Raw genomic sequence first — 55,675 nt, 5'->3', positions numbered from 1 at the left:
TTCGGGCGCGTACCAGCGGTATCCGGTCGCCGGATCCACCCGGGCGGGCGGCAGGACGCCCACCCGGTCGTAGAAGCGCAGCGCGCTCACGCCCAGCCCGCTGTCGCGGCCCATCTCGCCAATGCTGCGCATCTCGCTCTCCACACCCGTGACTCTGGGACCTCCACCAGGTCGAGGGTCAAGGCCGGTTCTCATGTCGGTCGCAGGCGGTTCTGTCGGGCTTCTCAGGCCTGACTCAGGAAGCTCTCATGATCTCCGGCCAGAGTCGTTGTCATGACCGACAGCTTCCGCCGCGAAGGCGAGTACCCGCAGGAGAACAGCCCGGCCCAGCACGCGCCGTTCGGCGAGGACTGGCAGCGCGGGCGGAACAGGCCGGCCCAGGAGGCCGGGGCCGAAGCCGGGGCGGGAGCCTGGGCCGGAGCCGGGGCGGCGGCCTACCCGCCGCCGCCCTCGTACCCGCCGGCCGCGCCCGGCTGGCACGAGGCGCACCGGCCGCCGGTCATCCCGGGCGAGACGGTCCCGGCGGCCGCGGGCGCCGGCGGCGAGGGCGGCGGCGGTGAGGGCGGCGGCCCTGGCCGGCCGGCCCACGCCGCGGCCCCCGCACCCCGTGCCAAGCGGCCCGTCGCGCTGCTGGCCGCCGTCGTGCTCGCCGCGGCCCTGGTCGGCGGCGGCACCGCGGCCGCCGTCCAGCAGCTGATGGACCGGCAGGCCGGCAGCACCGGCGGGGTCGACGGCACCACCGTCTCGCAGTCCAGCTCCGGCACCGTCGCCGGCGTCGCCGAGCAGGTCAGCCCCTCGGTCGTCCGCATCGACGTCCGCACCGGCTCCGGCCAGGGCACCGGCTCCGGCATCGTCCTCACCGCCGACGGCGAGATCGTCACCAACAACCACGTGGTGAGCGGCGCCGCCGAGATCCAGGTGACGATGAGCGACGGCAAGAAGTACCCGGCCAAGATCGTGGGCACCGACCCCGACAAGGACCTGGCCCTGATCAAACTCCAGGGCGCATCCGGGCTGAAGCCCGCCACGCTCGGCGACTCCGGCGGCGTCAAGGTCGGTGACCAGGTCGTCGCCATCGGCTCGCCCGACGGCCTCACCGGCACCGTCACCAGCGGCATCGTCTCCGCGCTGAACCGCGAGGTGAAGGTGCCGAAGTCGGAGCAGCAGTCCCCGCAGAGCCGGCAGCAGGGCGAGGACAGCTGGCCGTTCTCCTTCGGCGGCCGCCAGTTCAACGGGGACACCGGCTCCGACACCACCTCGTACAAGGCCCTCCAGACGGACGCCTCCCTCAACCCCGGCAACTCCGGCGGCGCCCTCGTCGACATGAACGGCCGGATCGTGGGCATGCCGTCGGCGATCTACTCCCCCGCCTCCGGCAACTCCGCCGCAGGCAGCGTCGGCCTCGGCTTCGCCATCCCGGTCGACACGATCAAGGCCGACCTGGACTCCCTGCGCAAGGGCGGCCCCGGCGGCGCGGGCTCCTCCGGCACGGGCGGCGGATCCGGCGCCGGCTCCGCCGCGGGCGGCTTCGGCACCAGCTTCTGACCCACCCGTGCGAGGCTGGAGACGCCGTCACGCGCCGCACTCCACGGCCGACCACCACCCCTGGGAGACCCATCCATGAATCCCGCCGAAGGCGAAGCGCGGATCCTCGTCGTCGACGACGAACCGGCCGTCCGCGAGGCCCTGCGCCGCAGTCTCGCCTTCGAGGGGTACGCCGTGCAGACCGCCGTCGACGGGCTCGACGCCCTCGACCGGGCGGCCTCGTACGCCCCCGACCTGATCGTCCTGGACATCCAGATGCCCCGGATGGACGGGCTGACGGCCGCCCGCCGACTGCGGGCCTCCGGCAGCGTCACACCGATCCTGATGCTCACCGCCCGCGACACCGTCGGCGACCGCGTCACCGGCCTCGACGCGGGCGCCGACGACTACCTCGTCAAGCCGTTCGAACTCGACGAGCTCTTCGCCCGCGTCCGCGCCCTGCTGCGCCGCAGCTCCTACACCACCTCGCAGGCCGTCGGCGAGAGCCACGAGGACACCCTGACCTTCGGCGACCTGCGCATGGACCTCGCGACCCGCGAGGTCACCCGGGCCGGGCGGTCGGTGGAGCTGACCCGGACCGAATTCACGCTGCTGGAGATGTTCCTCGCGCACCCGCGCCAGGTCCTGACCCGCGAGCAGATCCTCAAGACCGTCTGGGGCTTCGACTTCGAGCCCAGCTCCAACTCCCTGGACGTGTACGTGATGTACCTGCGCCGCAAGACCGAGGCCGGCGGCGAGCCGCGCCTCGTCCACACCGTGCGCGGGGTCGGCTACGCCCTGCGTGCCGGCGAGAGCGGGCCCGAGTGAGCCCGACGGCCAGATTCCGCGCGCTGCCGCTGCGCTCCCGCCTCGCCCTGCTGGTCACGGTGGCGGTGGCGCTCGCGGTGACCGCGGTCGCGGCGGTGTCGTGGGTGATGGTCCGCACCCAGCTTCGCGAGCAGCTCGACCGCTCCCTCGTCGCGACGAACGTCGGCGCAGAGCTGAGCCGGACCCTGATGCAGAACGACTGTCTTCCGCCGCCGCAGCAGCCCCGTCAGCAGATCGCCGGGAACCTGAGCGCGACCGTCCAGATCGTCCTGCCCGACGGCAGCCACTGCTGGGTCGCCGGGCCGACCGCCCTGCCGGTGACCGAGGCCGACAAGGAGATCGCGCTGGGCAGGCGGGGCAAGACCCTGCAGACCGTGACGACTTCCGAGGGCGTCGAGATGCGCGTCTACACGATCCCGGTGGTGGCCCCCAACACCGGCCAGGTCTTCGGCGGCGTCTCCATCGCCAAGCCGCTCGCCGACATCGACAAGCCGCTGTCCACCCTGGCCTGGGTGCTGCTCCTGGTCTCCGGGATCGGCGTCGTCGGCGCGGGGATCGCCGGTCTGTGGGTGGCCCGGACCGGGCTGCGGCCCGTCGACGAACTGACCGACACGGTCGAGCACATCGCCCGGACCGAGGACCTGACGGTACGGATCCCGCACACGGGCGACGACGAGATCGCCCGCCTGTCGCGGTCCTTCAACTCGATGACGGCGGCCCTCGCCTCCTCCCAGGAGCGGCAGGCCCAGCTGATCGCGGACGCCGGGCACGAGCTGCGCACCCCGCTGACCTCGCTGCGCACCAACATCGAGCTGCTCGCCCGCAGCGAGGAGACCGGCCGGGCCATCCCGCCCGACGACCGGCGTGAGCTGCTGGCCTCGGTGAAGGCGCAGATGACGGAGCTGGCCTCGCTGATCGGCGACCTGCAGGAGCTGTCGCGGCCGGACGCGGCCTCCCCGGGACCGCTCCAGGTGGTCGCCCTGCACGAGATCGCCGGGGCCGCGCTGTCCCGGGTCCGGCTGCGCGGTCCGGAGCTCCGCTTCGACTCGGACCTGCGGCCCTGGTACGTACGGGGCGAGGCGGCGGCGCTGGAGCGGGCCGTGGTCAACGTCCTGGACAACGCGGTGAAGTTCAGCCCGCCCGGCGGCACGGTCGCGGTGACCCTGCGGGCGGGCGAGCTGACCGTACGGGACCACGGTCCGGGCATCCCGGCCGAGGACCTCCCGCACGTCTTCGAGCGGTTCTGGCGGTCCGAGTCGGCCCGCGCCCTGCCCGGCAGCGGGCTGGGCCTGTCGATCGTGGCCCGTACGGCGGCGCGCGCGGGCGGCAGCGCCGAGCTGCGGGCGGCGGCCGACGGCGGCCCGGGCACGGAGGCGGTGCTCCGCATCCCGGGGGCGCCGATGCCGCCGCCGTCCGATCCGTCAGTTGTGCCGGATCAGTGAGGCGACCAGGCCGGAGCGGGTGTTCGGGAAGTCCATCGGGACGATGCCGAGCCCGGTCCGGCCTGCCAGTTCTCCGCCGTCGACGAAGCCGTGGACCTGCGGGTTCAGCCGGTCGGAGTTCCAGCGGGGCGGCATGTACGCCGCGGTGCTGACGTGGTTCACGAAGAGCCTGCCGGGCTGCTGGACGGCCTTGCGGAAGTGGTTCTCGATCCGGCCGCGCTTGGCGAAGGGCTCGGTGTTGTAGTCGTCCTGGATGTCGAAGACGTTGCCGTCGCCGTAGCGCAGGCCCGGCAGGCCGCCGTTGTCGGCGAGCAGGACCACCTTGCCGCGGGCCTGTCCGAGGGCGGGCAGGGTGTCGGAGATCCGGAACAGGGGCCGCCAGCCGCGGTGGTCCAGGTAGTCGTCGAAGACGGCGCGGAAGGTGGCGTCGCTCTCCCCGGAGTACTCCTGCTTGACGCGCATCAGGACGGTCTCGGAGGGGTGCGCGGCGAGGAAGTTCCCGCAGGCGACGAGGACGTCCCCGAACATCAGGTCCTGGAAGAAGGCCGCGTGGTGGATGGCGAAGGAGCCGCCCGTGACCCGGCAGCGGATGTCGAGGAAGCGGATCCCGGAGTCGAGCTGCTGGGCGATCGAGGTGTTCTGGCAGGCGACGTAGAGGCCGCCCTTGGTGGCGCCGGAGTCATGGGTGCCGGGGATCGTCATGCGCTGCAGGGCGGTGGAGTCCCCGAGGCCGGCCATCCAGTCCTGGGTGCCGAGCGTCGCGGCCGAGGCGGGTGCGGCTCCCAGTCCGACGGCCGCGCCCGCGGCCAGCGCTCCGGCCAGAAACGCCCGCCGGTCCATGCCCGTGCCTGTGCCCGTGCCTGTGCCCGTGCCTGTGCCCGTGCCTGTGCTCGCGCCTGTGCCCGTGCCCTCGCTCGCGACCGTGCCCATGCCGATGCCCATGCCCGCCCCTTTGCCGACCCGGTGATGGCCGGATTATGGCGTGCACACGTCAGCTTTACTACCTGTCGGTAGCGGTCAGCTTTCGAGCAGCTCGACCATGGACCGCAGCCCCTGGAGGAGCTCACGGCCGTCGGGCGCCTGCTCCGGATCGGTCAGGGTCTGCACCATCACCCCGCCGAGCAGCGCGATGTGCAGCGAGCCGAGGGCCCGTACGTCCGCCTCGGAGACCTCCTCCTGCGGCACTCCGCGCAGGGCCGCGGCCACCATCCGCCGGTTGCGGCGCTGCCCCTCGGCGAGGATCGCGAGCAGCTCGGGCGAGGACTGCGCGTGGACGAAGGCCTCGACGGAAGCCAGCCAGAGCCAGCGCATCTCGCCGAAGTCGCGGATCTTGCGGTCCCAGGTGTCGGCGTAGCGCTCCCCCGCGGTCTCGCCCTGGCCGGTGAGCCGGCCGGACCCCGCGGCCCACTCCTCCATGGCGGCGAACAGGGCCTGGTTGAGGAGGGCCTCCCGGGATCCGAAGTGGTAGCCGATCGCGGCCATGCTCACCCCCGAGGCCGTGGCGATGTCGCGCACGGTCGTCCGCAGATAGCCCTTCTCCTCCAGGCAGCGCCCGGCTCCGGCCAGCAGGTCCTCGCGATTTCCCATGCGGGGATCGTAGCCGCGCAGCCTCTTGGGCAAGCGCCCAAGACAAACGTCTTGCACGCTTGCCCAAATCCTGGCAGGCTTCAGGCATCGACAGATCGCAAGATCGACGAAACGGGGAGAACCACCATGCACCGCCACGAAATGAACATCGACGACCGCACCCTGTCCTACGTGGACTCCGGCGGCACCGGCCGCCCGCTGCTGGCCCTGCACGGCGGACTGTCCGAGGGCCTCGCCTTCGCCGGACTCGCCGCGCACCTCGGCGACGCCTGGCGGGTCATCGCCCCCGACCAGCGCGGCCACGGCAGCTCCGCCCGGGCCCCGCACTACCGCCGCGAGGGCTACGTTTCCGACGCCGTCGCCCTCCTCGACCACCTCGGCCTGGACGCCCCCGTGGCCCTCCTCGGCTACTCCCTCGGCGGCCTCAACGCCTACCACCTCGCCGCCGCCCACCCCGACCGGATCTCCGCACTCGTCGACATCGACGCCACCGTCGAGATCCGGCCCACCACCGAGGCCCCCCTCTTCGACTTCCTGCACGGCATGCGGTACACCGCCCCCACCCGCGAGGAACTCCTCGAAGCCGCCGGGCCGGTGGGCGCCCAGTTCGTCGAACAGGCCCTGCGCCCGCTCCCCTCCGGCGAGGGCTGGCGGCTGCCGTTCCACCCCCAGGACATGCTCGACTCCATCGAGGCCTGCCGGGGCGACCACTGGGACGCCTGGCTCGCGAGCACCTGCCCGGCCCTGCTGATCCACGGGATCCACAGCCAGGCCCTGCGCCAGGACACCGCCGACGCGATGGTCACGCGCCGCCCCAAGACCTCGTACACCCCCCTGAACGGCGACCACTTCGTGCCCTTCACCGACCCCCAGGGCGTCAACGACGCCGTCGGGACGTTCCTCGCGACCCTGTGAGGCAGCAGCCCCGCCACGGGGGTGCGGGGCGAACGCCGAAGGGGGCGGCGGGCCGGTCGGCCCACCGCCCCCTTCGGGCGTGCTGTACGCGCGTACTACTTGACGACGGTGATCCGGTTCGCCGCCGGCGGGGCGATCGGCGCCGCCTCCGAGGAGTTCTTCGTCAGGTAGGCGTTGAAGCAGTCCAGGTCGGACGCGCCCACCAGCTTGTTCTTGTGCTCCTTCAGGACGGTGAAACCGTCACCGCCGCCCGCGAGGAACTCGTTCATCGCGACCCGGTAGGTCTTGGCGGGGTCGATCGGCGCGCCGTTCAGCTTCACCGAGTCCACGACGATGCGGTCCGCGCCCGCCTTCGTCATGTCCAGGGTGTACGTGAAGCCCTTCGACACCTGCAGGATCTTCGGGTTCGGTCCGTTGACCGGCCCGCTGACCTGCTGCTGGAGCGCGGTGATCAGCTGCGCGCCGGTCAGGTCCACGATGTTCATCATGTTGGTGAACGGCTGGACCGTGAAGGACTCGCCGTACGTCACCACACCGTCGCCCTCGTCACCCGAGGCCTTGTAGGCGAGGTCCGAGCGGATGCCGCCCGGGTTCATGACGGCCAGCTGCGCGCCGCCCTTGTCCGCCGGGGCGAGCGCTTCGAGCTGCGCGTCGGCGATCAGGTCGCCGAGCGGCTTCTCGGGCGCCTCGGAACCGCGGCCGGGGATGTCGGCCGAGATGAAGCCCTGCGGACGGTTGGCGATCGGGGCCGCCAGCGCCTTCCAGCGGTCGATCAGCTCGGTCATGTCCGGGGCCTTCGGCTGGTCCCGGCCCACGATCTTGTTCACCGGCTTCGGCGAGGTGACCGGCGTACGGACGATGTCCTTGGTCTGCCGGTCGTAGGTGAGGGTGGTGTCGGTGAACAGGCGGCCGATGGAGGCGGCCGAGGTCACCGTACGCGGGTTGCCCGCCGGGTCCGGGATGTTGCAGGCGTAGGCCTGGTGCGTGTGGCCGGTGACCAGCGCGTCGACCTTGGAGTCCACGTTCTTGGCGATGTCCACGATCGCGCCCGAGATGCCGGCGCCGGCACCCGGGACGTTGCAGTCGTAGTTGTACGCGCCGTTGGCGGGCAGGCCGCCCTCGTGGATCAGCGCGACGATCGACTTCACGCCCTGCTTGTTCAGCTCGGCCGCGTACTTGTTGATCGTCTCGATCTCGTCGCCGAACTTGAGGCCCTTGACGCCCTCGGCGGTCACGACGTCCGGAGTGCCCTCCAGGGTGACGCCGATGAAGCCGATCTTCACGTCCCCCTTCTTCCAGATGTAGGTGGGCGACATCAGCGGACGCTTGGTCTTCTCGTCCGTGACGTTGGCGGCGAGGTACTGGAATTCGGCGCCGGTGAACTCCTTGCCGTACTCGAAGCAGCCCTCGACCGGGTGGCAGCCGCCGTAACCCATGCGGCGCAGCTCGGTCTTGCCCTCGTCGAACTCGTGGTTGCCGACGCTGGAGACGTCCAGGCCGATCTTGTTCAGCGCCTCGATGCTCGGCTCGTCGTGGAAGAGCCCGGACAGCATCGGGCTGCCGCCGATCATGTCACCGGCCGCGGCCGTGACGGAGTACTCGTGGCCCTTGCGGGCCTCGCGCAGGCTGGTGGCGAGGTACTCGACACCGCCCGCGGGTATGGCCTTGGTGGTGCCGTCGGCCTGACGCTCGGTCACGGTGCCGGAGGAGCCCTGCGGGGGCTCCAGCGTGCCGTGGAAGTCGTTGAACGACAGCATCTGCACATCGACGGTCCGGCTCTTGGCCGCACCGCCACCACTCGCGGCACCGGCCGGAAGTGCGGCGGCGACCATGGCCCCGGCCCCGGCCGTGACGGCGAGGGCGGTGAGGGTCAACCGGCGGGTTCGGCGGTGCCGTTGTGGCGTCGCTGACATTTAGTCCCCTTATGTGACAGCGGTAAGACATGGGAGGTCCGCCGAAGCCTATGGTCAACGCGCGTAGCTCTACCAGGGGGTAGCGGTATCGCGTTGGTTACGCGCAGAAGAAGGGCCGACCACGCGCCCGCACTCCGCCCCTCCCCCACGGCGGTCGTAGGCTCGTGCCATGACTGACGCAGCAGCGGCCCTTGAGCCGGGACGGCAGATTCAGACTCTCGACGAGCTGACGGAGGAACAGGCGATCGCCGTACTCGAACTCATCGAGGACGCGGCGCGTACGGACGGCACCACCGCCGTGTCCGAACAGGGACGGCTCCAGCTGCGCGGCGGACCGCGCGAGGGCATCCGGCACTTCCTGCTCACCGAGGGCGGCCGGCTCTCCGCTTACGGACAACTGGAGGACACCGATCCGGTGGAGGCCCCGGCCGCCGAACTCGTCGTGCACCCGGCCCTGCGCGGTCGCGGACACGGGCGGGCCATGGGCACGGCCCTGCTGGCCGCCTCCGGCAAGCGGCTGCGGGTATGGGCGCACGGCGGCAAGTCGGCCGCCCGGCACCTCGCGCAGGTGCTCGGCCTGACCCTCTTCCGCGAGCTGCGCCAGCTGCGCCGGCCGCTGGCCGGCGGGGACCCGCTGCCGGAGCCGGTGCTCCCGCCCGGGGTGACCGTACGGACCTACGTGCCCGGCGCCGACGACAAGGCCTGGCTCACGGCGAACGCGGCCGCCTTCGCCCATCACCCCGAGCAGGGTTCGCTGACGCAGCGCGACCTGGACGACCGGATCGCGCAGCCGTGGTTCGACCCCAAGGGCTTCTTCCTCGCGGAGCGCGACGGCGAGCTCGTCGGCTTCCACTGGACGAAGGTCCACGCGGCGGAGCAGCTGGGCGAGGTCTACGTGGTCGGCGTCCGCCCGGGCGCCCAGGGCGGCGGCCTCGGCAAGGCCCTCACCGCGATCGGCCTGCGCCACCTGGCGGCCCAGGGCCTGCCGACGGCCATGCTCTACGTGGACGCCGACAACCCGGCGGCCCTGGCCGTATACGCGGGCCTCGGCTTCACCACCCACGAGGTCGACCTGATGTACCGCACCGAAAGCTGACCCGCCCCCCGCGCCGCCCCTTCCACCCCCGCCGGGCCAAATCCAGCCCCGCCGGCGTTTGAGGCGCGGGGCCGGGGCGGAGCCCCGCTCATCCAGCCCCGCCGACGTTTGAGGCGCGGGGTCCGGGCAGCGCCCGGCGGGGGCCGGGGGGAAGCCCCCGCACCGGCGCCGCACCCGCGCACGCCGGGGCGCACCGGCCCCCCGCCACCCCCGCCGGGAGGCGACTCGTGCGCCATCCGGACCCGGGAAGCCACACGCCATTAACCAGGCATTCAGAAGCGCTTGCGACTCTCCCCCAATGCAGCCCCGACTCCGACTGACGGCCGACTCTTCCGACGTGCCTGTCCTCCCGCGTGCGCGGAAGAATGGAGTCATGAGCCACCAGCCCAGCGCAGGCCCCACCGAGGTCCCCGCCCAGCACCCGTCTCACACCCCCGCCGCCGCCCCCGGCCGCGCCGTCACCGGAGCCCACGCCCGCATAGGCTCCATCTCGGCGCACCGCCCGCACGTCGACCTGGAGCCCGATCTCGACGCGGATCTGGACGCCTACGAGGACGACAAGGACGGCGACGAGCTCCCGCCGGGACGCTTCCTCGACCGGGAGCGCAGCTGGCTCGCCTTCAACGAGCGGGTGCTGGAACTCGCCGAGGATCCCACGACGCCCCTGCTGGAGCGCGCCAACTTCCTGGCGATCTTCGCGAGCAACCTCGACGAGTTCTTCATGGTCCGCGTGGCCGGCCTCAAACGGCGTATCGCGACGGGTGTCGCCACCCGTTCGGCCTCGGGCCTGCAGCCCCGCGAGGTGCTGGACCAGATCTGGACGCGCTCGCGCGAGCTCATGGCCCGGCACGCCGCCTGCTTCCAGCAGGACATCTCCCCGGCACTCGCCGAGGAGGGCGTCCACCTGATCCGCTGGCCCGATCTGACCGAGAAGGAGCAGGCGCGCCTCTTCACCCTGTTCCGCAACCAGATCTTCCCGGTGCTGACCCCGCTGGCCGTGGACCCCGCGCACCCCTTCCCGTACATCTCCGGCCTCTCCCTGAACCTGGCCGTGGTCGTACGCAACCCCGTCAGCGGCCACCGCCACTTCGCCCGGGTCAAGGTCCCGCCGCTCCTCTCCCGCTTCCTGGAGGCCTCCCCGCAGCGCTACGTCCCGCTGGAGGACGTCATCGCCGCGCACCTGGAGGAGCTGTTCCCCGGCATGGAGGTGCTCGCGCACCACATGTTCCGGGTGACCCGCAACGAGGACCTGGAGGTCGAGGAGGACGACGCCGAGAACCTGCTCCAGGCCCTGGAGAAGGAGCTCATGCGGCGCCGCTTCGGCCCGCCCGTGCGCCTGGAGGTCGAGGAGTCCATCGACCCGGGCGTCCTGGACCTGCTGGTGCAGGAGCTGAAGGTCAACGCCTCCGAGGTCTACCCGCTGCCCGGCCCGCTGGACCTGACCGCCCTCTTCGGAATCGCCTCGCTGGACATCCCGGAGCTCAAGTACCCGAAGTTCGTCGCCGGCACCCACCGCGACCTCGCCGAGGTCGAGTCCGCGTCCGCGCCCGACATCTTCGCCGCCCTGCGCGAGCGGGACGTCCTGCTGCACCACCCGTACGACTCCTTCTCCACCTCGGTGCAGGCCTTCCTGGAGCAGGCCGCCGCCGACCCGGACGTCCTCGCCATCAAGCAGACGCTCTACCGCACCTCCGGCGACTCCCCGATCGTGGACGCCCTGATCGACGCCGCCGACTCCGGCAAGCAGGTCCTCGTACTCGTCGAGATCAAGGCCCGCTTCGACGAGCAGGCCAACATCAAGTGGGCGCGCAAACTGGAGGAGTCCGGCTGCCACGTCGTCTACGGGCTCGTCGGCCTCAAGACCCACTGCAAGCTGTCGCTCGTCGTCCGCCAGGAGGGCGAGACGCTGCGCCGCTACTCGCACGTGGGCACCGGCAACTACCACCCCAAGACCGCCCGGCTCTACGAGGACCTCGGCCTGCTCACCGCCGACCCGCAGGTCGGCGCGGACCTCTCCGACCTCTTCAACCGGCTGTCCGGCTACTCGCGCCGCGAGACCTACCGCCGGCTGATGGTGGCGCCCCGCTCGCTGCGGGACGGACTGATAGCGCGGATCGACAAGGAGGCCGCCCACCACAAGGCCGGCCGCCCCGCCTACGTCCGGCTCAAGATGAACTCGATCGTCGACGAGGCCCTCATCGACTCGCTCTACCGGGCCTCCCAGGCGGGAGTGCCCGTCGACATCTGGGTGCGCGGCATCTGCGCCGTGCGCCCCGGCGTCCCCGGGCTCTCGGACAACATCCGGGTCCGCTCGATCCTCGGCCGCTTCCTGGAACACTCCCGGGTCTTCGCCTTCGGCAACGGCGGCGAACCCGAGGTGTGGATCGGCAGCGCCGACATGATGCACCGCAACCTCGACCGCCGTATCGAGGCACTGGTCAGGGTCGCCGACCCGGCCCACCGCGCGGCACTGGACCGGATGCTGGAAACCGGGATGTCCGACGCCACCTCCTCCTGGCACCTGGGCCCGGACGGCGAGTGGACCCGGCACAGCACGGATGCGGACGGCCAGCCGCTGCGGCACGTACAGGAGACGCTCATAGACGCCCGGAGGCGCCGGCGTGGCTCAGCCAAACCATGACCCGATTACGGCGACGGCGGACGCAGGTGCCGTGCTCGGCGCGTACCTGCGCGCCCAGGCCACCGCTTTCCTGCGCGGGCTGCGCCTGCACGAGGAAAGCGGGGCCGACGCCGCCGAAGGAAGCGACGCGGCGCGCAGCCTGCGGGGGGCTGCGCGCCGCATCAGCGGTTCCCTGGCCACCTTCCGGGTGGTGACCGAGTCCTCCTGGGCCGACGGGCTGCGCACCGAGCTGGTGTGGCTGTCCTCGACCCTGGCCGACGAGCACGCGTACGCGGCCCGGCTGACCCGGCTGATGGACGCCCTGCACCGGCTGTCGGGGTCCCCGGAACTGCCGGCGCCGCGCGGCTCGGCCGGCGCGCTGACAGTGGGCTCGGCGCGGGCCGGCGCGCTGCTGGAACGGCAGCTGACCCTGGCCCGTACGCGCGCCCACTCGGCCACCCTCCAGGCGCTCGGCTCCTCCCGCTTCCACGCGGTGGCGGACGCGGTGGCGGTGCTCGCCTCGGAGGTCCCGCTGGACGCGGTCGCGGCCCGGGGGCGGGTGGCGGAGGTACTCGTCCCGCTGGCCGCCGTGGCCGAAACCCGCCTGTCGGCGGCGGTCGCGGCGCTGCCCCCGGTCGACGGGGCCCACCCGTACAACGCGGACCACGACGGGCTCTGGCACGAGGTACGCCGCCTGCTGCGGGTCCACCGGTACGCGCGCGAGGCGCTCGGCGAGGACGTGACGCGGCCGGCGGCCGCGGGCGAGGCCCTGGACCGCCACCGTGACGCGGCCGAGGCCGCGACCGCCTCGGCGACGGCGGCCCGCACCCCGCGCATCGCCCCGGCCACGGCCTACGCCCTGGGCGTCCTGCACGCCGACCAGCGCCACGAGGTCGAGGCGGCCCGCCTCGAATTCCGGCATCTCTGGCTTCCCGAGCCCGCGGTCACGCCGCGATAACGTGCGGATAACGGATGATGACGGATGCGTGCGACCGGCCCGGGACGCACCGGGTCGTCCGCCACGGTTCACCATCCGTTCACTCGGGCCGGTCGGCTGCTTCACCTGTTCTGCCTAATTTCGGTGATGCACGGAGCGAGTCGCCCGGAAGCCGAGCAGCTCAGCCGCGCACCACCGACGTAGTCCTCTTCGCACGCCGCCCCGATACAGAAAGCGGCCGGCGGCTTCTGGAAGGAACACCCGAAAAGTGAAGCTTCAGCGCAAGAACATGCTTCGTGCCTCCGCCCTCGGGGCGCTTGTCGTGTCCGGCGCCCTGGTCCTCACGGCGTGCGGCTCGGACGACAACACCAAGGCCGCCGACGGCTCGGCGAAGCCCTCCGCGGCCGCCGCGGGCGACATCAAGTGCGACGACGCCAAGGGCAAGCTCCTGGCCTCCGGCTCCTCCGCGCAGAAGAACGCGATCGAGCTGTGGATCAAGAACTACATGGCCGCCTGCTCCGGCGTCGAGGTGAACTACAAGTCCTCCTCCTCCGGTGAGGGCATCGTCGCCTTCAACCAGGGCACGGTCGGTTTCGCCGGCTCCGACTCGGCGCTGAAGCCGGAGCAGGTCGAGGAGTCGAAGAAGATCTGCACCGGCGGCCAGGGCATCGACCTCCCGATGGTCGGCGGCCCCATCGCCCTCGGCTTCAACGTCGCCGGCGTGGACAAGCTGAACCTGGACGCCGCCACGGTCGCCAACATCTTCAACGACAAGATCAAGAAGTGGGACGACGAGGCGATCAAGAAGCTGAACCCGGGCGTCACGCTTCCCTCCACCGCCATCCAGGCCTTCCACCGCTCCGACGACTCGGGCACCACCGAGAACCTCACCAAGTACCTCAAGGCCACCGCGGGCGACGCCTGGCCGTACGAGGCCGCGAAGAAGTGGGCCGCCCCGGGCGGTCAGTCGGCCTCCGGCTCCTCCAGCGTGGCCGCCCAGGTCAAGCAGGTCGACGGTGCGATCGGCTACTTCGAGCTCTCCTTCGCCAGCTCGCAGAGCATCAAGACCGTCGACCTGAACACCGGTGCCGCCGCCCCGGTCAAGGCCAGCGGTGAGAACGCCTCCAAGGCCATCGCCGCCGCCAAGGTCGCCGGCACCGGCTCCGACCTGGCCCTCAAGCTCGACTACACCACCAAGGCCGAGGGCGCCTACCCGCTCGTCCTGGTGACCTACGAGGTCGTCTGCGACAAGGGCAACAAGGCCGAGACGCTGCCGACCGTGAAGTCCTTCCTGAACTACGCCGCCTCGGACGCGGGCCAGAAGGTCCTCCTCGAGAACGGCTACGCGCCGATCCCGGCCGAGATCAACACCAAGGTCCGCGAGGTCATCAACACCCTCGGCTAAATCCTGACCCCAGGTCCGGTCCGCTCCCCCGTCCGGGGGCGGACCGGGCCCGGGACCCTTCCCCTCCACCCGGGGGAATCCGGTGCACCGCCGCCAGGGGGCCTGACCCCCACACAGACCGGAAAGACCATGGCTTCCACCACACCCACCCAGATAGACACGGCTCCGCCTGTCACCCGTAGCGGAGGATCCACCGGTCGCGCCGGTGACAAGATCTTCGCCGGGCTCTCCAAGGGCTCCGGCATCCTGCTCCTGGTGATCATGGCGTCGATCGCCGCCTTCCTCACCTACCGCGCCGCGATCGCCCTGTCGAAGAACGAGGGGAACTTCCTCACCACCTTCGACTGGAACGCGTCGGCCAACCCGCCCGTCTTCGGCATCGCCGTCCTGCTCTTCGGCACCGTCGTCAGCTCGATCGTCGCGATGGCCATCGCCGTCCCGATCGCTGTCGGCATCGCCCTGTTCATCTCGCACTACGCGCCGCGCAAGCTGGCCGCGCCCCTCGCCTACGTGGTCGACCTGCTGGCCGCCGTGCCGTCGATCATCTACGGCATCTGGGGCGCCCTCTTCCTCGTCCCGCAGCTGGGCGGCCTGAACCTCTGGCTGGACGAGTACCTCGGCTGGACGTACGTGTTCGAGAAGACCCAGGTCGGCGTCGCCCGCTCGCTCTTCACCGTCGGCATCCTGCTCGCGATCATGATCCTGCCGATCGTGACCAGCGTCAGCCGTGAGGTCTTCCTCCAGGTCCCGCGCATGAACGAGGAGGCCGCACTGGCCCTCGGCGCGACCCGCTGGGAGGTCATCCGCATGTCGGTGCTGCCCTTCGGCCGCTCCGGCGTCATCTCCGCCTCGATGCTCGGCCTCGGCCGCGCGCTCGGCGAGACCATGGCCGTCGCGACCGTCCTCTCCCCGAGCTTCCTGATCTCGGGCCACATCCTGAACCCGGGCGGCGGTACCTTCGCGCAGAACATCGCCGCGAAGTTCGACGAGGCCAACGAGTTCGGCCGCGACGCACTGATCGCCTCCGGTCTCGTCCTCTTCCTGCTCACCCTGCTGGTCAACGGTGCAGCTCGCCTGATCATCGCTCGCCGCAAGGACTTCTCGGGGGCGAACGCCTGATGAGCCACGCAATCCAGGACCAGCGGCCCACCCGGGCCCGCAAGTCCGCCGCCCCCGCCAGCCTGACCCGCGGCGGCCTGCCCCGCTGGGCCCCGGCCGCCATCGCAGCCCTGTCGATCGCACTCGGCTGCGGCATCGGCCTCGCCTTCGGCCTCCAAAGCAAGATCCAGTGGGGTCTGCTCGCGGCGCTGCTCTTCATCGCCATCACGTACACCGCCAGCGCGGTGATCGAGAACCGCCGGCAGGCCAAGGACCGCGTCGCGACCTCCCTCGTGTGGGTCTGCTTCGTCCTCGCGGTCATCCCGCTGCTGTCGCTGATGTGGACCACGATCACCCGCGGTCTGGAGCTCCTGAGCGGCACCTTCCTCAGCCACTCCATGAACGGCGTGACCAGCTTCGACGAGGGCGGCGGCGTCTACCACGCCCTGCTCGGCACCATCGAGCAGGTCGCCCTCGCCACGCTGATCGCGGCCCCCATCGGCCTGCTGACCGCCGTCTACCTGGTCGAGTACGGCAAGGGCCGCCTGGCCAAGTCCGTCACCTTCTTCGTCGACGTCATGACCGGCATCCCCTCCATCGTCGCGGGCCTGTTCATCCTGACGACCTGGAACCTGATGCTCGGCTTCGGCCCGTCCGGCTTCGCCGGCGCCATGGCCCTGTCGATCCTGATGATGCCGGTCGTGGTCCGCTCCACCGAGGAGATGCTCAAGCTCGTCCCGAACGAGCTGCGCGAGGCCGCCCTCGCCCTCGGTGTGCCGAAGTGGCGCGTGATCCTCAAGGTCGTGCTCCCGACCGCCATCGGCGGTATCTCCACCGGCGTGATGCTGGCCGTCGCCCGCATCGCCGGCGAGACCGCGCCGATCATGCTGCTGGTCTTCGGCACCCAGCTGATCAACGGCAACCCCTTCGAAGGCGCCCAGTCCTCGCTCCCGCTCTACATTTGGGAGCAGTACAAGGTCGGTAGTGAACCCTCCTACGACCGGGCATGGGCCGCAGCGCTCGTCCTGATCGCCTTCGTCATGATCCTCAATCTGGTGGCCCGCGGCATCGCCCGCTGGAAGGCCCCGAAGACCGGTCGCTGACGCGACTTATGAAAGCGAAGTGACCCCTCATGGCGAAGCGAATCGACGTCTCCGGACTGTCCGCCTTCTACGGCACCCACAAGGCCATCGATGACATCTCGATGACCGTGGAGCCCCGCTCCGTGACGGCCTTCATCGGCCCCTCCGGCTGCGGCAAGTCCACCTTCCTGCGCACCCTCAACCGCATGCACGAGGTCACCCCGGGCGGCCGCGTCGAGGGCAAGGTCCTGCTGGACGACGAGAACCTGTACGGCACCGGCGTCGACCCCGTCGCGGTCCGCCGCACGGTCGGCATGGTCTTCCAGCGCCCGAACCCCTTCCCCACCATGTCGATCTTCGACAACGTGGCGGCGGGCCTGCGGCTCAACGGCAGCTTCAAGAAGTCCGAGCTCACGGACATAGTCGAGAAGTCGCTCCAGGGCGCCAACCTCTGGAACGAGGTCAAGGACCGTCTGAACAAGCCCGGCTCCGGCCTCTCCGGCGGCCAGCAGCAGCGTCTGTGCATCGCCCGCGCCATCGCGGTCGAGCCCCAGGTCCTGCTGATGGACGAGCCCTGCTCGGCCCTGGACCCGATCTCCACCCTCGCGATCGAGGACCTGATCGGCGAGCTCAAGGAGCGCTTCACGATCGTCATCGTGACGCACAACATGCAGCAGGCGGCCCGCGTCTCCGACCGCACCGCCTTCTTCAACCTCTCGGCCGTCGGCCAGCCCGGCAAGCTCATCGAGCTCGACGACACGGACCGGATCTTCTCGAACCCGTCCGTCCAGGCGACCGAGGACTACATCTCGGGTCGCTTCGGCTAAACCACGAGACTCCATGCGGCTCCGCCGCGTGGCAAGACGTCCTGCGGTGCTGCATGGCGGTGCCACCGCAAGGCGAAAGAAAGAAAAGGGCCGGCTCCCCCTGGGTGGGGGGAGCCGGCCCGCTTTCGTCCGGGGACCCGGGGACTACACGAACGCCAGGTCCACGATCCAGAAGCTGAGTGCCGCGACCAGCGCCGCGGCCGGCATCGTGATGAACCAGCCCAGGATGATGTTCTTGGCGACGCCCCAGCGGACCGCGTTCACGCGCTTGGTCGCGCCCACACCCATGATCGCCGAGGTGATCACGTGGGTGGTGGAGATCGGCGCGTGGAAGAGGTACGCCGAACCGAACATGATCGAGGCACCCGTGGTCTCCGCCGCGAAGCCCTGCGGCGGGTCCAGCTCGATGATCTTGCGGCCGAGCGTACGCATGATGCGCCAGCCACCCGCGTACGTACCCAGCGACAGCATCACGGCACACACGACCTTGACCCAGACCGGGATCGGCGCGTCGGCGCTCTGCACATCGGCGATGACCAGGGCCATCACGACGATGCCCATCGTCTTCTGCGCGTCCTGCAGACCGTGGCCGAGCGCCATCGCGGCCGCCGAGACCGTCTGCGCGATACGGAAGCCGTGCTTCGCCTTGTGCGGGTTGGACCGGCGGAACATCCACAGGATGGCCACCATCACCAGGTAACCGACGACCAGGCCGACGACCGGCGAGACGAACATCGGGATGACGACCTTGTCGAGGACCCCCGACCAGATCACCTCCGTACCGCCGGCCAGCGCCGCGCCCACCATGCCGCCGAACAGCGCGTGCGAGGAGGACGAGGGCAGCCCGAAGTACCAGGTGATCAGGTTCCAGACGATCGCGCCGACCAGCGCCGCGAAGAGGATCCACATGCCCGTGGCGCCCGTGGGCGTCTCGATCAGGCCCTGGCTGACCGTCTTGGCCACGCCGCTGCCCAGGAAGGCACCGGCGAGGTTCATCACGGCCGCCATCGCCAGCGCCGCGCGCGGGGTCAGCGCCCGCGTCGAGACGGACGTCGCGATCGCGTTCGCCGAGTCGTGGAAACCGTTCGTATACGTGAAGCCGAGCGCGACACCGATGGTCACGACCAGAGCAAAGGTGTCCACGAGGTTCAGGACTCCTTGACCGCGATGGTCTCCACCGTGTTCGCAACGTGCTCGAACGCGTCGGCCGCCTCTTCGAGCACGTCGACGATCTGCTTGAGCTTCAGCACCTCGATGGCGTCGTACTTGCCGTTGAAGAGCTGGGCGAGCAGCTTGCGGTGGATCTGGTCGGCCTGGTTCTCAAGGCGGTTGACCTCGATCCAGTACTCGGTCAGGTTGTCCATCGTCCGCAGGTGCGGCATGGCCTCGGCGGTCAGCTCGGCCGCGCGCGCCAGCACCTCGATCTGCTGCTCGACACCCTTGGGGAGCTCCTCCACGTTGTAGAGGACGACGAGATCGACGGCCTCCTCCATGAAGTCCATGATGTCGTCGAGCGACGAGGCCAGGTTGTAGATGTCCTCGCGGTCGAACGGCGTGATGAAGGAGGAGTTCAGCTGGTGGAAGATCGCGTGAGTGGCGTCGTCCCCCGCGTGCTCCGCTGCCCGCATCCGCTCCGCGATCTCGGCCCGGGCGGAGGAGTCCGCTCCGAGCAGTTCCATCAGGAGCTTGGAGCCCGTGACGATGTTGTCCGCGGATGCGGCGAACATGTCGTAGAAGCTCGTCTCCCTGGGGGTCAGACGAAATCGCACGTGAGGTCCTCGGGGTGCATTGGATTCGGTCAGGCTGATGCTAGGCGCATCCCCCGGCCACGGCTAACCGGCCGTTCCACAGTGTCCTCCATCGGGCAGAGTGGGGACCACGGGCCCCTGCCCAGGACGACGGGGCCCAGTACCCTATACCCATGAGGGGTATGCATTCCGCATGCACCCCTCGTTCCGGACCACGGGAGGACGTATGACGACCATCGAGGCGGAGGGCTCCGGAGCCGTCCACGGCTATCACCACCAGAAGGACGAGCACCTCAAGCGGCTGCGCCGGATCGAGGGCCAGATCCGCGGCCTCCAGCGGCTCGTCGACGAGGACGTCTACTGCATCGACATACTCACCCAGGTCTCGGCGAGCACGAAGGCACTGCAGTCCTTCGCGCTCCAGCTGCTGGAGGAACACCTGCGGCACTGCGTCGCCGACGCCGCGGTCAAGAGCGGCACCGAGATCGACGCGAAGGTCGAGGAAGCCACCAAGGCCATCGCCCGCCTCCTCCGCACCTGACCGCAGACCCCCAAGCCCGGCCAACCCGGCCCCGCCCATCCCCGCCGGCGCTTGAGGCGCGCCCTCCATCCCAGCCGGCGCTTGAGGCGCGCCCTCCATCCCAGCCGGCGCTTGAGGCGCGCCCTCCATCCCAGCCGGCGTTTGAGGCGCGCCCTCCATCCCAGCCGGCGCTTGAGGCGCACCCTCCAGCCCCGCCGGCGTTTGAGGCGCGGGGTCTGGGGCGGAGCCCCAGCAGCGGCGCGGCAGGCCGGCACACAGCGCGCGGCACACCCGCATCGGCACACCCGCATCCGCACCCCCGCCGGGAGGCGACCGGCTACTGCCCGAGCAGGACCTCGTCGATACGGTCCAGGCTGAGCCGCTCCTCGGCGGCCGCCGACGCGGCGATGATCAGCTCACCACACAGCTCGATCTCGGCGAGAGCAACGTGGTCCTGCACCGTCGTACCGCCTGCGGGAGTCACGCGTGTCACCTCAATCTGCCACCGGCCACCGGCCGTCATCGGTCATACCGCACCGCACCACGCGCCGGCGCCCGGCTTCTCAGCGTAGGGAGGCCGTGCCGTCCCCCGCATGACACGGATGGACCATTTCCGGATACCGGGCCATGGCCCGATCGCGCCGCCCGCCCCTCGCCCGCCTCACTGGTCGGAGATCTTCCCGGCGTAAATGTCCCTGTTTGCAGGCAATACGACGGTCACCGGAGTCCCGAACCCGTAGAGCAGCGTGGTCGACGACACATCGATCACGCCATTGTTGACGTACGTGAACCGGTGCCTGACCTTCCGCAGGCGCCCCTCCTCGTCCAGGTAGGCGTCGAACGGCACCGTGTCCGTGCTGAACCCTTTCGCCGCCGCCTGCAGCGCCCCCCGCACCTCCGGTGACGCGCTCCCCGCGGCCCGCCCGATGTCGGTGATCCCCCGGTAGTGCCGCACCTTGGTGCCCGCCACCTCGGTCTCCCCCACGTACGTCACCTCCTGCGCGCCCCGCAGCAGCTCGGCCGCGACCAGCGGATCGGTGGCCCCGCCCGTGACCAGGTTCCCGTCGTTCAGGGCCGTCGTGTCGACCCGGACCCACTTGTCGTCCGGGACGCCCGCGCCGCGGTTCTTCATGTAGAGCGCGCCCGGCACGAGCAGCTCGGTGATGGGCCGGTGCTCGGCCTTGCCCTTCACGTCGGCCGGGAGCATCACGATGAGCTGGCCCATCCGCTTCTTGAAGTCCACCCCGCCCTCGCCGCGGATCGTGACCCGGGTGCCGCCCGTGGCCATCTCCATGGCCGTTCGGGCCCGGGCACTGCCGGTCCTCGCCAGTGCGTCGGCGGCCCCGCGGACCACCGCCGCCGGGTCCGGCGGAGGCCGGCCGTCGCTCGCGTCGCCCGCGCACCCGGTCATCGTCGTGACCGCCAGGGTGACGCCGGCGGCGAGCACCGCCTCACCCGCACGCCCGCGCGGCCGCCTGTGCTGGTGATCCACCATCGCCTGCCAACCCCCAACGCATGACCGCTGCTTGCCCGAGGCCCCCACCCGCTCCGTTTAACGAGGTCCGGGGTTTCCCGTCACGGGGGCGCGCCCTCCCCGCGCGCCGCCCGCCCCGGTACCGTGGACCTGTGGAACCGCACACCGAAGCGAGACTGGTCCCTCCGCTTGACTCCCTGCCGCTCCCGCGGCCGCACGCGCAGCCGGAGCCACCGGCGGGCCACACCACATCCACCGCCGACCGCGGATCGTTCTGCCTGGCCGTCTGCACGTGCGGCTGGAGCGGTCCCGCCCGCCGCTCCCGCGACCTGGCCCGCAAAGACGCGGCCCGCCACACGCAGCCGTAGCCGGGCGGGGTAGGCCGTTCGGACCGCCCGGCTGGCCGGGGCGGGCCGCAGCGGATGACCTTGATCCATGCCAGGTTCCGCAGCCCGCCTCGCGACCCTTCTCTGGGCTCTGCTCGTGGTGTCCGCCCCGGCCGCCGCGGCCTGGGCCGGACCCGTGGGCTCGGCGGACAGCCCGGCCGACGTGGCCCTGGCCATCGGACTCACCTCGGCCGCGGCCGGGGCGACCGGCTGGTGGCTGCGCTCCCGGTACCGCCGCGACACCGACGACGGTGATCCCTGATGCCCCGCGTCCGGACCCGGACCCGGACCCGGTCCCGGTCCCGGTCCCGGCCGAAGGCGGTGCGGATGTGCTTCGGGGCGGCGCTGCTGTGCCTGCTGGCGGCCGTACTGCTCGCCGTATGGAACGCGTACGCGCAGGGCTGATCCCGGCCCCGCACCGCCACCGGTGTCAGGCGGCGAGATCGCTCTCGTGCGTACGCTGCCCCGCGGGCGGGGTCTGTGCCTGCGGGAGCCCGACCGGCCGGGGCAGCGCGGCGTTCTTGGCCCGTACGAGCCGGCCGCCGCGCCGGGAGCGGGCCACCGCCCGCACCACCGGGGTCAGCGCCGCCATGGCGAGCGGCGCGAGCACGAGCACCACCGCGGTGCCGAGGGCGAGACCGCCGATGACGTCGGTCGGGTAGTGGATGCCCATGTAGACCCGGCACAGGCCCTCGGCGAAAGCCAGCCCGATCCCCAGGAGGCCGAACTTCCGGTTCGCCACGAACAGGCCTACGCCCAGGGCCATCGCGAGGGTGGTGTGGCCGCTGACGAAGGAGAACTCGGTGCGCCCGAGCCCCCAGCCGAAGGCGGGGTCGAGCACTTGCAGGCCCTCGTGCTGGCGAAACGGCCGCGGCCGTCCCACGAATTCACGCAGCGGCACATTCACGAGCAGCGCCAGCCCGGCGGCCAGCGGGGCCCAGACGAGCGCGGCGACGGACTCGACGGCGGCGGCCTCGTCCTGCCGGCGGGCACCGCGCCAGCACCACAGGACCAGGAGCACCAGGGCCAGCAGGATCCCGTACTCCCCGGCCAGGCTCACGACCCGGTCCAGCCACGCCGGAGCATGCCGGGCGGCTCCGTTGATCTCGTACAGCAGGCTGACATCCACGTTCGGCCCACCTGTTGTGAGTCCAGCCATGGTGATGCGGCCCCTTGCCCTTGCCGTGGTTCCCCTGCGGAACGCACCCCTGTGTGCGCCCCTCCGCCCCCCACTTGATCAACCCCCGCGCCCATGGAACGCCCGTTCTGGCTCCTACGTTCCATTCTCCACGCAATGATCACTCCAACGTTATCGAAGAGTGACCCATCGTCGCAGCTCAGGGCCTTTGCATTACGGAGAGTTGCTATGCCGCGCGAGCGGGGGCGGAACGCTCCGGAAGGGCCTCCGCACCATCCTTGGTCACGCGCGTCGCACCGAAGTAGTCCGGGGTGTCGATCTTGTCGAACCGGATCACGGCACCGGTGTAAGGGGCGTTGATCATGTACCCGCCCCCCACGTAGAGCCCGACATGCCGGATCTCCCGAGAGTTCGTCAGATCATCGGAGAAGAAGACCAGGTCTCCGGGCAGGAGTTGATCACGCGAAGGGTGCGCCCCGGCGTTGTACTGGTCGTTCGCCACCCGCGGCAACTCGATCCCCACGGTCTCGTACGCGGCCTTGGTCAACCCGGAACAGTCGAACCGCCCGTCCTGATCGGGCGTCCCGTTGCCACCCCACAGATACGGCGTCCCGAGCTGCTTCTGCGCGAAGTAGATGGCCCCGGCAGCCTGTTGCGAAGGCGCCACCCGCCCGACGGGCCGCTCGAAACTCTTGGCCAGCGTGGTGATGGCCTTCACGTACCCCTGGGTCTCCTTGTACGGGGGCACTCCGCCGTACTTGATGACCGCGTACGCCCCCGCGTTGTAGGCCGCGAGCATGTTCGACGCGTCGTCCCCGGGCACGCTCGCCACGTCCTTGGCCAGCTCGCAGTCGTACGAGGCCGCCGACGGGATCGCGTCGTTCGGATCCCAGATGTCCCGGTCCCCGTCCCCGTCCCCGTCGATGCCGTGGCCCGCCCACGTGCCCGGAATGAACTGCGCGATACCGCGCGCGTCCGCCGGACTCACGGCACTCGGGTTCCAGCCGCTCTCTGAGTACAGCTGGGCAGCGAGCAGGGCCGGGTTGATGGCCGGGCAGAGATTGCCCCACTTCTCCACCAATGCCTGGTACTTAGCGGGTACGGCCCCCTTCGCCAGCCCCATCGTGCGGCCACCCGCACCGGACCCCACGAGGCCCGCCGCCGCCGAGTACGTCCCCACGACGAGGAGCGCCACGAACGTCAGACACAGCCCGATCCCGATCCCGCCGGCCATCCAGAATCTGCGCACCCGTCAACCCTCCCCCATCCCCGTCACTTCAACGTGCGATTCGGCCGTGTCGCATGTCCTACTACCCCACTCGGAAGCCCGAACAGGCGATGCTCGCGTACTTCGTAGGGTCATCCTCGACGTGGTAGAAGACCACCGTCCAGTCCCCAGGGTCGGCGGACAGGGGCACGGCGGGCCACGTCTTGCCCGCGGCGTGCATCGTGAAGTCGTCCGGGTAGGTGAGTGTCACGTCGCCACCCGACTTCCCATGCGTGTAGATGTCGACGGGCTTGCTCGTGTAGCCGACGGCCCGGTTGTCCATGGGGAAGGGCTTGCCCGTGGACGGCTCGATGTCGTGGGGGGACTTGACCGCCACGGACACGTAGTACGGATCCGGTGCGGACTGGGCCATCTCCGCGTATTTGATCCGCATCTTGACGGACGCGGTCCTGCCCGGCTTCCCGTTGACGCTGGTGGTCGACACGGCCGACTGGAAGCCCGCGCCCGGAGACTTCTCCTCGGCCGGCTGGTTGCACTGGCCGACCCCCTGAACGGCCAGGTCCAGGTCGGGGGAGCCGCTCCACACGTAGCGCGAGATCTGGTTGTTGTCGATGTACTCGGCCGGTGGCTTGGACGCACCCTTGGAACCGGTGGCCGCGGGTGGCTGCCCGCCCTGCGCCGCGGGCGGCGTGGCCGTGGCGCCGCCCTTGTCGGCCCCGTCCCGCGCAGCGGCGCCGCCACCACCGTTGCCGCCACTGCCACTGCCGTCGAACGGGATCAGCTTCCAGGCCGTCAGGGAGAGCGCCACCGCCACGGCCACCCCGGCACCGACCATGGCGCCGCGCCGCAGCCCCGCAACCCGCGCGGCCCGCGGCGCCGGGTCGACCGCCGTCGGGACGTACGGGCGACCCGGCCCCTGCGTCCGCATCTCGTGCACCGGAACCGCCTCACCCAGCGCACCGAGCCCGACGTACACCGGATCGTCGATCAGCGCGTCCCGGACCCCGCACCGGGCGATGACCTCACGCGGCCCCGGCCGCACCGCCGGATCCTTCGCCACGCACGCCTCGATCAGCCCCGCCAGCCCCGGCTCCACCCCGGCCACGTCGACCGGCTCGTGCACCGCCCGGTAGCTCACCGTCGTCGCCACGCCCGTCCCGAACGGCGGCCGCCCCGTCGCCGCGTACGCGAGGGTCGCGCCCAGCGCGAAGACATCCGCCGCGGCCCCGGCCTCCGCACCCAGCAGCACCTCCGGCGCCGTGTACCCCGGCGTCCCCGGGGCCTGCCCGTCCTGGGTGAGAGCCGTCTCGCCCACACCCCGCGCGATGCCGAAGTCGATGAGCTGCGGCCCCTGCGCGCCCAGGATGACGTTCTGCGGCTTGAGGTCCCGGTGCGTCACCCCGTACGCGTGCACGCTCGCCAGCCCCTCCGCGAGGGCCGCGAACAACCGCCGGCAGGTGTCCGCGGGCAAGCCACCGCGCTCCACCACCGCATGAGCGAGCGTCGGGCCCGCCACGTACTCGGTCGCCAGCCAGTACGGCGCCGCCGCAAGCGAGGCGTCGATCAGGTTCGCCGTGTACGCCGACCGCACCGCACGCACGGTCTCGGCCTCACGCCGGAACCGGGCCAGCGCCTCCGGATGCCCGGTGATCTCGTCCCGGATCACCTTCACGGCGACCAGGCGCCCACCGGGCGACCGCCCGAGGTACACCTGCCCCATCCCCCCGGCACCGAGCCGGGCCAACAGCGCATGCGCCCCGATCTGCGCGGGGTCGACGTCTCTCAGGGCCTCCACCGGCACGAGCCTGCCACACCGACTCCCGCGCCACGGACCCGGGTTGACGCGCAGGACCGGCTAAGCGCGGGGCGCCACGAAAAGACTCTGCGCGCTCCGCCCGATGGGCCCCTTCTCGTCGTGCAGCCGCGCGTCCGCGAGCCCGATCCCGGCCGCGTCCACACTCGTACGGGCCTCCACGCACGCCCACTCGCCCACCGGATGGCGGTGCAGATGGACGGTCAGGTCACCGTTGATGAAGACGTACCGCCCGAAGTCCATCACCGAGCTGATCCCGTTCCCCGAGTCGGCGGCGATCAGCACCCGGTCCAGCGGCCTGGTCTCCTCCCCGGCGATGAGCGGCACCTTCATCCGCATCCAGCAGGTGCCGGGGCCCAGTTCGACGAATGCGCCCTCGGTGAACCGGGTCTCCATGGCCGAGTGGTAGCCGGTCTCCCACGGCACCGGGAAGAACGGCGTCACCTCCACCTCCCCGGGCGGCGGCAGCTGCGGCCCCGGGACCACGGCCGGCACGGCCTCTTCCGCGACCCGGATCCGCAGGGCCCGCGCCAGCATCACGGGCGCGCCGCCCGCCGGCGCCAGGGCCGCCTCGACCACCTCGGTCCCGCGACCGGCCCGCAGCACACTGGTGGTGATCTCCAGCTCGCCGATCGGCACCGGGCGCAGGATCTCGTACGTGATCCGGGCGACCCGCATGTCCGTACGCGCACCCGGCCGCTCCTCGACGGCCCGCCCGAGCAGCGCGGCCGGCGGCCCGGCGTGCTGCGAGCCCGGGTCCCACGGCCCCCGCGTGTACTCGGTGGCCAGGAACCGCCCGGCACCGACCCTCTCGAAGAACCCCTCGTACCCCTCGTACCCCTCGGCAGCGCCCATGCCGACCACGCTACCGACAGGTAACCCCGGCCACCAGCCCCTGCGATCGCCTCAGCGGGCGAACCCCAGCCCCACCCCCAGCCCCACCAGCACCGACCCGATCGCCCGGTTCAGCGCCTTCTGCGCCTTCAGCATCCGGTCGCGCAGGCGCGAGACGGAGAAGAACAGCGCGACCGCCCCGAACCAGCCCAGGTGCGCCGCCGACATGAACAGCCCGTAGCCCGCCTGCTGCCACACCGGGGTCTCCGGGTTCACCACCTGCGTGAAAGTCGACACCACGAACAGCGTCGTCTTCGGATTGAGCACATTGGTCAGGAAGCCCGACCGCATCGCCCCCAGCCGGGTCAGCTGCGGCTTCGACTCCAGGTCCACGGTCACCTCGGCCCGCGCCCGGAAGGTGCGTATCCCGATCCACACCAGATAGGCCGCGCCCGCCAGCTTGATCGCGGTGAACAGCGCGGTGGACGAGGCGATCAGCAGACCGACCCCGAGCATCGTGTAGGAGACATGGACCAGCACGCCGGCCGCGACCCCGGCGGCGGCGAACAGCCCGGTGGGGCGCCCGTAGAGATAGCTGTTACGGACCACCATGGCGAAGTCGGCACCAGGACTGATCACGGCGAGGAGAGTAATAACGGCAACTGCGATCACTTCTGTCATACGGGGATGCTCACCGCCGCCGCCCCGTCGATCAAGACCCCGAGCACCCGGCGCAACCGAGGACAATGGACGGCGTGCCGAACCACCCCGCCGCCTCCGACCTCCCCGCGCTCCCCGTCCTGCAGGCCGACTGCGCGAACTGCTTCGCGCTCTGCTGCGTGGCGCTGCCCTTCGCCAAGTCCAACGACTTCGCCATGAACAAGCCCGCCGGAACACCCTGCAAGAACCTCCGGCAGGACTTCCGCTGCGGCATCCACACCCGGCTGCGCGACAAGGGATTCCAGGGCTGCACCGTCTTCGACTGCTTCGGCGCGGGGCAGCAGGTCTCCCAGGTCACCTTCGGCGGCCGCGACTGGCGCACCCACCCGGGCACGTCCCGCCAGATGTTCGAGGTCTTCCCGGTACTGCGGCACCTCCACGAACTGCTCTTCTACGTGAGCCAGGCCCTGACCCTCCCGGCCGCCGCACCGGTCCACGCGGACCTGCGCCGGGCCCTGGCGGAGACCGAGGAATGGACCCGCGCCGACGCGCAGGCCCTGGCCGACCTGGACGTCGGCCCCCTCCGCCAGCAGATCAACACCCTGCTCCTGAAGACCAGCGAACTCGTACGGGCGAAGGTGGCGGGCCGCAAGAAGAACCACCGCGGCGCCGACCTGATGGGCGCCCGCCTCTCCGGAGCCGACCTGCGCGGCGCGAACCTCCGCGGCGCCTACCTGATCGCCGCCGACCTCACCCGTGCCGACCTCCGCACGGCGGACCTGATCGGCGCGGACCTCCGCGACACCAACCTCCGCGGAGCGGACCTCCGCGACGCCATCTTCCTCACCCAGCCCCAGCTGAACGCAGCCCAGGGCGACCCCACCACCCAAATCCCCCCCACCCTCACCCGCCCCACCCACTGGACCTGACCCCGCCCCCCAGGCCCGCCCGCCCTCCCCCAACCCCGCCGGCGCTTGAGCCACTCCCCCAGCCCCGCCGACGCTTGAGGCGCTCCCCCAGCCCCGCCGACGCTTGAGGCGCTCCCCCAGCCCCGCCGGCGCTTGAGGCGCGGGGTCTGGGGCGGAGCCCCAGCAACGGCGCCGCGGGCCCCCCCCCCCCCCCCCCCCCCCCCCCCCCCCCCCCCCCCCCCCCCCCCAAACCCCCCCCCCCCGCCCCCCCCCCCCCCCCCCCCCGGGGGGTGGGGGGCCCCCCCCCCCCCCCACCACCCCTTTCCCCTTTCCGCGCCCACTGGAGACCGCCCATGCGCACGCGTACCCGCGGCCGCACCCGCAGCCGCACCCTCCTGTACGGTCTGCTCCTCGGCCTGCTGCTCGGCGGCGCGGGCCTGCTGCCGGCCACCGCGGCGAGCGCCGCGGACAACGGCACGTGGGGGGTGTTCCCGACGCCCGCGGCCGGTGCGGCGATGACCGACCGCGCGTACTTCTTCCACCAGGGCGCGGCCGGGAACACGCTGAGCGACAGCGTGACGATCGTGAACTCCTCCGACAAGGAGCTGACGTTCCAGGTCTTCGCCACCGACGCCGTGAACACCCCGGCGGGCGGCGCCTTCGCGCTGCTGCCGGTGGAGACGAAGCCGAAGGACGTCGGCGCGTGGGTCACGCTGGCGCCGGAGACCGCGAGCACCGTGGCCGTGCCGGCCAAGGGCCGCAAGGACATCCCGTTCACCGTGAAGGTCCCGGCGGACGCGACGCCCGGTGACCACGTCGGCGGGATCGTCGCCCTGGGCACCGCCGTGGAGGGCGTGCAGCAGGAGGGCAAGGTCCAGGTCGGGGTGAAGCGCTCGGTGGGCGCCCGGCTGTACTTCCGGGTGCCGGGGCCGATCACGGCGGGGCTGAGCGTGGAGGACGTACGGGTCGGCCGCTCGGCGCCGCTGCTGCCCTGGATGCGCAACGCCCGCGCCACGATCTCGTACGCGCTGGTCAACCGGGGCAACGTGGTCGTCGAGCCCAAGGTGGCGGTGTCCGCCGAGGGGTTGTTCGGGCGCGAGGTGCTGGACCGGCCCGCCCGCGAGCTGAAGCTGTCCCTGCTGCCGGGCCAGCGGATCGAACTGAGCGAACCGTGGCCGGACGCTCCCCAGTCGGACTGGGTGACCGTCAAGATCACGGCGGGCGCGGCGGCCCACCCCGATCTGGTCTCGGAGTCCGGGACCGACTTCGTCGCCGTACCCTGGCCGGCCGTGGGCCTGCTCCTGGTACTGGCGGGCGCGGGCGCCACGGTGTGGGTGCTGCGCCGCCGTCGCCGCGCGGCGGGCGAACGGCCTCAGTCCGTACCGGACCTGGCCCGGACGCACTGAGCGGCGTGACCGGCGCTGTTGCCCGCGAACGACGTCGTCCGGCGGTCACGGCAGCAGCCCCCGGCCGGGGGAAGGTGGCCGGGGGCTGCTGGGACTGCTGGGGGCGGGGCGGGTCAGTGGTTGCGGGGGAAGCCCAGGTCCACGCCGAGGTGGCCCTCGGCGGGGTCCGGCCAGCGGGTCGTGACGACCTTGCCGCGGGTGTAGAAGTGGATGCCGTCGTTGCCGTAGATGTGGTGGTCGCCGAAGAGCGAGTCCTTCCAGCCACCGAAGGAGTGGTAGCCCACCGGCACCGGGATCGGGACGTTGACGCCGACCATGCCGGCCTCGATCTCCAGCTGGAAGCGGCGGGCGGCGCCGCCGTCTCGGGTGAAGATCGCGGTGCCGTTGCCGAACGGCGAGGCGTTGATGAGGGCCACGCCCTCCTCGTAGGTCTCGGCGCGCAGCACGCACAGGACCGGGCCGAAGATCTCGTCGCGGTATGCGTCGGAGTCGGTCTTCACGCGGTCCAGCAGGGACAGGCCGATCCAGTGGCCGTTCTCGTTGCCGTCGACCGTGAAGCCGGTGCCGTCGAGGACGACCTCCGCGCCCTGGTCGGCCGCGCCCTTGACGTACGAGGCGACCTTGTCGCGGTGGGCGGCGGTGATCAGCGGGCCCATCTCGGAGGCCGGGTCGTTGCCGGGGCCGATCTTGATCTTCTCGGCGCGCTCGCGGATCTTCTCGACGAGCTCGTCGCCGATCGCGCCGACGGCCACGACGGCGGAGATCGCCATGCAGCGCTCGCCGGCCGAGCCGTAGGCCGCGGACACGGCCGCGTCGGCGGCGGCGTCCAGGTCGGCGTCCGGCAGCACCAGCATGTGGTTCTTGGCACCGCCCAGGGCCTGGACGCGCTTGCCGTTGGCCGAGGCGGTGGTGTGGATGTGGCGGGCGATCGGGGTCGAGCCGACGAAGGAGACGGCCGCGATGCCGGGGTGGGCGAGCAGCGCGTCCACGGCCACCTTGTCGCCGTGGACCACGTTGAGCACGCCCGCCGGCAGACCGGCCTCGGTCGCCAGCTCGGCGAGCTTGTTGGCGGCCGACGGGTCCTTCTCGCTGGGCTTGAGGATGAAGGTGTTTCCGCAGGCCACGGCCAGCGGGAACATCCACATCGGGACCATCGCCGGGAAGTTGAACGGGGTGATGCCCGCGACGACGCCCAGCGGCTGGCGGATCGAGGAGACGTCCACCCGGTTGGAGACCGACGTGGACAGCTCGCCCTTGAGCTGCGTGGTGATGCCGCAGGCCAGCTCGACGATCTCCAGGCCGCGGGCGACCTCGCCCAGCGCGTCCGAGTGGACCTTGCCGTGCTCGGCGGTGATCAGGGCGGCGATGGCGTCGCGGTTGGCGTCCAGCAGGGCGCGGTAGGCGAACAGCACCTTGGTGCGGGCGGCCAGCGAGGACTGGCCCCAGCTGAGGTAGGCCTCCTTGGCGACCTGTACCGCCGCGTCGACCTCGTCGGCCGAGGCGAGCGCCACCTGCGTGGTGACCTCGCCGGTGGCCGGGTCGGTGACCGGGCCGTAGTTGCCCGACGCGCCCTCGACGGTCTTGCCACCGATCCAGTGGTTGACGGTCTTCATTGCCTTGCTCCTTCACAGATGGCGACGTCGCTGCGCGGCTTGCCGGTCGTACTCTTCACGGGCCGTGGCAGCGGCCTTGCGGGTCGCGGTCTCGGCCACAGGAACATCCCACCACGCCTGCGGCGGAGGTGGGCCCGACACAGTGTCGGGCGTTCGGGTCTGTACGTAGACACATGTGGGTCGGGTCGCGAAGCGGGCCTCGGTGAGGGCTTCGCGCAGGTCACGCGTGGTGCGGGCGCGGATCACGGCCATTCCGAGGGAGCCCGCGTTGGCCGCGAGGTCCACCGGAAGGGGGTCCCCGGTGTATCCGGAGTCGGGCGCCCGGAAGCGGTACGCGGTGCCGAAGCCCTCGCCGCCCACCGCCCCCGACAGGCCGCCGATGGAGGCGTAGCCGTGGTTGTCGAGGATCACCACCTTGATCGGGATGCCCTCCTGTACGGCCGTGACGATCTCGGTCGGATTCATCAGGTACGTCCCGTCGCCGACCAGCGCCCACACCGGCCGGCCGGGTGCGGCCAGCGCCACGCCGATCGCCGCCGGGATCTCGTAGCCCATGCAGGAGTACCCGTACTCCACGTGGTACTGGTCCTGCGACCGGGCCCGCCACAGCTTGTGCAGGTCGCCGGGGAGGGAGCCGGCCGCGTTGATCAGGATGTCGGTGTCGTCGACCAGGGCGTCGAGCAGCCCGAGCACCTGGGACTGGGTGGGCGGGGCGTCCTCGTCCGCCTCGGGGACGGCGTAGGCCTGCTCGACGCGGCTCTCCCAGCGGGCCCGCTCCGCCCCGTACCGCGCCCCGTACGCCGGGTCCGTGCGATGGCCTGAGAGGGCGCCCCGCAGCTCGTCGAGTCCCTCGCGGGCGTCGGCGACCAGGGGCAGGGCGGCGAGTTTGTGGGCGTCGTACGGGTCCAGGTTGAGTCCGACGAACCGGACGTCGGGGTTCTGGAAGAGGGTCGCGGAGGCGGTGGTGAAATCGGTCAGCCGGGTCCCGGCGGCGATGACGAGGTCGGCCTCCCGGGCGAGCGCGGCGGCGGTGGAGGTGCCGGTGTGACCGATCCCGCCCACGTCGGCGGGGTGCCCGTACGGCAGGACCCCTTTGCCCGCCTGGGTGACGGCCACCGGGATCCCCGTGGCCTCGGCGAAGGCGGCCAGCGCCGCGCGGGCCTCGCTGTGCCGGATCCCGCCGCCGGCGACGATCAGCGGGCGCGCGGAGCCCCGTACGGCCTCGGCGGCGCGGGCCAGCTCGTGCCGGTCGGGCCGCGGCCTGCGCACGCCCCACACGCGCTCGGCGAAGAACTCCTCCGGCCAGTCGTACGCCTGTGCCTGAACGTCCTGCGGCAGCGCGAGGGTGACGGCGCCGGTCTGCACGGGGTCGGTGAGCACCCGTACGGCCTGGAGGGCGGCCGGGATCAGGGCCTCGGGGCGGGTGATCCGGTCGAAGTGGCGGGAGACGGGGCGCAGGGTGTCGTTGACGGAGATGTCCCCGGCGTACGGGACCTCCAGCTGCTGGAGCACGGGGTCGGCGGGCCGGGTGGCGAAGGTGTCGCCGGGCAGCAGGAGCACCGGGATCCGGTTGATGGTGGCGAGGGCGGCGCCGGTGACGAGGTTGGTGGCGCCGGGCCCGATGGAGGTGGTGACGGCGTGCGCCGAGAGGCGGCCGCACTGGCGGGCGTAGCCGACGGCGGCGTGCACCATGGCCTGCTCGTTGCGGCCCTGGAGGAAGGGCATGGCCTCGGGCCCGCTCTCCAGGAGGGCCTGGCCGATGCCCGCCACGTTCCCGTGCCCGAAGATCCCCCAGGTGGCGGCGATCAGCCGGTGCCGGTGTCCGTCGCGCTCGGTGTACTGGCGGGACAGGAAGCGGACGAGCGCCTGCGCGACGGTGAGCCTCACCGGTGGTCCTCCGTTCGGGAGAAGGGCAGCCGGGGGTCGACGGCCTGGCCGTCCCAGCTGCCGCGGATCCAGCCGTGGTCGGGATGGTCCCGGATCAGCCACTCCCGGGTCGCATCCGGTCCGGCCATCACGTTCAGGTAGTACATGTCGTGCCCGGGGGCGGCCATGGACGGCCCGTGCCAGCCGTCGGGGATCAGCACCGCGTCCCCGGTCCGCACCTCGGTGAGGATGTCGGTCTTCCCGGCCGGCGAGGGGGTGACGCGCTGGTAGCCGAGCCCGGGGGTGTCCCCGTGCGGGGCGATCTCGAAGTAGTAGATCTCCTCCAGGCGGGACTCCTCGCCGGCGTGGTGCTCGTCGTGCTTGTGGGGCGGGTACGAGGACCAGTTCCCGCCGGGGGTGAGCACCTCGACGGCGATGAGCCGGTCGCAGTCGAAGCCGTCCGGGCCGGCGGCGGCGAAGTTGTTGACCTGCCGCGAGCACTGGCCCGCGCCGCGGAGCTCTACGGGGACGCCGGCGGCGGGGCCGTACCGGGCGGGCAGCCGCCGCTCGCACCGGGCCCCGGCGAGGGCGAACCGGCCCCCGGCGGCCGACCGGATCTCCGCGTCCGCGTCCCGCGGCAGGTAGACGAAGTCGGTGATACCGCTGAACACCCCTTCTCGCCCCGCCAGTTCGAACACGTGCTGCTCCGCTGCGGGGGCGCCCCCGCAGCCCCGCGCCTCGAACGCCGGCGAGGCTTGATGGGGCAGAGCCCGGCAGCGGACCTGGCACCCGCCCGACAGTGGGAGCACGATCCACTCGCACTCCCCGCTCGCGTGCGCGTACACCTCCCCCGGGGCCAGGTCGAGGACCATCAACCTCGTCCACTCCATCCGCCACTCAGACACCACCGGCACGCCCCAGCACCTCCTCCACCTCGTGAGAGAACGGCATCGCCGCCGCGCACGCCAGCCGCGTGGCGACGATCGCCCCGGCCGCGTTCGCGTACCGCATCACCCGCTCCAGTTCCCAGCCCGCCAGCAGCCCATGGCACAGCGCCCCGCCGAACGCGTCGCCCGCGCCCAGCCCGTTGACCACCTCCACCGGCACCGGCGGGACCTCCGCCACCGTGCCGTCGCGGTGGACCGCCAGTACGCCCTCCGGGCCGCGCTTGACCACCGCCAGTTCCACACCCGCCGCGAGCAGCGCCCGCGCCGCCGCATGCGGATCCGACTCACCCGTGGCGATCTCGCACTCCTCCGCGTTCCCCACGGCCACCGTCGCCGACCGCAGCGCCCGCTCGTAGTACGGCCCGGGTTTCTCCCGCCAGAGCATCGGCCGCCAGTCCAGGTCGAAGACGGTCGTCCCGGTCCGCGCGCGGGCCTCCAGCGCCGCCAGCGTCGCCGCCCGTGAGGGTTCCTCGCTCAGGCCCGTGCCCGTCATCCAGAACACGCGGGCCGCCCGTACCGCCGCCAGGTCCACCTCGTCCGCCACGATCTGCAGATCCGGGGCCTTCGGCAGCCGGTAGAAGTACAGCGGGAAGTGGTCCGGCGGGAAGATCTCGCAGAAGGTGATGGGGGTAGGCAGCCCGGCGACCTCGGCGACCCACCGGTCGTCCACCCCGAACCCCCGCAGCTCGGACCGCAGATACCCGCCGAAGGGGTCCGCTCCGGTACGGGTGATCACCGCCACCCGGCGTCCCAGCCGGGCCGCCGCGACGGCCACGTTGCTCGGGGAGCCGCCCAGGAACTTGCCGAACGTCTCCGCCTCGGCCAGTGGTATGCCCGTCGTCAACGGGTAGAGATCCACCCCGATCCGGCCCATCGTGATCAGGTCGAACGCGAACGGATCGCCGGTGCCGGTCACAGTCAGTCCTCCCATTGGTCCTCCACCCTAAGGTGGCCGTTATGACGTCCTCCCCGCCCGCGTTGACCCGTATCCGCATCGGCTCGGCTCCGGACTCCTGGGGTGTCTGGTTTCCCGACGACCCCCGGCAGACCCCGTGGGAACGCTTCCTCGACGAGGTCGCCGACGCCGGGTACGAGTGGATCGAACTCGGCCCCTACGGCTATCTGCCCACCGATCCCGCCCGCCTCGCCGGGGAAACGGCCAAGCGCGGACTGCGCGTCTCGGCCGGAACCGTCTTCACCGGACTCCATCACGGGGCCGCCGTGTGGGAGGACACCTGGGAGCACGTGTCGCGGATCGCGGCGCTCACCCAGGCCATGGGCGCGGCCCATCTCGTCGTCATCCCGTCCTTCTGGCGGGACGACAAGACCGGGGAGGTGCTGGAGGACCGCACCCTCACGCCCGCCCAATGGCGTGAACTGACCTCTCAGACCGAGCGCCTCGGCCGGGAGGTCCAGGACCGGTACGGGCTGCGGATCGTCGTCCACCCGCACGCCGACACCCACATCGACACTCCGGAGAACGTGGCCCGCTTCCTGGACGCCACCGACCCCGGGCTGGTCTCCCTCTGTCTGGACACGGGGCACTACGCGTACTGCGGCGGGGACAGCGTGCAGGCCGTGGAGACCTTCGGCGAGCGGATCGGCTACCTCCACCTCAAGCAGGTGGATCCGCGGATCCTCGCCGAAGTCGTCGCGCAGGAGCTGCCCTTCGGGCCGGCCGTGGGCCGCGGGGTGATGTGCGAACCGCCCTCGGGGGTGCCCGCGCTGGAACCGGTGCTCGCGGCGGCCCAGCGTCTGGACGTGGACCTGTTCGCCATCGTGGAGCAGGACATGTACCCCTGTCCGCCCGACCGGCCGCTGCCGATCGCCCGGCGGACCCGCGCCTACCTCCGCTCCTGCGGCGCCCGCTGACCCTTCGGAAGGAAGAGGAGTACGACATGAGCACGCTCGGCATCGCCGTCATCGGCACCGGGAAGATGGGCACCGACCATGTCCGCCGGATCGGGCGGACGGTGGGCGGGGCCCGTGTGGTGGCCGTGGCCGACCCGGACGGGGACCGGGTCAAGGAGGTCGCGGGCACCCTGGACGGGGCGACGGCGCACACCGACCCGGCGGCCGCGATAGCCGCGCCCGGGGTCCAGGCCGTGCTGATCGCCTCGCCCGGACCCGCCCACGAGGAGGCGATCCTGCACGCCCTGGAGCGGGAGCTGCCGGTGCTGTGCGAGAAGCCGCTGACCCCCGACCCGGCGGGGGCGCTGCGCGTCATGGAGGCCGAACAGCGGCTGGGGCGGCGCCTGGTGCAGGTGGGGTTCATGCGGCGGTACGACGCCGAGTACGCCCGGCTGAAGGAGCTGCTGGACGCGGGCGGGATCGGGCGGCCCCTCTTCCTGCACTGCCGGCACCGCAATGCCTCCTCGCCGTCGTTCTTCACCAGCGACATGCTGATCAGCGACTCGGTGGTGCACGAGGTGGACGCGGCCCGGTGGCTGCTGGGGCAGGAGATCACCGCCGTCACCGTGCTCTCCCCGCGGCCCTCGGCGGCCGCTCCCGAGGGGCTGAGCGATCCCCGGCTGGTGCTGCTGGAGACCTCCGGCGGGGCCGTCGTCGACGTCGAGATCTTCGTCAACTGCGGTTTCGGCTACCAGGTGCAGTGCGAGGCGGTCGGCGAGGCGGGCAGCGCCCGGATCGGCGACGGACACGCGATGGTGGTGCAGTCGGCGGGCCGGTGGGGCGGCGCCATCGACCAGGACTTCACGGTGCGCTTCGCCGATGCCTACGACCGCCAGCTGCGGAGCTGGGTGGCCGCGGCGGCGCGCGGCGGGGTGGCGGGGCCCGACGCGTGGGACGGCTACGCGGCGGCTGCCGTCTCCGAAGCCGGCCTCGCGGCGGCGCGCACCGGCGTACGAGCCGTCGTGGAGCTGTCGGAACGGCCGGCCCTGTACCGCTGACACCCCGTCAATTCCCCACCTGACCCCTGTGGCTCTCTTGTCACAGGGGTCCCCCTTCTGTCACGCATGTCCGCATTACGCGGGTCTTCCGTCACAGAAGATCAACAGCCCCTCCCCTGTCGTCACTCCGCGTCGTTCCCCGGGCACAACCCGAGTGATCGTCAGTGTCCACGCGCCGGCTCCCCCGACGGCCTCCCGGCCGGCCCCGCGGCGTGGACAAGGAGGTGTCCAGCATGAGCGACCGACAGCTGTGGTCGTACAAGGAGATCGCTGCCCACATCCGGGTCCAGCCGGACACCGTGCGCTCCTACCGCAAGCACGGGCTGTTGCCCACGCCCGACCATGTGGAGGGGGGCAAGCCGTACTGGTACGCCGAAACCGTGCGCGCCTGGGTGGCCCGCCGGCCCGGGAACCGGGGCCGCCGCGAGGACTGACTCCCGCGGCGCCGGGTGAGGGGCCCGTCCTGACCCTCACCCACCCCGCATCCGAACCCGCGTCCGAACCACCTAGGCGCCGGCTGCCACGGGTATCCGGTCCGGCTCCGGCGCCGGGGGCGCGGACTCGCCCTCGCTCAGGCCGAACCGCTCGTGCAGGCGGCGCAGCGGGGCGGGGGCCCACCAGGTGGCCCGTCCGGTCAGCTTCATCACCGCCGGGACCAGGAGGCTGCGGACGACCATGGCGTCCATGAGGACCGCCAGCGCGATCCCGAGCCCCAGCATCTTGGTGTTGGTCACCCGGGAGGTGCCGATCGCCACCATCACCACCGCCAGGATCACGGCCGCCGCGGTGATCAGCCCGCCGGTGCGGGCCAGCCCCGTCCGGACGGCGCTCTCGTGGTCCCCGGTCCGGTCGTACTCCTCCTTGATGCGGGATATGAGGAACACCCCGTAGTCCATGGAGAGCCCGAAGGCGATGCAGAACATCAGCACCGGCAGGGTGGTCTCTATGTCGCCGGTGGCGGTGAAGGAGAGGATCCCGGAGAGGTTGCCCTCCTGGAACACCCACACCACCGCCCCGAACATCGCGGTCAGGCTGAGGGCATTGAGCAGCACCGCCTGCAGCGGTATCAGCAGGCTCCCGGTGAGCAGGAACACCAGCAGCAGCGTGGCGAGGACCACCAGGGCCGCCGCCGCGGGCAACGCGCCGGCGATGGCCTTCTGCGCGTCGACGAGGACGGCCGCCTGTCCGGTCACCGAGGTCTTGAAGCCGGCGTCCACGGCACGGACCTCGTCGACCAGGTCCCGGGCCGTCTGCCCCACGGCCTCGCCCTCGACGGACACCGAGAAGGAGGTGTACTCGCTTCCCGTCGCGGAGCCGGTCGGCCCGTCGACCCGGATCACCCCGGGCAGGGCGGCCAGCCGGTCCCGGTAGGCCGCGAGGCGTTCGGGGCCGGGCGCTCCCTCGGCTAGCACGGTGATACCGCCGCCGGGGCTGTTCGGGAAGCCGTCGCGGATCTGCTCCTGCACCACGTGGGAAGGGGCGTCCTTCGGGAGCTGCCGGTCGTCGACCGTGCCGAACCTGACGCCCATGAAGGGCAGTCCGAGGAGCAGCAGGCCCACGGTGGTGGCCACGGCGAAGACCGGGGCGCGCCGCATCACGAGGGCGGCCGTCCGCCCCCAGCCCCGGCCGGTCTCCGCGGGCCCGGTTGCGGCCGTCTGCGGCCGGCCCCGTCGCCACAGCCGGCGCAGGTCGAGGGAGTTGACCCGGTCGCCGAGGAGCACCAGGGCGGCCGGCAGCAGGATCAGCGCGGCCGCCGCCGCGAGCAGCACCACCGCGACCCCGGCGTAGGCGAAGGAGCGCAGGAAGTACATGGGGAAGAAGAGCATCGCCGAGAGCGAGACGGCGACGGTGAGCGCCGAGAAGAGCACGGTGCGCCCGGCGGTGCGCAGGGTGGCCCCGACCGCGGCGACCGGATCGCGCCCGGCGGCGAGCTCCTCGCGGAACCGGCGGACGATGAACAGGGCGTAGTCGACGGCGAGTCCGAGGCCGAGCGCGGTGGTCAGGTTCTGGGCGAAGACGGAGACGTCCGTGAACTCGGTGAGCCCGCGCAGTACGGCATTGGTGCCGAGGATGGCCACGATGCCGACGCCGAGCGGGAGCAGGGCGGCGACCGCGCTGCCGAAGACGAGGACGAGCAGGACGAGGGTGACCGGCAGGGCGATGAGCTCGGCGCGCAGCAGGTCTTCCTGGATGGTCCGGGTGACCTCGCGCTGGACCGCCGCGGGGCCGCCGAGGGACACCCGCACCGGGCCGTGCTCGCCCTCGTAGCGCGGGGCCATGCGGTCCAGTGCCGCGGTGGCCGTCTTCTCGTCGCCCTGGACGCGGGCGACGACGAGCGCCTGCCGGCCGTCCTCGGAGCGCAGTGTGGGCAGCTGGGTGCGCCAGTACGAGCCGACGCCGACGACCCCCCGTTCGGCGGCGAGTGCGGTCGCGAGCCGTTCGGCCTCGGCGGCCACGGCGGGGTCGTCGACCCCCGTGGTGCCCGGCGCGGCGTCGACGAGCAGGATCAGATTGGGCTCGGAGTGCGGGAACTCCCGCTCCAGGGCCCGCGCGGCGTAGGTGGACTGGGCGCCCGGGTCCTCCCAGCCGCCACTTCCCAGCCGGTCGGCGACGCCGCCGCCCGCGACCACGGCCAGGGCCGTGACCAGCAGGGCGAGCAGCAGCGTGAGCCGCGGCCGGGCCGTGACGAAGCGGGTCCACCCCGCGTCCGCCCCGGAGGACGGCGGTTTCTTGACTTCGGACATGGCTCGGTGTCCCCTTCACCGTGATTGCCAGGCCACATAGACTGGCAAACACGAGCAGTCGCTCGCGTTTCTCAAGAATGCGAGCGATCTCTCGCGTTTGTCAATCACCCACGGGAAGCAGGGGATTGGACATGCCAGGGACACGCATGGGCAAAAACGCAGAAAAGGGGACCAAGGGCTCCGCTGTAGACACCGCCGCCGCGACCGGCAGCACCGCGACGGACAGCGCCTCGACCGGCAACGCCGCCACAGCAGCGACCACCGCCGACACGGGTGCCGGTGCCGCCACCCCGCGCCGCCGCCAGGCCCGCGGCGAGCGCCGGATCTCCCAGCTGCTGGCCGCCGCCGCCGGGGTGTTCTGCCGTACCGGCTACGCCTCGGCCAGCACCAACGCCATCGCCCGCGAGGCGGGCGTGTCGCCCGGCACCCTCTACCAGTACTTCCCCAACAAGGAGGCCATCGCGGTCGAGCTCGGCGGCCAGCTGCTCCAGCGCGCGCACGAGACGCACGGACAGGCCTTCCGCCCCGAGAACCTCCAGCGCCCCCTGCCCGAGCTGCTCGACGCCGTCCTCGACCCGGTCATCGCCTTCAACTGCGAGAACCCGGCCTTCTGGGCCCTCATGCACGGCACCGGCGTCCCCGGCATCGCCCAGGAGCACGAGGAACTGCACGCCGGCCTGCTCACCCGGATCGAGGCCGTGCTGCGCGACTTCTGCCCGCAGACCTCGGCCCACGAGCTCGCCCACACCTCGAACATGATCCTGGGCATCTTCAAGTCGTCCCTCGACCTGATCCTGGCCCACGAGGGCGACGAGCGCGCCGCCTACACCGCGGAGCTCAAGACCGTCCTGCTGCGCTACCTGGAGCCGATGATCACCAGGACTCCCCCGCACTGACCGCCCGGCCCACCCGGCCCGGCACCCGAACTCGCCCACCGCGCCCACCGCACCCACCGCGCCCACCGCCGTACCGGTGAGCGCGGTGCCCGCGCTGCGCGCCCTCGCGAGGCTTCCCGGGTGATCCATTCAGCCAATTACATACAGTTCGCCCATACCGGCCGGGTTTCCCACCAGGATCGAGAAACCGGGAGCCGATACTCGCCTTGATACCCCCCAGGGGTATAGTCTCGAAGTGTCGGGAGGACGGTGGAGCCATCGGCCGCCCCTCCCGGTGACCGGCACACGCCCCTGAAGAGGAGAACGACATGACCGCCGAGACGGACACCCAGACCACCACCGTCTACCGGGTGACCGGCATGACCTGCGGACACTGCGAGGGCGCGGTGACCACCGAGATCTCCGCCCTGCCGGGCGTCAGCACGGTCAAGGCCGTCGCCGCGACCGGCGAGGTCACCGTGGTCTCCGCCGCCCCGCTCGCGGACGAGGACGTCCGCGCCGCCGTGGACGAGGCCGGCTACGAGTTCGCCGGACAGGTCTGAGCGGCCCGCCCCACCCGCACGGCACCCGCGGCAGCCCCGCGGCACCCTGCCGGGCCGTGCCGGCCAGCTCATACTGGTCCCGTACGGCCCGGCCATCCCTCTGGAGCCGGAACATGAGCAGCAGCACAGTGCACGACGGACCGATAACGGCGGTCGAACTCTCGATCGGCGGGATGACCTGCGCCTCCTGCGCCGCCCGCATCGAGAAGAAGCTCAACCGGATGGACGGCGTCGAAGCCTCGGTGAACTACGCCACCGAGAAGGCCCGCGTCTCCTACAGCGGCGGTGTGCAGGTCGCCGATCTGATCGCGACCGTCGTCAAGACCGGCTACACCGCCGAGGAGCCCCCGCCGCCGCCCGCCCCGGAAGCCGCCCCGGAAGCCGCCGAGGAAGCGCGGAGCGAGGCGGCCGAGGCGGCCGAGGCCCCCGACCCGGCACTCGCCGCACTGCGCCAGCGCCTGCTGGTCTCCGTCACGCTCGCCCTGCCCGTCGTCCTGCTCGCGATGATCCCGGCCCTCCAGTTCGACAACTGGCAGTGGCTCTCCCTGACCCTCGCGGCCCCCGTCGTCGTCTGGGGCGGATTCCCCTTCCACAAGGCCGCCTGGACCAACGCCCGGCACGGCGCCGCCACCATGGACACCCTCGTCTCGGTCGGCACGCTGGCCGCCTTCACCTGGTCTCTGTGGGCCCTGTTCTTCGGTCACGCCGGCATGCCCGGCATGCGGCACGGCTTCGACTTCGGCGTCTCCCGCACCGACGGCTCCTCCGCCATCTACCTGGAGGTCGCGGCCGGCGTCGTCTCCTTCATCCTCCTGGGCCGCTACCTGGAGGCCCGCTCGAAGCGGAAGGCGGGCGCGGCCCTCAGGGCCCTGCTGGAGCTGGGGGCCAAGGACGTCGTCGTCCTGCGCGCGGGCGAGGAAATCCGGATCCCGGTGGGCGCGCTCGCGGTCGGCGACCGGTTCGTCGTCCGCCCCGGCGAGAAGATCGCCACCGACGGCACCGTCGTCGAGGGCAGCTCCGCCGTGGACGCCTCCATGCTGACCGGCGAGTCCGTACCGGTCGACGTCGCCGTGGGCGACTCCGTCACCGGAGCCACCGTCAACACCTCCGGACGCCTGGTCGTCGAGGCCACCCGGATCGGCGCCGACACCCAGCTCGCCCGGATGGCGAAGATGGTGGAGGACGCGCAGAACGGCAAGGCCGAGGTGCAGCGCCTCGCCGACCAGATCTCCGGGATCTTCGTCCCCGTCGTCCTGGTGCTCGCCATCGGCACCTGGATCACCTGGCTGCTGATCACCGACGACCCCACCGCCGCCTTCACCGCCGCCGTGGCCGTCCTGATCATCGCCTGCCCGTGCGCCCTGGGCCTGGCCACCCCGACCGCGCTGATGGTCGGCACCGGGCGGGGCGCGCAGCTCGGCATCCTGATCAAGGGCCCCGAGGTGCTGGAATCCACCCGCCGCGTCGACACGGTCGTACTGGACAAGACCGGCACCGTCACCACCGGCCGGATGACCCTCGACGGCGTCTTCACCGCCGCGGGCGTCGACGAGCGCGAACTCCTGCGCCTCGCCGGATCCCTGGAGCACGCCTCGGAGCACCCGATCGCCCGGGCCGTCGCCGCCGGGGCGGCGGAGCGGGCCGGCTCCCTGCCGGTTCCGGAGTCCTTCGAGAACGTCGCCGGGCTCGGCGTCCAGGGCGTGGTCGACGGGCACGCCGTCCTGGTGGGCCGCGAACGGCTGCTGGCCGACTGGTCGATCGAGCTGCCGGCCCCACTGGCCGAGGCCAAGGCGGCCGCCGAGGCCGCGGGCAGCACCGCCGTCCTGGTGGCCTGGGACGGTGCGGCGCGCGGGGTCCTGACCGTGGCGGACGCGGTCAAGGAGACCAGCGCCGAGGCGGTCTCCCGGCTGCGGGCGCTGGGCCTCACCCCGGTCCTGCTGACGGGCGACAACAAGGCCGTCGCCGCGACGGTGGCCCGCGAGGTGGGGATCGACGAGGTGATCGCCGAGGTCCTCCCGCAGGACAAGGTGGACGTCGTACGCCGCCTGCAGGCGCAGGGCCGTACGGTCGCGATGGTCGGCGACGGGGTCAACGACGCGGCCGCGCTGGCCCAGGCGGACCTGGGCCTGGCCATGGGCACGGGCACGGACGCGGCCATCGAGGCGGGCGACCTGACCCTCGTACGGGGTGACCTGCGGGTCGCGGCGGACGCGATCCGGCTCTCGCGCCGGACCCTGGCCACGATCAAGGGCAACCTGTTCTGGGCCTTCGGCTACAACGTGGCGGCCCTGCCGCTGGCGGCCGCCGGTCTGCTCAATCCGATGATCGCGGGGGCCGCGATGGCCTTCTCCTCGGTCTTCGTTGTGACCAACAGCCTCCGGTTGCGGTCCTTCCGCTAGTAACGTTCCTCCTCACGGTCCGCACACTTCCTTCACGGGAGACGCAGATCACAGTGACCGCAACGTAACCATCCGGGGTCGTCGTGGGTCTAATGGGGCGATGCCAAGAACGTCTTGGGGGACGTTTCACGGAGACCTGGGGGGTTTCCGTGGGTATCAGCCGGCCGGGACACGTGCCCGCGGGAGGCTTTGAGCGGCCCTCCCGGACGAACGGGTCCCGGCACACCGACGCCCCGGCTCGGGTCCCGTGGGGGGAATCCGTTTCGGGGAAAAGGGAAGCGCCCCGACCGTCGACCCGTGGGGGGATCGACGGCGGGGCGCTTCTCGCATGCTCAGGGTTGCCTGCGGTGCGCTCCGCGCGGCCGCACGCCGCGCGGAGGAAAGCCTCGGGTCAGCGGGCTTCTACGGGAACGAAGTCGCGCAGGACCTCGCCGGTGTAGATCTGGCGCGGGCGACCGATGCGGGAACCCGGCTCCTTGATCATCTCGTGCCACTGGGCGATCCAGCCGGGAAGGCGGCCGAGCGCGAAGAGCACGGTGAACATCTCGGTGGGGAAGCCCATCGCCCGGTAGATGAGACCGGTGTAGAAGTCCACGTTCGGGTAGAGGTTGCGCGAGACGAAGTACTCGTCGGCCAGCGCGTGCTCTTCCAGCTTGAGCGCGATGTCGAGCAGCTCGTCGCTCTTGCCGAGCGCCGAGAGGACGTCGTGCGCCGCCGCCTTGATGATCTTCGCCCGGGGGTCGAAGCTCTTGTAGACACGGTGTCCGAAGCCCATGAGGCGGACGCCGTCCTCCTTGTTCTTCACCTTGCGGATGAAGGCGTCGACGTCGCCGCCGTCGTTCTTGATGCCTTCCAGCATCTCAAGGACGGACTGGTTGGCGCCGCCGTGCAGCGGACCCCACAGGGCCGAGATGCCGGCGGAGATCGAGGCGAACATGTTCGCCTGCGAGGAGCCGACCAGGCGCACGGTGGAGGTGGAGCAGTTCTGCTCGTGGTCCGCGTGCAGGATCAGCAGCTTGTCGAGCGCGGAGACCACGACCGGGTCCAGGTCGTACTCCTGGGCCGGCACGGAGAAGGTCATGCGCAGGAAGTTCTCGACGTAGCCGAGGTCGTTGCGCGGGTAGACCACCGGGTGGCCGACCGACTTCTTGTACGCGTAGGCCGCGATCGTCGGGAGCTTGGCCAGCAGCCGGATCGTCGAGAGGTGGCGCTGCTTCTCGTCGAACGGGTTGTGGCTGTCCTGGTAGAACGTCGACAGCGCGCTGACCACGGAGGACAGCATCGCCATCGGGTGCGCGTCCCGCGGGAAGCCGTCGTAGAAGCGCTTCACGTCCTCGTGCAGCAGCGTGTGCTGGGTGATCTCGTTGCGGAACGACGCGAGCTGGTCGACGGTCGGCAGCTCGCCGTTGATCAGCAGGTACGCGACCTCGATGAAGGTCGAACGCTCGGCGAGCTGCTCGATCGGGTAGCCGCGGTAACGCAGGATGCCCTGCTCACCGTCGAGGTAGGTGATCGCGGACTTGTAGGCGGCGGTGTTGCCGTAGCCACTGTCCAAGGTGACGAGCCCGGTCTGGGCCCGCAGCTTCGAGATGTCGAAGCCCTGGTCACCGACGGTGCTTTCGACCACCGGGTAGGTGTATTCACCGTCCGCGTACCGGAGTACTACAGAGTTGTCGCTCACGTCATCCCTCACCGACGTAGTGCCTCTTCTTCGAGGTGCCCTGACTGCCTCTACCTTCCCCCATTTGGCGCAGGAGAGTGCACTCGGGGTCGGCCTTTGGTGCTTTTGACGGCACTGAGTGCCGCCAACCTGCTCATCCTGCCCCCCCGCGCCGGTTGCCGGAACCCCAAATGATCGATCATCTAGGTGATGTTTCCCACCGGTATCCGGCCGGACAGCCTGGCAGCGACCGCCGTGTACCTCCTGCCTGCGGAAACGGTACGCACCGCCTGGCCGAGTGCCTTGCGGGACCCGACGAGGACGACCAGTTTCTTGGCCCTGGTCACCGCCGTGTAAAGCAAGTTGCGCTGGAGCATCATCCAGGCCCCGGTGGTGACGGGGATCACCACCGCCGGATATTCACTCCCCTGTGAACGGTGAATGGTGACGGCGTACGCGTGGGCCAGCTCGTCGAGCTCACCGAATTCGTACACGATCTCCTCATCCTCCTCCGTCCGCACCGTCAGGCGCTGTTCGTCCACGTCCAGACCGGTGACCACGCCGACCGTGCCGTTGAAGACACCGTTGGCGCCCTTCTCGTAGTTGTTCCGGATCTGGGTCACCTTGTCGCCCACCCGGAAGACCCGGCCGCCGAACCTCTTCTCCGGCAGGTTCGGCCGGGCCGGTGTCATCGCCTGCTGCAGCAGTCCGTTGAGGTTTCCGGCGCCGGCCGGGCCGCGGTGCATCGGCGCGAGCACCTGGACGTCCCGCCGCGGGTCGAGCCCGAATCTGGCCGGAATCCTTCGGGCCGCCACGTCCACGGCCAGCACCCCGGCCGCCTCGGTGTCCTCCTCAGGGAAAAGGAAGAAGTCCGGCAGCCCGTCCGTGATCGGCGGCAACCCGGTGTTGATCCGGTGGGCGTTGGTGACCACACCGGACTGCTGGGCCTGCCGGAAGATCCGGGTCAGGCGCACCGCGGGCACCGGTCCGTCCTCGGCGAGCAGGTCCCGCAGCACCTCCCCGGCGCCGACCGACGGCAGCTGGTCCACATCGCCGACCAGCAGCAGGTGTGCCCCGGGCGCCACGGCCTTGACCAGCTTGTTGGCCAGCAGCAGGTCCAGCATCGAGGCCTCGTCGACGACGACCAGGTCCGCGTCCAGCGGCCGCTCCCGGTCGTACGCCGCGTCCCCGCCCGGTTTGAGCTCCAGCAGCCGGTGCACCGTGGAGGCCTCGGCCCCGGTGAGCTCGGACAGCCGCTTCGCCGCCCGGCCGGTGGGCGCGGCCAGCACCACCTTGGCCTTCTTCGCCCGGGCCAGCTCGACGATCGAGCGCACGGTGAAGGACTTCCCGCAGCCCGGCCCGCCGGTCATGACGGCGACCTTGCGGGTCAGCGCCAGCTTGACCGCGTCCCGCTGCTCGGGGGCGAGCGTGGCCCCCGTCCGCCCGGCGAGCCAGCCCAGGGCCTTCTCCCAGTCCACGTCCTGGAAGCCCGGCATCCGGTCGTCCTCGGCGTGCAGCAGCCGGCGCACCTGCCCCACCAGGGACAGCTCGGCCCGGTGGAAGGGCACCAGATATACGGCGGTCAGCGGGTCCGGCCCGCCCTGCGGATCCGGTACGGGCTCCCGTACGACCCCTTCCGGGTCGGCGGCGAGCTCGGCCAGGCAGTCGATCACCAGCCCCGTGTCCACCTGGAGCAGCTTGACCCCGTCGGCGATGAGCCGGTCCTCGGGCAGGAAGCAGTGCCCCTGGTCGGTGGACTGGGACAAGGCGTACTGGAGGCCGGCCTTCACCCGTTCGGGGCTGTCGTGCGGGATGCCGACGGCCTGGGCGATGCGGTCGGCGGTGAGGAAGCCGATGCCCCACACGTCGGCGGCGAGCCGGTACGGCTGGTTCTTCACCACGGAGATGGAGGCGTCGGCGTACTTCTTGTAGATGCGCACGGCGATGGAGGTGGAGACGCCGACGCCCTGGAGGAAGACCATGACCTCCTTGATGGCCTTCTGCTCCTCCCAGGCCGCGCCGATCAGCTTCGTGCGCTTGGGGCCGAGCCCGGGTACCTCGATCAGCCTCTTCGGCTCGCCCTCGATGACGTCGAGGGTGTCGGTGCCGAAGTGCTCCACGATCCGCTCGGCGATCTTCGGGCCGATGCCCTTGATCAGGCCGGAGCCGAGGTAGCGGCGGATGCCCTGGATGGTCGCCGGGAGCACGGTCCGGTAGTTCTCCACGGTGAACTGCTTGCCGTACTGCGGGTGGGAGCCCCAGCGGCCCTCCATGCGCAGGGACTCGCCGGGCTGGGCGCCGCGCAGCGAGCCGACCACCGTCAGCAGATCACCGCCGCCGCGGCCGGTGTCCACGCGGGCGACCGTGTACCCGCTCTCCTCGTTGGCGTAGGTGATGCGTTCGAGCACGCCGTCGACCACCGCCAGTTGCACCGCCCGCGGCGCCCCGTCTGCTGCTGCCATGACCCGAAACTACCGGGCGGCGCCGACAGCGCGTCAGGCCTGTGGACAACGCGCGGGGGCGGGGCGGCAGGGGCGATGCGGCGGGGGAACGCAAAGGGGGTCCCGCCTCGCGGCCGGACCCCCTCACGGTTACCCCTCCCGTGTCGGACTTCCCGATCCCCCCAGATCCCTCCCCGGAAGCACCGACGCACCATACGACCCGCGATACGCCCACAGGGTTGCACCCGGAGCCACAGCTTTACGTTTCCGTTACCCAATGCCTACTCAAGGTGCCGGTGAATCACCACAGAAGTAGCGTTTCCGGCATGAGCGAATCTTCATTCCAGGACGACGTGCTGGGCGAACTCGGTGACGACAAGCTGACCGAGATCGCCGGCCTGCTCGGCACGGACACCGCCGGCGCCAAGGAGACCGTCGCCGAGACCGTCGGCGCCATGACCGGCGACCTCCGGCAGAAGGCCGACGCCGACGACGCCGACGGCGTGGAGGTGCGCCAGGCCATCGTCGAGGTGGCCGAGGCCGAGCCGCCGCTGGAGGGCGTGGCCACGCTCGGCGGCCTCGGCGGCCTGCTCAGCGGCGGCATGATGGCCGGGGTGCTCGCCAAGGTGAGCAAGCCGGTTGCCGCCGCCGTCTCGAAGCGGACCGGCATCCCCGCGGCCACCATCAGCCGGGTCATCGAGATGCTGATCCCGGTCGTCCTGGCGGTCCTCGCCAAGCGCGCCTCCGGCAGGGCGGCGGGCACCGGGGCGGCCGGTGCGGCCCCCGGTGCGGCCCCCGGCGGCGCCCCCGGAACGGGCGGCGGAGCGGCCCCCGCCGCGGGCGGCGGCCTCGGCGACCTGCTCGGCCAGATCCTCGGCGGTGGCAAGAAGTAGACGGCAGGAAATCGCCCCTTCCAGGTCCCGCCGGCCCGCCCTCCCCCTAGAGTTGCCCCATGGCTGAGAGCGTGCGGCTCCGCGACCCGGAACCGGGGGACCTGGGGTGGATCGTGCAGCGCCACGGTGCGCTGTACGCCGCCGAGTACGGCTGGAACAGCGACTTCGAGGGCCTGGTCGCCCGGATCGTCGCGGACTTCGCCCAGGACCACGATCCCCACCTGGAACGGGTGTGGATCGCGGAGCTGGACGGCCGGCCCGTCGGCTCGGTGATGTGCGTACGGGAGGAGGGCGCGCCCGGCACCGCCCGGCTGCGGCTCCTCCTGGTCGACCCGCAGGGCCGCGGCCGCGGCGTCGGCACCCTGCTGGTCGACACCGTCGTGGCCTTCGCCCGCTCGGTCGGCTACCGCGAGCTGGTGCTGTGGACCAACGACGTGCTGACCGACGCCCGTGAGCTCTACCTGAAGGCCGGGTTCACCCTGATCGCGGAGCGGCCGCACCGCTCGTACGGAGTGAGCCTGACGGGACAGGACTGGCGGCTGCCGTTGCAGGAGGGCTCCCCGCGCTGACGCCCGAACCGACCCCCGTGCGGTTCACGGCGCGCGCGGGGGCCAGCGAGGTCAGCGCCACCCCGCCCACCAGCAGTACGGCCGCCAGCCAGCGCAGCCCCGAGACGGACTCCCCGAGGACCAGGGCCGCGGAGGACATCCCGAAGACGGGGACCAGCAGCGAGAACGGGGCCACCGAAGAGGCCGGGTAGCGGCGCAGCAGGTAGCTCCAGGCGGCGAAGCCGAAGACGGTGGACACCCAGGCGACGTAGCCGATGACGGCAACCCCGGACCAGTCCAGGGCCCGCAGCGCGGCCAGGTCCCGCTCGGGGCCCTCCAGCAGCAGCGAGAGCGCGAACAGCGGCAGGACGGGGACCGTGCACACCCACACCATGAAGTTCAGGGCGTCGGGCGGGGCGGCCTTGCGGGTCAGGACGTTGGACACGCCCCAGCAGGCGGCGGCCGCAACGACCAGCGTGAAGCCGAGCACCGGCCCGGAGGTCCCGCCGTCCACCGCGGCGACCGCGATCCCGGCGAGCGCCACGGCCATCCCGAGCACCCGCACCCGGCCCGGCCGCTCGCGCAGCACGACGGCGGCGAGGACGGCGGTGAAGACGGACTGGATCTGCAGGACGAGCGAGGAGAGTCCGGCCGGCATGCCCGCGTCCATGCCGGTGAAGAGCAGGCCGAACTTGGCGACGCCGAGGGCGATCCCGACGCCGGCGATCCACTTCCAGGCGGCTTTGGGACGCCCGACGAAGAACACGGCGGGCAGGGCCGCGACGAGGAAGCGCAGGGCGGACAGGAGCAGGGGCGGGAAGTGGTCGAGGCCGATCTCGATGACCACGAAGTTGAAGCCCCAGACGGCTGCGACGAGCACGGCCAGGGCGGTGTGTACGGGACGCATGCTTCGAGCATCCGCCGCCCGACCGTGTAGCACCAGCTCGGATGTCTTCCGGGATGGATGAAGCATTGCTTACGGGTATCCGCGGTGCCACGATGGAGGCATGCTCGATCTCGCCCGGCTGCGCGCCCTGCACGCCGTCTCCGTCCACGGCTCGGTCGCGGGCGCGGCGGCCGCCCTCGGCTACACCCCCTCGGCGGTCTCCCAGCAGATCTCCAAGCTGGAACGGGAGACCCGCACCACCCTGCTGGAGCGGCGCGGGCGCGGGGTCGCGCTCACCGAGGAGGCCCGCCACCTGGCCGACGCCGCCCAGGAGTTGCTGGCGATCGTGGAGCGCACCGAAACCACCCTGGAGGAGCGGCGCGGGCAGCCCAGCGGGCTGCTGACGGTGGCCGCGTTCGCCTCGGCGGCGCGCGGGCTGCTGCCGCGGGTGCTGGCCGACCTGGCCCGTCGGCATCCGGCGCTGGACGTCCGGCTCACCGAGGTGGACCCGCACCTGTCCGTGGAACTGGTGGCCCGGGGGGTCACCGATCTCGCGGTGGCCCACGACTGGGACATCGCCCCGCTGCCCGCGCCGGAGGGGATCGAGCAGGCGGTGATCGGGGACGACCTCTGCGACCTGGTCGTACCGGCCGGGCATCCCTTCACCACGCGCCGGGTCATCCGGCGCTCCGACCTCGGCGGCGAGCGCTGGGTCTGCCAGCCGCCCGGCCGGGTCTGCCACGACTGGCTGGTACGGACCCTGCGCACCGCCGGGTTCGAGCCCGACATCGCCCATGTCGCGGAGGAGAACCACACCATCGTCGCCCTGGTCGCGGCCGGGCTCGGGGTGGCCGTCGTACCCCGGCTGGGCACCGGCGCGCTGCCGCCGGGGGCCGTGACCGTACCGCTGGAGCCGGGCCCCGTACGCCGGTTGTACGCCCTGTGGCGGACCGGGGCCGCCCGGCGCCCCGCGATCACGGAGGCCGTGCGGAGCCTCCAGGAGCACTGGGCCTAGGCCGTCTCTTTCGGATCTTGCCGGTCAAGCCCGCGGTGTCCGGTGCCGTGCATCTCCCCCAGCCACACCGCTGGGAGGGGCAGGAGACACCCCGGCGCGCGGCCGACCCCGTCGGCCCCCGGCCGACAGGCCCCGCCCGCAGGCCGCCCCGCAGGCCGCCTACCGCCCCGCCCCGGAGGGGCGACACGCAGCGACACGCCCGGCCCCGCCCGAACAGCAGCGGTAGGGTCCGGCGCGTGCCGAACCACGCCTCGCGCCGGAACCTGCTCGCCGCGGCCGCCATGGTCGCCGTCACGGCCGCCGGGGCGGCTTCCGCCGCGGTGGGCCCCCACCACACCCCCGACGACTCACGGCCGCCGGGCCGCCGCCCCGGCCGGGCGCGGCTGCGCGCCCTCGTGGACCGGATGAGCCTCGACGAGAAGGTCGGGCAGCTCTTCGTCTCACGGGCCTACGGGCATTCGGCGACCGATCCCGATCCGGCGGACGCCGAGCAGAACCTGGCGGCGTTCGGGGTGCGCACCGCCGCCGAGCTGGTCTCCCGCTACCACCTCGGCGGGATCATCTACTTCGCCTGGGCCCACAACACCCGCGCCCCGCAGCAGATCGCCGCGCTCTCGGTCGGCCTCCAGCAGGCCGCCCTCACCACCGGTCCCCGGATCCCCCTGCTGCTCTCCACCGACCAGGAGCACGGCGCCATCGCCCGGATCGGCAGGCCCGCGACCCTGCTCCCGGGGGCGATGGCGCTCGGTGCGGCCGACTCCACCGCCCACGCCCTGCGGGCGGCGCGCATCGCGGGCTCCGAGCTGGCCGCCATGGGCATCCGGCAGGACTACGCGCCGGTGGCCGACGTGAACGTCGACCCGGCCAATCCGGTGATCGGCGTACGGTCCTTCGGCTCCGACCCGCGCGCCGTGGCGGAGCTGGTCGCCGCCCAGGTCCGTGGCTACCAGGGAGCCGGGGTCGCCGCCACCGCCAAGCACTTCCCGGGCCACGGGGACACCGAGACCGACAGCCATGTCGGGCTGCCGGTGATGCGGCACACCCGGGCCGTCTGGGAGGAGCTGGACGAGCCGCCCTTCCGGGCAGCGGTGGAGGCGGGTGTGGACGCCATCATGACGGCGCACATCGTCTTCCCCGCGCTCGATCCCTCGGGGGACCCGGCGACCCTCTCCCGGCCGATCGTCACCGGTCTGCTCCGCGAACGCCTCGGCTTCGAGGGGGTGGTGGTCACCGACGCCCTGGACATGGCCGGGGTCCGCCAGAAGTACGGGGACGACCGCGTCCCGGTCCTGGCCCTGCTGGCGGGCTGCGACCAGCTGCTGAACCCGCCGGACCTGGGCCTCGCGTACCGCAGCGTGCGGGCGGCCGTGGAGTCGGGCGAGCTGACCCAGGCGCGCGTCGAGGAGTCGGTGCTGCGGATCCTGGAACTGAAGGCCCGCCGGGGACTGTTCGACGAGGCGTACACCACGGGCCGGGAGGTGGACGCCGCCGTGGGCGTCCAGGAGCATCTCGACGCCGCCGACGCGATCGCGGCCGCCACGACGACCCTGCTGGCCAATCCCCGCGGGCTGGTGCCGTTCGACGCGACGGCCGGGCCACGCCTGCTGGTCACCGGGGCGGACCCGGTCTCCCCCACGGGTACGACCGGGCCCACTACGGCCGTACTGGCCCGGGAGCTGACCGCCCTGGGCTGCCGGGCCACGGCGGTGCCGCCCGCCCGCGCCGTGGCCGCCGCGGCCGGTCACGCGGCGGTGCTGGTGTGCACGTACAACGTCCCGGAGGGGGAGAGTCCGCAGCGCACGCTGGTGGCGGAGCTGATCGCCTCCGGCGTCCCGGTCGTCTCGCTGGCGGTCCGCAACCCGTACGACCCGGCCCGGCTGCCGGCCTGCGCGGCGGAGCTGGCGACGTACTCCTGGACGGACGTGGAGATGCGGGCGGCGGCCCGGGTGCTCACCGGGGCGCTGCGGCCCGCGGGCCGCCTCCCCGTCCCGGTCCCGGGCCGCTACCCGCTGGGCCACGGGCTGACGCGCTGATCGCTCAGGCGCCGGCCCGCGGCCCGCGTGTTCCCGCCTGTCCCGCCTGTCCCGCGTGTCCCGTTTCCCGGTTACGGCCGCAGCTGCGGCTCGCGCTCCAGGTCACGCTGGTCGAGCTGCGCGTCCGGCGCCGCCAGCGGCGCCGCCTTCCCCGCGTCGGCGAGCGCGGCGGCCGGGGCCACCCCGGCCCACTGCAGGATCTTCGAGGTGGCGAGGGCCTTCTCGCCGTCCATCAGCTTGGCGACGTTCGCCCCGTGGTTGGCCCCCGGCGCGATCATCACGTAGCTGTCGCGCACGTTGTAGCCGAGGTGGAACGGCTCGGCGCCCCACGGGTCGTTCTGCCCGTACACGAAGAGCATCTGGTGGGCGTTGTCGCGCACCCACCGGTCCACGTCCGCCATCGCCCCCGGCTGGAAGGTCATGGGGATGTCGCGGGGCACGAAGTTGCGCGGCGGCTGGTAGCCGTAGCGGCTCAGGCCCTTCAGGTGCGGCTGCTTGATGTCCGGGGAGCCGAGCTGCGTACCCGCCTGGTAGTAGTACGGCGTGTAGGTCTCCAGTCCCTGGTCGGCGTAGGCCGAGAAGCCGGAGATCGCGTCGACCGTGTCCCAGATCTCCTGGTCGCTCGCGGTGGCCGCGGCCGGGATGGAGGAGCAGTCGGCGAGCAGGCTGTACTGCCAGAAGGCCCACACGTAGTCGAGCACGACGGCCTCGTAGGCCTTGTCGAGGTCGCCGACGGTGGTGAAGGTCCAGCCGTTCTCGGCCGCGGCGACCGCGTACTTGGCCTCCAGCGGCACGCGGCGCACCAGCGCCTCGCGCTGGACGGCGTTCAGCTTGTCGCGGCACTCCTTGGTGCCGACCTTGGCGAAGAACCGGTCGTAGGCCGAGTCCTCGTTGTTGACGACGTCGTTGGGCGCGACGTACGCGACGACACCGTCCATGTCGCGCGGGTAGAAGCGCTCGTAGTACGTCGCCGTCATACCGCCCTTGCTGCCGCCCGTGGCCAGCCAGTTCTTCTTGTAGATCTTCTTCAGGGCGGTGAAGATGCGGTGCTGGTCACTGGCGGCCTGCCAGATGTCCAGGTTGGACCAGTTGGCCGGGTCGGGCCGGGAGGGAGTGAAGAATCGATACTCCAGGGACACCTGGTTGCCGTCGACGATGGTCGTCGGCTCGCTGCGGCGCGGGCTGGTGTTGACGTTGTAGCCGGAGGTGAAGAACACCGACGGCCGCGAGACGTCCTTGTGCAACAGGGTCAGGCGCTGCTTGAAGGTGCCCTTCCACGGCTGCCGGTGGTCCACCGGCTGCTCGTAGTTCAGTACGAAGAAGCGGTAGCCGGGGTACGGCTTCTCCTCGATCAGGCTCATCCCGGGAATGCCGAGGATCTGGTCCTTGATGTCCGTGGCGGCCGCGGGCTGCGCGGCTGTGGCCGCTTGAGCCGTGGAGCCCGCCGCGCCCATGGTGCCGATGAGCACCACGAGCGACAGCAGCCATCCGAGCGTCTTGCGCATTCACCCTCCCCTTGAGTTCACTTCGGTCGCCGTGAACCTAGCCGGGCCAACGCATCACTGACCAGACCCAGTTGGGCCTGTCCGTCAGCACAGGATCCAGCCGGAATCCACGGATCCGGCCCCCACGCTCCCCTTTACATACACGCAGCGGTTGATCGCCCCCACGGTGACAGGCCCGGCATATCGGGTGAATCGCCCGGCCTCGTGCACCGGGGCGCCGCCGCGCGGCTGAATGCTCACCGCCATCCGGCGCCGCTCGCCGGAGACCCGCGCCACGGTCATCGCACAGGCCTGGTTGCGGCTCTCGTAGACCCGCACCTCGCCCGTCTCGAACGCCACCGTCCGGGTCAGCCGGCCCCCGCAGCCCTCGGTCGCGGCCTGCGCCGTCGGCGGCGTGCACAGCCCGCCCACCGAGAGCCACAGCGCCGCCGTGAACACCCCCAGGGACACGACCCGGCGGCCACGCCTCCTCCACCCCTGCAACACCCTGTCCCCCGATCGGTCGTACGTACCGCACACGCACGCACGTACGACGCCCGAACCCCCCGGATGGTTGCCACGCGCAAGGGACCGGCCCGCCGGCACCGGCCGGCCTCCCTCGTACGGGTGCATCCGCCACCCCCCTGCGCAGCAGCGGGAGTTCACACCCAGGACCACGATTACGCTAGGTGATCGACACCCCGCTCGCCGTGACCGCAGCCGTGGCTGCAGCCGTGAAAGGCCATGAGATGACGAACGACCTGCTCGACCGCAAGCTGGCGCGCGCCTTCACGCACCTGGACGCCGACAGGAGCGGCGTGATCGACGCCGACGACATCATCGCGCTCGGCTCCCGGCTGCTGACGGCCCTCGCGGAGCCGGCCGGCTCGCCCAAGGCGGAGCTGGTGATGGGCGGGCTGGCCGACTTCTGGCAGGACCTGTTCACCGAGCTGGACATCGACCGGGACGGCAAGGTCACGCCCGAGGAGTACAAGCAGGGCATGACCCGCCTGTACGCGCAGGGCGGGCCCGCGTACGACCGCTCGTTCCGCCCGATGATGAGCGCGATCCTGACGATCGTCGACACCGACGGCGACGGGCTCATCAGCCCGCAGGAGTTCCACCGGGCGCAGGAGGCCTTCGACACGCGGCTGAGCCCCGCCGACACCGAGGCGCTCTTCCACCGCATCGACGCGAACGGGGACGGCTGCCTCAGCGTCGACGAACTGCTCGCCGCGGTACGCGAGTACTACACCGGTACCGACGAGGACGCCCCGGGGAACCTGCTCTTCGGCGAGTTCTGATCCCGGGGCGTCCCCTGACAGGCGGTCCGTTCAGGCCGCGGCGCGCTCGTCCTCGCCGACGAAGGTGCGCCACAGTTCGGCGTACCGGCCGCCGCGCGCCAGGAGT

50 protein-coding genes and 1 pseudogene (2 of these 51 running past the window's edge) are annotated in these 55,675 nt (G+C 71.8%); 27 read left to right on the top strand and 24 right to left on the bottom strand.

Annotation, left to right across the window (positions count from 1 at the left end; genetic code table 11):
* Window positions 1–132, bottom strand: partial view of a MerR family transcriptional regulator gene (locus ACFY0D_RS30710; protein WP_390801248.1) — the 5' portion only. 936 nt of this gene lie to the left of the window's left edge; 132 of the gene's 1,068 nt are visible here — the first part of the coding sequence; its start codon is at window positions 130–132; its stop codon lies beyond the left edge, outside the window.
* A 141-nt stretch (window positions 133–273) separates the two neighbouring features.
* Between ACFY0D_RS30710 and ACFY0D_RS30705 the strand changes: the two genes are divergently transcribed.
* From ACFY0D_RS30705 to ACFY0D_RS30695, 3 genes are all read left to right on the top strand, one after another.
* On the top strand, window positions 274–1,545 hold the full coding sequence (locus tag ACFY0D_RS30705; RefSeq protein ID WP_390801247.1) for a S1C family serine protease: 1,272 nt from the start codon (window positions 274–276) through the stop codon (window positions 1,543–1,545).
* Window positions 1,546–1,620: 75 nt separating this feature from the next.
* Window positions 1,621–2,352, top strand: coding sequence for a response regulator transcription factor (locus tag ACFY0D_RS30700; protein ID WP_390801246.1), 732 nt, complete (start codon window positions 1,621–1,623; stop codon window positions 2,350–2,352).
* Window positions 2,349–3,794, top strand: a complete 1,446-nt coding sequence (locus tag ACFY0D_RS30695; RefSeq protein ID WP_390801245.1) for a sensor histidine kinase — start codon at window positions 2,349–2,351, stop codon at window positions 3,792–3,794. Before ACFY0D_RS30700 ends, ACFY0D_RS30695 begins: the two co-directional genes overlap by 4 nt.
* Here the strand turns inward: ACFY0D_RS30695 and ACFY0D_RS30690 are convergent.
* Window positions 3,774–4,634: a phosphatidylinositol-specific phospholipase C gene (locus ACFY0D_RS30690; RefSeq protein WP_390801286.1), complete on the bottom strand. Its 861-nt coding sequence runs from the start codon at window positions 4,632–4,634 to the stop codon at window positions 3,774–3,776. The genes ACFY0D_RS30695 and ACFY0D_RS30690 overlap by 21 nt on opposite strands.
* A gap of 177 nt (window positions 4,635–4,811) precedes the next feature.
* A complete protein-coding gene (locus ACFY0D_RS30685) occupies window positions 4,812–5,381 on the bottom strand; it encodes a TetR/AcrR family transcriptional regulator (RefSeq protein WP_390801244.1) in 570 nt (189 codons plus the stop codon).
* 126 nt (window positions 5,382–5,507) lie between these two features.
* Between ACFY0D_RS30685 and ACFY0D_RS30680 the strand changes: the two genes are divergently transcribed.
* Window positions 5,508–6,296: an alpha/beta fold hydrolase gene (locus ACFY0D_RS30680; RefSeq protein WP_390801243.1), complete on the top strand. Its 789-nt coding sequence runs from the start codon at window positions 5,508–5,510 to the stop codon at window positions 6,294–6,296.
* 95 nt (window positions 6,297–6,391) lie between these two features.
* On the opposite strand, the gene ACFY0D_RS30675 is transcribed toward ACFY0D_RS30680, so the two are convergent.
* Window positions 6,392–8,209 (bottom strand): bifunctional metallophosphatase/5'-nucleotidase, encoded by a 1,818-nt coding sequence (locus ACFY0D_RS30675; protein WP_390801242.1) that lies wholly within the window; start codon window positions 8,207–8,209, stop codon window positions 6,392–6,394.
* A 169-nt stretch (window positions 8,210–8,378) separates the two neighbouring features.
* On the opposite strand from ACFY0D_RS30675, the gene mshD reads away from it, so the two are divergent.
* From mshD to pstB, 7 genes are all read left to right on the top strand, one after another.
* Complete coding sequence (mshD, locus tag ACFY0D_RS30670; RefSeq protein ID WP_390801241.1) at window positions 8,379–9,305, top strand: mycothiol synthase; 927 nt, start codon at window positions 8,379–8,381, stop codon at window positions 9,303–9,305.
* 373 nt (window positions 9,306–9,678) lie between these two features.
* Window positions 9,679–11,946: an RNA degradosome polyphosphate kinase gene (locus ACFY0D_RS30665; protein WP_390801240.1), complete on the top strand. Its 2,268-nt coding sequence runs from the start codon at window positions 9,679–9,681 to the stop codon at window positions 11,944–11,946.
* A complete protein-coding gene (locus ACFY0D_RS30660) occupies window positions 11,927–12,883 on the top strand; it encodes a CHAD domain-containing protein (RefSeq protein ID WP_390801239.1) in 957 nt (318 codons plus the stop codon). Before ACFY0D_RS30665 ends, ACFY0D_RS30660 begins: the two co-directional genes overlap by 20 nt.
* A gap of 247 nt (window positions 12,884–13,130) precedes the next feature.
* Window positions 13,131–14,267: a phosphate ABC transporter substrate-binding protein PstS gene (pstS, locus tag ACFY0D_RS30655; protein ID WP_351157853.1), complete on the top strand. Its 1,137-nt coding sequence runs from the start codon at window positions 13,131–13,133 to the stop codon at window positions 14,265–14,267.
* Between the two features lie 129 nt (window positions 14,268–14,396).
* Complete coding sequence (gene pstC / locus ACFY0D_RS30650) at window positions 14,397–15,386, top strand: phosphate ABC transporter permease subunit PstC (protein WP_390801238.1); 990 nt, start codon at window positions 14,397–14,399, stop codon at window positions 15,384–15,386.
* The gene (gene pstA, locus ACFY0D_RS30645; protein ID WP_390801237.1) at window positions 15,386–16,468 is read left to right on the top strand and encodes a phosphate ABC transporter permease PstA; all 1,083 of its coding nucleotides are present in this window, start codon (window positions 15,386–15,388) and stop codon (window positions 16,466–16,468) included. The genes pstC and pstA overlap by 1 nt, the downstream gene beginning before the upstream one ends.
* 29 nt (window positions 16,469–16,497) lie before the next feature.
* Entirely contained in the window at window positions 16,498–17,274 is a 777-nt protein-coding gene (gene pstB / locus ACFY0D_RS30640) for a phosphate ABC transporter ATP-binding protein PstB (RefSeq protein ID WP_030009312.1), read from the top strand.
* A gap of 144 nt (window positions 17,275–17,418) precedes the next feature.
* Here pstB and ACFY0D_RS30635 read toward each other — a convergent pair whose 3' ends face one another.
* Window positions 17,419–18,417, bottom strand: coding sequence for an inorganic phosphate transporter (locus tag ACFY0D_RS30635; protein ID WP_301369575.1), 999 nt, complete (start codon window positions 18,415–18,417; stop codon window positions 17,419–17,421).
* 5 nt (window positions 18,418–18,422) lie between these two features.
* The gene (locus ACFY0D_RS30630) at window positions 18,423–19,043 is read right to left on the bottom strand and encodes a DUF47 domain-containing protein (RefSeq protein ID WP_008742369.1); all 621 of its coding nucleotides are present in this window, start codon (window positions 19,041–19,043) and stop codon (window positions 18,423–18,425) included.
* A 205-nt stretch (window positions 19,044–19,248) separates the two neighbouring features.
* Between ACFY0D_RS30630 and ACFY0D_RS30625 the strand changes: the two genes are divergently transcribed.
* On the top strand, window positions 19,249–19,563 hold the full coding sequence (locus ACFY0D_RS30625; RefSeq protein WP_390801236.1) for a metal-sensitive transcriptional regulator: 315 nt from the start codon (window positions 19,249–19,251) through the stop codon (window positions 19,561–19,563).
* A 316-nt stretch (window positions 19,564–19,879) separates the two neighbouring features.
* Here the strand turns inward: ACFY0D_RS30625 and ACFY0D_RS30620 are convergent, their stop codons facing one another.
* Both ACFY0D_RS30620 and ACFY0D_RS30615 read right to left on the bottom strand, forming a co-directional pair.
* Window positions 19,880–20,065: a hypothetical protein gene (locus ACFY0D_RS30620; RefSeq protein ID WP_373045639.1), complete on the bottom strand. Its 186-nt coding sequence runs from the start codon at window positions 20,063–20,065 to the stop codon at window positions 19,880–19,882.
* 138 nt (window positions 20,066–20,203) lie between these two features.
* Window positions 20,204–21,037, bottom strand: a complete 834-nt coding sequence (locus tag ACFY0D_RS30615) for a hypothetical protein (RefSeq protein ID WP_390801235.1) — start codon at window positions 21,035–21,037, stop codon at window positions 20,204–20,206.
* A gap of 414 nt (window positions 21,038–21,451) precedes the next feature.
* Here ACFY0D_RS30615 and ACFY0D_RS30610 point away from each other — a divergent pair, with 414 nt between their 5' ends.
* Together ACFY0D_RS30610 and ACFY0D_RS30605 are read left to right on the top strand one after the other, a co-directional pair.
* The gene (locus tag ACFY0D_RS30610; protein ID WP_390801234.1) at window positions 21,452–21,664 is read left to right on the top strand and encodes a hypothetical protein; all 213 of its coding nucleotides are present in this window, start codon (window positions 21,452–21,454) and stop codon (window positions 21,662–21,664) included.
* Entirely contained in the window at window positions 21,664–21,807 is a 144-nt protein-coding gene (locus ACFY0D_RS30605; RefSeq protein ID WP_390801233.1) for a hypothetical protein, read from the top strand. The genes ACFY0D_RS30610 and ACFY0D_RS30605 overlap by 1 nt, the downstream gene beginning before the upstream one ends.
* Before the next feature lie 25 nt (window positions 21,808–21,832).
* On the opposite strand, the gene ACFY0D_RS30600 is transcribed toward ACFY0D_RS30605, so the two are convergent.
* The 5 genes from ACFY0D_RS30600 to ACFY0D_RS30580 form a co-directional block, all read right to left on the bottom strand.
* Window positions 21,833–22,561, bottom strand: coding sequence for a phosphatase PAP2 family protein (locus tag ACFY0D_RS30600; protein WP_373045629.1), 729 nt, complete (start codon window positions 22,559–22,561; stop codon window positions 21,833–21,835).
* Between the two features lie 205 nt (window positions 22,562–22,766).
* Window positions 22,767–23,774 carry an NlpC/P60 family protein gene (locus ACFY0D_RS30595; protein WP_390801285.1) on the bottom strand — a complete coding sequence of 336 codons (1,008 nt, stop codon included), beginning with the start codon at window positions 23,772–23,774 and terminating at the stop codon, window positions 22,767–22,769.
* 76 nt (window positions 23,775–23,850) lie between these two features.
* A complete protein-coding gene (locus tag ACFY0D_RS30590; RefSeq protein ID WP_390801232.1) occupies window positions 23,851–25,563 on the bottom strand; it encodes a serine/threonine-protein kinase in 1,713 nt (570 codons plus the stop codon).
* Between the two features lie 60 nt (window positions 25,564–25,623).
* Window positions 25,624–26,436, bottom strand: a complete 813-nt coding sequence (locus tag ACFY0D_RS30585) for a thioesterase family protein (RefSeq protein WP_390801231.1) — start codon at window positions 26,434–26,436, stop codon at window positions 25,624–25,626.
* A gap of 51 nt (window positions 26,437–26,487) precedes the next feature.
* On the bottom strand, window positions 26,488–27,096 hold the full coding sequence (locus ACFY0D_RS30580; protein WP_189973185.1) for a LysE family translocator: 609 nt from the start codon (window positions 27,094–27,096) through the stop codon (window positions 26,488–26,490).
* A gap of 65 nt (window positions 27,097–27,161) precedes the next feature.
* Here ACFY0D_RS30580 and ACFY0D_RS30575 point away from each other — a divergent pair, with 65 nt between their 5' ends.
* Both ACFY0D_RS30575 and ACFY0D_RS30570 read left to right on the top strand, forming a co-directional pair.
* Window positions 27,162–28,004, top strand: coding sequence for a pentapeptide repeat-containing protein (locus ACFY0D_RS30575; protein ID WP_390801230.1), 843 nt, complete (start codon window positions 27,162–27,164; stop codon window positions 28,002–28,004).
* A 332-nt stretch (window positions 28,005–28,336) separates the two neighbouring features.
* Window positions 28,337–29,389, top strand: coding sequence for a WxL protein peptidoglycan domain-containing protein (locus ACFY0D_RS30570; protein WP_390801229.1), 1,053 nt, complete (start codon window positions 28,337–28,339; stop codon window positions 29,387–29,389).
* Between the two features lie 113 nt (window positions 29,390–29,502).
* Here the strand turns inward: ACFY0D_RS30570 and ACFY0D_RS30565 are convergent, their stop codons facing one another.
* The 4 genes from ACFY0D_RS30565 to iolC are packed head-to-tail and all read right to left on the bottom strand — an operon-like array spanning window position 29,503 to window position 34,746.
* The gene (locus tag ACFY0D_RS30565; RefSeq protein ID WP_390801228.1) at window positions 29,503–31,002 is read right to left on the bottom strand and encodes a CoA-acylating methylmalonate-semialdehyde dehydrogenase; all 1,500 of its coding nucleotides are present in this window, start codon (window positions 31,000–31,002) and stop codon (window positions 29,503–29,505) included.
* 12 nt (window positions 31,003–31,014) lie between these two features.
* Window positions 31,015–32,889 carry a 3D-(3,5/4)-trihydroxycyclohexane-1,2-dione acylhydrolase (decyclizing) gene (gene iolD / locus ACFY0D_RS30560; RefSeq protein ID WP_390801227.1) on the bottom strand — a complete coding sequence of 625 codons (1,875 nt, stop codon included), beginning with the start codon at window positions 32,887–32,889 and terminating at the stop codon, window positions 31,015–31,017.
* A complete protein-coding gene (gene iolB, locus ACFY0D_RS30555; protein ID WP_390801284.1) occupies window positions 32,886–33,758 on the bottom strand; it encodes a 5-deoxy-glucuronate isomerase in 873 nt (290 codons plus the stop codon). The genes iolD and iolB overlap by 4 nt, the downstream gene beginning before the upstream one ends.
* Before the next feature lie 7 nt (window positions 33,759–33,765).
* Window positions 33,766–34,746, bottom strand: coding sequence for a 5-dehydro-2-deoxygluconokinase (gene iolC / locus ACFY0D_RS30550; protein WP_390801226.1), 981 nt, complete (start codon window positions 34,744–34,746; stop codon window positions 33,766–33,768).
* A 26-nt stretch (window positions 34,747–34,772) separates the two neighbouring features.
* Between iolC and ACFY0D_RS30545 the strand changes: the two genes are divergently transcribed.
* From ACFY0D_RS30545 to ACFY0D_RS30535, 3 genes are all read left to right on the top strand, one after another.
* Window positions 34,773–35,687: a sugar phosphate isomerase/epimerase family protein gene (locus ACFY0D_RS30545; protein WP_390801225.1), complete on the top strand. Its 915-nt coding sequence runs from the start codon at window positions 34,773–34,775 to the stop codon at window positions 35,685–35,687.
* 26 nt (window positions 35,688–35,713) lie between these two features.
* Window positions 35,714–36,724, top strand: a complete 1,011-nt coding sequence (locus tag ACFY0D_RS30540) for a Gfo/Idh/MocA family protein (RefSeq protein WP_390801224.1) — start codon at window positions 35,714–35,716, stop codon at window positions 36,722–36,724.
* Window positions 36,725–36,957: 233 nt separating this feature from the next.
* Window positions 36,958–37,158 (top strand): MerR family transcriptional regulator, encoded by a 201-nt coding sequence (locus ACFY0D_RS30535; protein WP_327385327.1) that lies wholly within the window; start codon window positions 36,958–36,960, stop codon window positions 37,156–37,158.
* Between the two features lie 72 nt (window positions 37,159–37,230).
* Here the strand turns inward: ACFY0D_RS30535 and ACFY0D_RS30530 are convergent, their stop codons facing one another.
* On the bottom strand, window positions 37,231–39,468 hold the full coding sequence (locus ACFY0D_RS30530; protein ID WP_390801223.1) for an MMPL family transporter: 2,238 nt from the start codon (window positions 39,466–39,468) through the stop codon (window positions 37,231–37,233).
* A gap of 146 nt (window positions 39,469–39,614) precedes the next feature.
* On the opposite strand from ACFY0D_RS30530, the gene ACFY0D_RS30525 reads away from it, so the two are divergent.
* The 3 genes from ACFY0D_RS30525 (at window position 39,615) to ACFY0D_RS30515 (ending at window position 43,305) form a co-directional block, all read left to right on the top strand.
* On the top strand, window positions 39,615–40,364 hold the full coding sequence (locus tag ACFY0D_RS30525) for a TetR family transcriptional regulator (protein ID WP_390801222.1): 750 nt from the start codon (window positions 39,615–39,617) through the stop codon (window positions 40,362–40,364).
* A 308-nt stretch (window positions 40,365–40,672) separates the two neighbouring features.
* Window positions 40,673–40,906 carry a heavy-metal-associated domain-containing protein gene (locus tag ACFY0D_RS30520; protein ID WP_030384770.1) on the top strand — a complete coding sequence of 78 codons (234 nt, stop codon included), beginning with the start codon at window positions 40,673–40,675 and terminating at the stop codon, window positions 40,904–40,906.
* Window positions 40,907–41,019: 113 nt separating this feature from the next.
* Window positions 41,020–43,305 (top strand): heavy metal translocating P-type ATPase, encoded by a 2,286-nt coding sequence (locus ACFY0D_RS30515; RefSeq protein WP_390801221.1) that lies wholly within the window; start codon window positions 41,020–41,022, stop codon window positions 43,303–43,305.
* Window positions 43,306–43,696: 391 nt separating this feature from the next.
* Here ACFY0D_RS30515 and ACFY0D_RS30510 read toward each other — a convergent pair whose 3' ends face one another.
* Both ACFY0D_RS30510 and ACFY0D_RS30505 read right to left on the bottom strand, forming a co-directional pair.
* Window positions 43,697–44,986 carry a citrate synthase gene (locus tag ACFY0D_RS30510; protein WP_030229520.1) on the bottom strand — a complete coding sequence of 430 codons (1,290 nt, stop codon included), beginning with the start codon at window positions 44,984–44,986 and terminating at the stop codon, window positions 43,697–43,699.
* 182 nt (window positions 44,987–45,168) lie between these two features.
* Window positions 45,169–47,427 (bottom strand): ATP-dependent RecD-like DNA helicase, encoded by a 2,259-nt coding sequence (locus ACFY0D_RS30505; protein ID WP_390801220.1) that lies wholly within the window; start codon window positions 47,425–47,427, stop codon window positions 45,169–45,171.
* A 305-nt stretch (window positions 47,428–47,732) separates the two neighbouring features.
* Here ACFY0D_RS30505 and ACFY0D_RS30500 point away from each other — a divergent pair, with 305 nt between their 5' ends.
* Window positions 47,733–48,299, top strand: a complete 567-nt coding sequence (locus ACFY0D_RS30500) for a DUF937 domain-containing protein (RefSeq protein ID WP_390801219.1) — start codon at window positions 47,733–47,735, stop codon at window positions 48,297–48,299.
* A 56-nt stretch (window positions 48,300–48,355) separates the two neighbouring features.
* A pseudogene (locus tag ACFY0D_RS30495) lies at window positions 48,356–48,868 on the top strand (GNAT family N-acetyltransferase); the annotation flags it as partial.
* Here ACFY0D_RS30495 and ACFY0D_RS30490 read toward each other — a convergent pair.
* Window positions 48,774–49,754: an EamA family transporter gene (locus tag ACFY0D_RS30490; protein WP_390801218.1), complete on the bottom strand. Its 981-nt coding sequence runs from the start codon at window positions 49,752–49,754 to the stop codon at window positions 48,774–48,776. The pseudogene ACFY0D_RS30495 and the gene ACFY0D_RS30490 sit on opposite strands and share 95 nt — an antisense overlap.
* 100 nt (window positions 49,755–49,854) lie before the next feature.
* Here ACFY0D_RS30490 and ACFY0D_RS30485 point away from each other — a divergent pair, with 100 nt between their 5' ends.
* Window positions 49,855–50,748, top strand: a complete 894-nt coding sequence (locus tag ACFY0D_RS30485) for a LysR substrate-binding domain-containing protein (protein ID WP_390801217.1) — start codon at window positions 49,855–49,857, stop codon at window positions 50,746–50,748.
* A gap of 281 nt (window positions 50,749–51,029) precedes the next feature.
* Window positions 51,030–52,781: a glycoside hydrolase family 3 N-terminal domain-containing protein gene (locus ACFY0D_RS30480; protein ID WP_390801283.1), complete on the top strand. Its 1,752-nt coding sequence runs from the start codon at window positions 51,030–51,032 to the stop codon at window positions 52,779–52,781.
* Window positions 52,782–52,852: 71 nt separating this feature from the next.
* On the opposite strand, the gene ACFY0D_RS30475 is transcribed toward ACFY0D_RS30480, so the two are convergent.
* Both ACFY0D_RS30475 and ACFY0D_RS30470 read right to left on the bottom strand, forming a co-directional pair.
* Window positions 52,853–54,286, bottom strand: a complete 1,434-nt coding sequence (locus tag ACFY0D_RS30475; protein WP_390801216.1) for a S28 family serine protease — start codon at window positions 54,284–54,286, stop codon at window positions 52,853–52,855.
* 84 nt (window positions 54,287–54,370) lie between these two features.
* Window positions 54,371–54,736, bottom strand: a complete 366-nt coding sequence (locus ACFY0D_RS30470; RefSeq protein ID WP_390801215.1) for a hypothetical protein — start codon at window positions 54,734–54,736, stop codon at window positions 54,371–54,373.
* A gap of 218 nt (window positions 54,737–54,954) precedes the next feature.
* Here ACFY0D_RS30470 and ACFY0D_RS30465 point away from each other — a divergent pair, with 218 nt between their 5' ends.
* Window positions 54,955–55,569, top strand: a complete 615-nt coding sequence (locus ACFY0D_RS30465) for an EF-hand domain-containing protein (RefSeq protein WP_390801214.1) — start codon at window positions 54,955–54,957, stop codon at window positions 55,567–55,569.
* A 30-nt stretch (window positions 55,570–55,599) separates the two neighbouring features.
* On the opposite strand, the gene ACFY0D_RS30460 is transcribed toward ACFY0D_RS30465, so the two are convergent.
* Window positions 55,600–55,675: the 3' end of an ABC transporter ATP-binding protein gene (locus ACFY0D_RS30460; RefSeq protein WP_390801213.1), read on the bottom strand. Its footprint extends 3,824 nt past the window's final position; 76 of the gene's 3,900 nt are visible here — the last part of the coding sequence; its start codon lies off the right edge, out of view; its stop codon occupies window positions 55,600–55,602.

Source organism: Streptomyces sp. NPDC001502 (genome assembly GCF_042894785.1).
Taxonomy (GTDB): Bacteria; Actinomycetota; Actinomycetes; order Streptomycetales; family Streptomycetaceae; genus Streptomyces; species Streptomyces kutzneri.
This window is presented reverse-complemented; position numbering and strand designations above follow the sequence as displayed.

Excerpts from the sequence above, each read along its gene's own strand:
- ACFY0D_RS30575 (WP_390801230.1), top strand. The coding sequence starts at position 27,162 with ATGGACGGCGTGCCGAACCACCCCGCCGCCTCCGACCTCCCCGCGCTC.
- ACFY0D_RS30515 (WP_390801221.1), top strand. The coding sequence starts at position 41,020 with ATGAGCAGCAGCACAGTGCACGACGGACCGATAACGGCGGTCGAACTC.
- ACFY0D_RS30680 (WP_390801243.1), top strand. The coding sequence starts at position 5,508 with ATGCACCGCCACGAAATGAACATCGACGACCGCACCCTGTCCTACGTG.
- ACFY0D_RS30490 (WP_390801218.1), bottom strand. The coding sequence starts at position 49,754 with ATGCGTCCCGTACACACCGCCCTGGCCGTGCTCGTCGCAGCCGTCTGG.
- iolC (WP_390801226.1), bottom strand. The coding sequence starts at position 34,746 with ATGGGAGGACTGACTGTGACCGGCACCGGCGATCCGTTCGCGTTCGAC.
- ACFY0D_RS30485 (WP_390801217.1), top strand. The coding sequence starts at position 49,855 with ATGCTCGATCTCGCCCGGCTGCGCGCCCTGCACGCCGTCTCCGTCCAC.
- ACFY0D_RS30580 (WP_189973185.1), bottom strand. The coding sequence starts at position 27,096 with ATGACAGAAGTGATCGCAGTTGCCGTTATTACTCTCCTCGCCGTGATC.
- ACFY0D_RS30540 (WP_390801224.1), top strand. The coding sequence starts at position 35,714 with ATGAGCACGCTCGGCATCGCCGTCATCGGCACCGGGAAGATGGGCACC.
- ACFY0D_RS30675 (WP_390801242.1), bottom strand. The coding sequence starts at position 8,209 with ATGTCAGCGACGCCACAACGGCACCGCCGAACCCGCCGGTTGACCCTC.
- ACFY0D_RS30595 (WP_390801285.1), bottom strand. The coding sequence starts at position 23,774 with ATGGCCGGCGGGATCGGGATCGGGCTGTGTCTGACGTTCGTGGCGCTC.
- ACFY0D_RS30545 (WP_390801225.1), top strand. The coding sequence starts at position 34,773 with ATGACGTCCTCCCCGCCCGCGTTGACCCGTATCCGCATCGGCTCGGCT.
- mshD (WP_390801241.1), top strand. The coding sequence starts at position 8,379 with ATGACTGACGCAGCAGCGGCCCTTGAGCCGGGACGGCAGATTCAGACT.
- ACFY0D_RS30705 (WP_390801247.1), top strand. The coding sequence starts at position 274 with ATGACCGACAGCTTCCGCCGCGAAGGCGAGTACCCGCAGGAGAACAGC.
- ACFY0D_RS30565 (WP_390801228.1), bottom strand. The coding sequence starts at position 31,002 with ATGAAGACCGTCAACCACTGGATCGGTGGCAAGACCGTCGAGGGCGCG.
- ACFY0D_RS30535 (WP_327385327.1), top strand. The coding sequence starts at position 36,958 with ATGAGCGACCGACAGCTGTGGTCGTACAAGGAGATCGCTGCCCACATC.
- ACFY0D_RS30610 (WP_390801234.1), top strand. The coding sequence starts at position 21,452 with ATGCCAGGTTCCGCAGCCCGCCTCGCGACCCTTCTCTGGGCTCTGCTC.
- ACFY0D_RS30605 (WP_390801233.1), top strand. The coding sequence starts at position 21,664 with ATGCCCCGCGTCCGGACCCGGACCCGGACCCGGTCCCGGTCCCGGTCC.
- ACFY0D_RS30685 (WP_390801244.1), bottom strand. The coding sequence starts at position 5,381 with ATGGGAAATCGCGAGGACCTGCTGGCCGGAGCCGGGCGCTGCCTGGAG.
- ACFY0D_RS30525 (WP_390801222.1), top strand. The coding sequence starts at position 39,615 with ATGGGCAAAAACGCAGAAAAGGGGACCAAGGGCTCCGCTGTAGACACC.
- pstA (WP_390801237.1), top strand. The coding sequence starts at position 15,386 with ATGAGCCACGCAATCCAGGACCAGCGGCCCACCCGGGCCCGCAAGTCC.
- ACFY0D_RS30615 (WP_390801235.1), bottom strand. The coding sequence starts at position 21,037 with ATGGTGGATCACCAGCACAGGCGGCCGCGCGGGCGTGCGGGTGAGGCG.
- ACFY0D_RS30700 (WP_390801246.1), top strand. The coding sequence starts at position 1,621 with ATGAATCCCGCCGAAGGCGAAGCGCGGATCCTCGTCGTCGACGACGAA.
- ACFY0D_RS30625 (WP_390801236.1), top strand. The coding sequence starts at position 19,249 with ATGACGACCATCGAGGCGGAGGGCTCCGGAGCCGTCCACGGCTATCAC.
- ACFY0D_RS30530 (WP_390801223.1), bottom strand. The coding sequence starts at position 39,468 with ATGTCCGAAGTCAAGAAACCGCCGTCCTCCGGGGCGGACGCGGGGTGG.
- ACFY0D_RS30600 (WP_373045629.1), bottom strand. The coding sequence starts at position 22,561 with ATGGCTGGACTCACAACAGGTGGGCCGAACGTGGATGTCAGCCTGCTG.
- ACFY0D_RS30585 (WP_390801231.1), bottom strand. The coding sequence starts at position 26,436 with ATGGGCGCTGCCGAGGGGTACGAGGGGTACGAGGGGTTCTTCGAGAGG.
- iolB (WP_390801284.1), bottom strand. The coding sequence starts at position 33,758 with ATGGAGTGGACGAGGTTGATGGTCCTCGACCTGGCCCCGGGGGAGGTG.
- pstC (WP_390801238.1), top strand. The coding sequence starts at position 14,397 with ATGGCTTCCACCACACCCACCCAGATAGACACGGCTCCGCCTGTCACC.
- ACFY0D_RS30690 (WP_390801286.1), bottom strand. The coding sequence starts at position 4,634 with ATGGACCGGCGGGCGTTTCTGGCCGGAGCGCTGGCCGCGGGCGCGGCC.
- ACFY0D_RS30500 (WP_390801219.1), top strand. The coding sequence starts at position 47,733 with ATGAGCGAATCTTCATTCCAGGACGACGTGCTGGGCGAACTCGGTGAC.
- ACFY0D_RS30665 (WP_390801240.1), top strand. The coding sequence starts at position 9,679 with ATGAGCCACCAGCCCAGCGCAGGCCCCACCGAGGTCCCCGCCCAGCAC.
- ACFY0D_RS30475 (WP_390801216.1), bottom strand. The coding sequence starts at position 54,286 with ATGCGCAAGACGCTCGGATGGCTGCTGTCGCTCGTGGTGCTCATCGGC.
- ACFY0D_RS30520 (WP_030384770.1), top strand. The coding sequence starts at position 40,673 with ATGACCGCCGAGACGGACACCCAGACCACCACCGTCTACCGGGTGACC.
- ACFY0D_RS30505 (WP_390801220.1), bottom strand. The coding sequence starts at position 47,427 with ATGGCAGCAGCAGACGGGGCGCCGCGGGCGGTGCAACTGGCGGTGGTC.
- ACFY0D_RS30570 (WP_390801229.1), top strand. The coding sequence starts at position 28,337 with ATGCGCACGCGTACCCGCGGCCGCACCCGCAGCCGCACCCTCCTGTAC.
- ACFY0D_RS30620 (WP_373045639.1), bottom strand. The coding sequence starts at position 20,065 with ATGACGGCCGGTGGCCGGTGGCAGATTGAGGTGACACGCGTGACTCCC.
- ACFY0D_RS30480 (WP_390801283.1), top strand. The coding sequence starts at position 51,030 with ATGGTCGCCGTCACGGCCGCCGGGGCGGCTTCCGCCGCGGTGGGCCCC.
- pstB (WP_030009312.1), top strand. The coding sequence starts at position 16,498 with ATGGCGAAGCGAATCGACGTCTCCGGACTGTCCGCCTTCTACGGCACC.